The sequence below is a fragment of the Winogradskyella sp. genome (assembly GCF_965656915.1).
Classification (GTDB): Bacteria; Bacteroidota; Bacteroidia; order Flavobacteriales; family Flavobacteriaceae; genus Winogradskyella.
Map to the genome: position 1 here is coordinate 1 of NZ_CBFHMI010000012.1, position 57671 is coordinate 57671.

The following is a 57671-nucleotide window of genomic DNA, read 5'->3' on the forward strand; positions in this document are numbered from 1 at the left end:
TAACCGGTAAACGTAAAGAATTTAAAGCCCATTTTACCTTGAAACGATAAAAAACTATGAGATTGAAAAAGTATTGTTTAGTAGTATTTATAGCCTTAATGACAAATTTAAGTTTTGCTCAAGAAGGTATTCCAATATATTCAGATTACTTAACTGATAATTATTACTTAATTCATCCGTCAATGGCAGGTGTTGCTAATTGTGCGAAGGTGAGATTAACAGCCAGACAACAATGGTTTGGTATTGATGATGCACCAAGTTTGCAAACCTTAAGTATGAATGGTAGATTAGGTGATTCACCAGTGGCTCTTGGCGGAGTGTTGTTTAACGATTCTAATGGATATCATTCAACAGTTGGAGGATATGCAACATTTGCATATCATCTTATGTTCTCTAGAAATGAGATTGATTTAAATATGCTGTCATTTGGACTAAGTGCTGGTTTTTTACAATACAAATTAGACGAATCAGATTTCTTAGCACCAGGGGAATTTGATGATTTAATAGCGGGAATAGAACAAAGTGCAACAAATTTTAATATAGATTTTGGATTCTCATATAATTTTATTGATTTCTATGCCCATTTTACGGCTAAGAATATCTTAAAAAATGAAGGAATTAATTTCAACGATCAGGGATTTGAATTTGATAATTTAAGAACTTATTTATTTTCTACTGGATATACCTTTAGTAAATACGGAAGTGATTGGAGCTATGAGCCATCTATAATGTATATGTATAGAGATGCAACCGAAGAATCTTCAATTGATATTAATGCTAAAGTCTATAGAGAAATGGATTTTGGAAAGGTTTGGGGAGGATTGTCATATAGACGAAGCTTAGACGGAGCAGAGTTTGTTGATGGTGGTGGTGTAAGCAGTCAAAAATCACAATATTTCACACCTTTCATTGGTGTAGATTATAACAGTTTTGTGTTTGCATACACATATTCGTATCAAGCCAACACTGTAAACTTTAATACGGGTGGTTTTCATCAGATTACTCTAGGGTATAACTTTAATTGTAGACGAGAGAAATATGAATGTAACTGTCCTGCAGTAAACTAATAAAAAAGGCTCAATGAAAATTGAGCCTTTTTTGATTTAGAATTATTCCCATCTATAATTTTTTTGCTTTGCTTGTTCTTTGATTGCCTTAAGCAAAGCATTTTCTAATCCGTTGTTTGTTTCATTAGATCTATTAGCAACATAACCTCGGCGTTTTATATTTAACTCTGCAATTTCTTTTTGCAGTTGTTCACGCTCTTTTCTTTTTTTATCAATGTATGATTTAATTTCATCTTTTGATTTACCTTTTAATTCTTCAGGTAATTGATTGTCTTTTAAATTGTCGTATGAGAAGCTTTTTTCTTCTTCAGCATCTACTAAATCCCAGGAACTATTTTTATAAAGTCGAGAACTTTTACTAACAGTTCTATTTAATGCATTGGCTTTATTGTACCCTCTTGCATTAGAATCTTGTTCTGCTTGTAATTCTAACTTAGCTCTCCCTTTTTTTCCATAGGCTACATATGTCTTATTTAATTTTTTATTTAGCTCTAAAATTTTGTCATCATATGGTGACGCAATATGAACTGTTGCTTGGTTATGATTAATTGCCATATAATTTCCATGAGTTAAATCTGCACCATCTTTCCAGAAAGTAGAAATACCAGTATTGTAGTCACCACAGAAGATTGTATTTACGGTAACATCATTTTGATGCGCTAACTTTGATGCATCTTTATAACTAACTCTACCTTGTGAATAAGGTTCATTTCCTGCTATAAAAATAAATTTTAAGTCCTCTTTATTTTCTCCCCATTCAAGTTGATTTAAAGCAGTTTTAATCACTTTACCACAATACTCTTCCCCACCGTTAGTTGTTAGAGAGAATAAGGATTTTGATATTTCATCTAAGTCATCACTAAATCCTAAGACCTGTCTTAGATAGCCTTCTTCTGCATTGAGATTATCATTGCCATATTCGTAAAGTGCAATCTTTAAATCTGGATTTTCCCCTTCACATTTAGCATAAGACAATTCGTTTACAATTTGCCATAATTGTGCTTTTGCCTGGTCAATAAGACCATCCATGCTATTAGAGGTGTCTAATAATAGTGCTACTTTAATTTCTGGTTTTTCGTCTTTTAGTTTTGTTTTAATAATGGTTTTTGAAATTGCTAAATCTTTTTGATTTGTTTTCGTGTTTGCATTACATGCCATTAATAGTGTAAGGCAAAATGTAAGGCATGATGTTTTAATTATCTGTTTCATAATTTCTAGTTTTTTGATTAACACTGTAAAGCTCAGTGGAAAAACCTTTAATAAAAAACCATAATGAGTAACGGTTCTTTTTCAATGAGTGAAGACTTATAATAAATGAGTAAAGTTGTAAATTTTGATCATCATTTAACTCAAATTCTGATTAGCCTATTTTTTGAAACCAAATAAAGTATGTATGTTTAGTCCAGGTATTTTTAAACGAAACAATTGAAACTCAACAAATCATATATTTTATCTTTCCTTATAGGTTTTTTTGGACTATTTATGATGGCTCAGAATAATGCCAAAGAAGAGTCTAACGAAGAGGTTGTTTTTACCATAAGAGGTTCTGTGTATATACAAAATACAAGGGTTCCGGTTGAGAAAGTAGAGATTGAAGTCAATAATGGTACCTACACAACTACAAATAAAGATGGAAAGTTTACCATAAGAGCCAAAGTGGGTGATGAGCTAACAGTAAGTCATAGAGATTTTGAGACTGTATTTTATACCATAGAAAGTGGTGAAAGAATCATCATTGAAGTGACTACAGAAAACAAACCTTACTCAAGGAAGACAAGATTAGATGGTGCTATACAACGGTTTAACCAAATGATAGATTCTGCAGATATTTATTTAAAGAAAGATGCTGAAAAGAGTTTAATGTTTGTTGGCGATGCCTTAGATGTTGGTGTTTCGTCAGGTCAAAGTGCTGAAGCACACGAGTTGCTTGGTGATATTTATATGCACTGGAAACAATATGATTTGGCTATTTCTGCTTTTAAAATAAGTATACAGAATGCTGAAACTAATTCAGCAAAGCTAAAATTAGCCGAAGCGTTTAATAAGAATGGAGATTATCAAAAAAGTATTTCAACTTACAAGAGTATAGATGAAAAAACCTTATCAAATTATCAGAAAACAACCTATTATGAAGGTTTTGGAGATGTATATATAAATACGGAAAACTTAACACAAGCAATTGCATCGTACGAAGAAGGCTTAAAGGTTGCGAAAAGACATTTAATTTCACCTAAGGTTACAGATTTGAACTCTAAAATTGCTCAGGCATATAATATTAAAGGTGAAAAGAGCAAGGCGAAAGATTACTTTAGTAATTCATTAAACTTGGCCGAAAAAGAAAATAAAAAGCGCGCTGTAGAAGAGAAGATTAAGGTGGCTGAGTTTAATAGTGAAAATCAGGATTATGAAAGTGAGATAGAATTAAGAAAACAAGCTTTAGAAGATATTGTAGATATTGAAAAGGATTCTATAATTCCTAATGAAAGTCCTATAACATCTCAAAAACAAAATTATAAAATCGGTAATGCTCTTATTCTACAAAATAGGAATGATGATGCCATACCATATCTAGAAGAGAGTAGAAAGGAAGCAGTAGAAAGGGGAGATCTTGTCGTAGGAAAAGATGCAACACGTAAATTATCTGAAGCGCTTTTTAGAACTGGTGATACTAAAGAAGGATTGGCAATGGTAGATAATTACAAGAATATTGTCGACGAATTATATGCTAAAAAAGAACAGGAGTTATCTCAGGTAGCACGCTTTAGTCGCAACTTAGCTGAGCAACAAAATAGAATAACCTCTTTAGAAAGCGATAGAGCACTATCTCAAAGTAAATACGAATTAACACAAGAACGTAATAAAAGACAACAACTCATTATTTACTCTCTCGCAGGTGGTTTAGTGTTATTATTAATCACTGGATATTTAATGTTTAAATACATTAAACAACAGCGTTTGGCTAATAATCTGCTAGCATTAAAATCTTTAAGAAGTCAAATGAATCCTCATTTTATTTTTAATGCTTTAAATTCTGTCAATAGTTTTATTGCAATAAACGATGAGCGTACAGCTAACAAATATCTCTCAGACTTTTCGCATTTAATGCGATCTGTTTTAGAGAATAGCGAAGAAGATTTTATACCACTGAAAAAAGAAATTGAACTTTTAGATCTATATACTAAATTAGAACACTTTAGATTTAAAGATAAGTTTGACTATGCCATTGAGGTAGATAAAGACATTAATGTTGAGGACTATCAGATTCCACCAATGTTACTGCAGCCGTATATAGAAAATGCAGTGTGGCATGGATTACGTTATAAATCGGATAAAGGTCATTTAAAGATTGCTATACAACCAAAATCTAAAAATGAAATAACGATTACTATTACTGATGATGGAATTGGAAGAGAGCGTTCTAAAGCCTTGAAAACAGCCAATCAGAAGAAACAAAACTCTAAAGGCATGAATAATATTAAGAAGCGTGTAGCCATTTTAAATGAAATGTACAAGGACAAGGTAGATGTTACGATTCAAGATTTTCAGGAGTTGCAAGATGCAGGTACCAAAGTCGTTGTAACATTAAAAAAAGATTAAGCATGAAATTAAAAAGCATTATAGTAGAAGACGAAGAAACCAGTAGAGAGATTCTAAGAAACTACCTCACCAAGTATTGTCCAAACATTTCAATTGTAGGCGAAGCTGCAAATGTAGAAGATGCTTTGGTTTTAATAAGGAATAATGACTTAGATGTAGTCTTTTTAGACGTAGAGATGCCGTATGGCAATGCTTTTGATTTATTAGACAAAGTTGGTCATATAGATTTTGAAACCATTTTTGTGACAGCTTATAATCATTATGCCATTGAAGCCTTAAATGCACATGCCTCTTACTATTTAATGAAACCCATTTCAATAGACGAATTGATAAAAGCTGTAGATTACGTTACTGAAATTAAAACTAAAGAAGATGCTTTGCAAGATCAGGTTTTAGTGCCAAAAACAAATTCAGTAAATGGTAAAATTACCATACCTCAGCAAAATGGTTTTGAGATTATAGAAACCAATAATATCATGTACTGCAAAGCAGATGATAACTACACAGAGATTTACCTTAACAATAATAAAAAAAAGCTGGTTAGTAAAACTTTGAAGTATATAGAAGAAAGTCTAAAAGACTCCAATTTTGCCAGAGTACATAAAAGCTACTTGGTCAACGTAAACGAAGTTGTGAAATATGTTAAAGGTAAAGGAGGAAGTGTAATTTTGAGTAACGGTAAAGAGATTATTGTATCTGCCTCTAAAAAGTCTGATTTACTTTCTTATTTTAAATAGATAAATATGCCAGTAATAAAACCAGTTAAAGGAATACATCCCCAAATACCAGAAGATTGTTTTGTTGCAGAGAACGCAACTATAGTAGGAGAAGTGATTATGGGTAGTAATTGCAGTGTTTGGTTTAATGCAGTAATACGAGGAGATGTGCATTTTATAAAAATGGGTAATAAAGTGAATGTACAAGATGGAGCAGTTATCCATGCAACCTATCAAAAATCACCAACTGCAATAGGTAATAATGTGTCAATCGGTCATAATGCCATTGTACATGGTTGTACTATACAAGATAATGTACTTATAGGAATGGGTAGTATCATTATGGACGACTGTGTTATAGAAAGCAATAGTATTATTGCTGCTGGAGCTGTTGTGACTAAAAATACAGTGGTAGCATCTGGAAGTATTTATGCAGGTGTACCGGCCAAAAAAGTAAAAGATATTAGTCAGGAACTGATTTCAGGAGAAATAGATCGAATAGCTAATAACTATGTGAAATATTCTGGTTGGTTTAAAGACTGGTCTTAATAATTTCAATTAACTCATTTACTGTTTTAATAGTATTAAGTTTTTCGTTATTTAAAACTATTGATATAATTTTATCTTTCTGTTTTAAAACTGTTGGGTAATCAACTTTTACATTTGGATTTTTAGCTTCAAATTCATCCTTATGTAAAAACTCCATATCAGTATCTATAGATTTTCTAAAAGCCTTCCACGTAGTATTTTCAGTAAACGTATCGTAGGTTAAAGCACATAAACTGCATGGATAGGTAGACGCATTAAATAATTTGTACCCAGCATCAAATAGTGCATTTATTTTTCCAGAATTAGCATTGTAAACAAATATTAACTTCATGAGGCTTTAGTACTTGTATTTTAGAAAACCTTACTAAAAGTCTAAAAAAGATGTTTCAAATTGATTGTCTAAAACAGCGTTTAATACTTCTATATTGCCGTTGGTAAAGAGTTTGATATTACCTTTTGACGAATTTGTGTTAAACAATTGATGAGTAGATAAGATAGCTTTGGTTTGTTTTGCTACCGCTAAGCCTGAATCAATGATTTTTACATCATTTGGCAATAATCTTGATAGCATTGGTATAAGATAAGGGTAGTGTGTGCAACCTAGTACCAAATAATCAATATTCGCAGTTATCATTGGCTCAAGGTAGATTTTTAGGAGAGCTTCCAGTTCTTTAGAATCTAAATCACCAGATTCAATTAACGGCACAAGGCCTTCACCAACCTGTTCTACAACAAGTATGCCTTTAGTGTACAGATCTGTAGTTTTATGAAATAATTGACTGCTTAGTGTGCCTTTTGTTGCTAAAATACCAACCACCTTGTTTTTTGTATTTAATGCTGCAGGTTTTATAGCAGGTTCAATTCCAATAAACGGAACCTTGTAAGTAGTTCTTAAATATGATATAGCATTAGTGGTTGCTGTATTACAAGCTACCACTATAAGTTTACAGCCTTTACTTAGTAGTAACTCCGTGTTTTTAATGCTAAACTGAATGATGTCTTCTTTAGACTTACTACCATAAGGTGCATTCTTACTATCTGCTAAATAGATAATGTTTTCATTAGGCATAAGTGAATTAATCTCTTTAAAGATTGATGTGCCTCCAATACCAGAATCAAAAATACCAATTGGTTTATTACTCATTATTACAAAAGTAAAAAGTCGCTTATAACTAAGCGACTTTCTAATTATTATTTTTCTAGAATTATTATATGCCTAATTCGGCTTTTACATCTGCTAAGAGATCTTTCCCTAATGCTACAACTAGTGTTGACTCTTCCAGAACATATTCAAATCCTTGAGCTTTAGCTACCTTGTCTATAGCGGCCTTTGCTTTTTCTGTTATTGGTTTTAAAAACTCAAATTCCTTTTGTTGAATATCTTTTTGAGCTTCTTCTTGATATTGACCAAGGCTTTGCTTTATACCTTCAACCTCTTCCATACGTCTTTGGTTTTCTTCTTGAGTCTGTCCTTTTGCTTCAGCATTATATTGCTTTAGTTTTGCATCTAGCTCCTTAAGAGATTCCTGTATAGTTGCTTGATAAGTCTGTCCAAGTTTTTCAATCTCAGCTTGTGCCGCTTTATACTCTGGCATAGCTTTGATTAACTCCTGAGTATTAATATGTGCAACTTTGCTTTGGGCAGCCGTAAAACTTGTAGCTCCAATAAATAATGCTGCTGCAAATAATAAAGTTTTTAAATGTTTCATTTGTTTTTAATTGTATTACGTGTTATTAATTATCTTCTCCTTCTTCTGATTCGTTAGATTTTGCTTTTGCTATTGAATCGTTTTTCTTTACGTTTTTTTCACGTTCTTCACGTGCCTTTTTTCTCTCTTCTAATATTTTCTTTTTTCTGGCTTCTAAAGCTTTTCTTCTGGCTTCTCTATCTTTTAATTTTTGTTGACGTCTCTCTTCTAAAATCTCTGCGGCAGTCTTCGGTTTTTTCGACGCAGTTGAATCTTTTTTCACTGTTTTTTTAACCTTTGTACTGTCTGTTTTTATTGTCTTTTTTTCTTTAGCTGTACTATCCTTAGCTGTTGTTTTCTTTTCTTCAGTTTCTTTTGCAGCATCTTCAGTGGTTTCAGATCTTTTATTACGTGCATCAATTACTCTTTGACGACGTTCTTCAGCTTCGCGTCTCTTGGCATCTCTCAATTCTTGCTGTTTCTTCCTGCGTTCTTCTAAAGCTTTTTCGCGTTCTGCGCGTTTTGCTGTTAATTCTGCTTCTCGTTTTGCCTTTCTTTCTTCTAACGCTCTCTTACGCTCATCTAACTCATTACTCACCTCAGGTACAACATCTTCCTCTTCTAATTCTTTTCGCTCTTTTTTGCTTTTAGCTTGATTACGTCTGGACGTTCTTGTGATAGTTCTAAGTACTTGCTCACTAATGTCATAGCGTTCTGCTGAGTATAACATCACAACATCTGCGGATTTATCAAATACAAAATCAAATTTTTTGGTTTCTGCGATTTGCTGTACTGCAGCAAATATTTGATCTTGAATTGGTTCAATCAGTTGACGCTTTTGAATCATTAAATCACCATTTGGACCAAATCGTTTTTGTTGATAGTCTAAAACTTCTGCTTCTTCAAAAGAAATATCTTCCATACGCTCTTCGTATAATTCTTTAGTTAAAAGCACACTTTCATTTTCTAACTCCTTTTTCTTTTGCTCAATTTCATTTAATCGTTTTTCAATTTCAGACTTCCATTGCAGCACTTTTTTATCTAACTGTGTAGAAGCTTCTTGATACTCTGGTACATTTTGTAAAATGTATTCTGTATCAATATAGCCTATCCTAACACCACGTTGTGCATTCACGCTAAAGCTCATCAGACTTATAATTGCCAGTAAAAAAAGAACTTTAAATTTCATCGTTTTATGTTTTTATTTTTTTAGACATTTTAATGGTAAAACCAAATGTTACTTTGTTTTGACCTTACATTACTTCAAATTAACGAAATATATTCTTAAAAATTTTAACACCATGATGAAATCCTTACTTAGCTATTAGAAAATATCGTGCCAAACTTAAAATTGCTGACCTATTATGAAGTGAGTTTCCCATCCATTTGCACCAGTTGTTCCAGGTACAGGATCAAATCCGTGACCGAAGTCAATACCCAATAATCCAAAAGCTGGCATAAATATTCTAAGTCCTAAACCTGCAGATCTGTTTAAGTTAAAAGGATTGAAATCTTTAAAACTATTTACAGATGCACCTGCCTCTAAAAAGGACAAAGCATATATTTTTGCTTGAGCTCCTAATGTAATTGGATAACGTAATTCTAATGAGAATTTATTATATATAGAACCACCATCTACTTGTGATAATGATTGATTTGGATATCCACGTAACTGAATAATCTCTCTACCATCTAAGGCAAAGTTACCTAGACCGTCTCCTCCAAGGAAGAAACGTTCAAAAGGAATGACTCCTCTATTATTATTATAAGCACCAAGAAAACCAAATTCCATACTAGGACGTAAAACTAATTTTTTAGCTAGCTCAGTATACCAATCTACTTTAAATTTAATTTTATAGAATTCTAACCATCTAAAACGTTCCTGATCAATTTCTCCAATTCGTGCAAAATCATCTGGATCTGTCGGGTCTAAACCATCTCTTTCGTCCTTAAGACCTTCATAGTCTACACCATTTACTAATGAATATGGGAAAGAAAACTTAGCAGTTGCTGTAAAACTTGACCCACCTGTTGGGAAAATTGGATCTGTATACAAGTTATTTCTGCTTAGTCCTATGGTATAAGATAAGTTGTTAGACGTACCATTACCGAATGTGAATAATCCGGTATTATAATTGTTCAGACTATAATTTTGGTAACTAATGGCCTGAGATAGTACAAAGAAATCATCAGGTTCTGTTAATCTGGTTGAAGCACCAAACGTTAATCCAATAATATTAAAACTTCTACTTTTATCTGCTCTTCTAGTTCTTTGGTCAAATAAGAATTGTCTTGAGTAAGATAATGATGTTGATACCTGGAAAGGTTTTTTACCACCAAACCAAGGTTCACTAAACGAGAAGCTATAGGTTTGAAAAAACTGACTGGCTTGTAATCTCAATGCCAAACTTTGTCCATCTCCTCTAGGTACTGGTTTGTAAGCCTCTTTGTTAAAAATATCCTTAATAGCAAAGTTATTAAACGATAATCCTAGAGTACCAATGAATCCACCACCACCATAACCACCTTGTAGCTGTATCTGGCTAGATCCTTGTTCTACTACAGAGTACTCAACGTCTAATGTGCCGTCTACTGGATTGGGATTCTTAATATTTGGTGCAATTTGCTGTGCATCAAAAAAGCCTAATTGTCCAAGTTCTCTAATGGTTCTAATAATTTTAGCTTTGCTGTATAATTCTCCTGGACGTGTTCTTATTTCTCTGTAAATAACGTGGTCATTCGTAACATCATTACCAACAACAGTTACATTGTTAAAGTATGCAGGCTTACCTTCAGAGATACGGATTTCCATATCTATGACGTTACCGTCTGCACTAACTTCTACAGGGTTTATAGTTGAGAACATATAACCAAAGTTCTGATAAGCATTAGTTAAGTCGTTTGCATCAGGATTTTGTTGGTTGGCAATTCGTTCTCTCAATTCTACACCGTTATAGGTATCTCCTTCTTTAATTTTAAGTATGCTCGACAATTGCTTATCTGTATAGATCGTATTACCAACAAATGAAATTTTACCAAATGTATATTTCTCACCTTCTTCTACTTCTATATTAAGGCTAATGGTTTTATCGTTATTATAAATAATAGAATCAGAAATAATCCTAGCGTCTCTATAACCATTTTCTTTGTATTTGTCTACAACGCTGACTAAATCTGCTTTATAATCTTCTTCAATAAATTTAGAACGTTTAAGAAGTCTAAGAATATTTATTTGCTTGGTGTTCTTCATCGCTTTACGAAGCTTTTTGTCCTTTAGTTTTTCGTTACCTACAAAATTTATTTTCTTAATTTTTACTTTTTCGCCCTTATCGATCTTAATGAGCATATTTACACGCTCCTTTTCAACTGAGTCAATTACTTGAGAGGTTACAATATTAACTTTAGTATTTATAAAACCTTTCTTTTTGTACTTATTAGTTAGAAAATTTCTAGTGGTTGCTAAAAGGTTTTCAGTTACTTTTTGACCGGTTTGAAGATTGTTTTCATTTATAATCTCTTCTTTTTTACCTTTTCTAACCCCTTCTATGGTTAGATCTTTAAGCTCGGGTAGGTCAATAAGATTGATTTCTAAGTCTGCAGTGTCGCTATTAATATTAATAACATATATGTCAATACTACTAAATAAATTGGATTTCCATAAGGTCTTAACAGCGTTTGCTATTTTTTCTCCACCTATTTCGATTTCATCACCTTTTCTTAGTTTAGAATATGCAATAATAGTCTGAGGGCTAAAATTAGTATTGCCTGTAACGGTAATTTCATTTATTAGATACGTTTCACCACCATCTACTTGAGCATTAGCACTAAATGAAAATATAAATAGTAATGCTGTAAAAATAACCTTGATAAAAGTTTTATGTGCTGCCCTAGGAGGTAAGTTGTTCGCTTGTTTTTCCAAATCTTCGTTCTCTGTTTTGATAGTTTATGATTGCTTCGTACAGATTTTCTTTTTTAAAATCTGGCCATAAAATATCTGTAAAATATAATTCTGCGTAGGCAATTTGCCAAAGCAAAAAATTACTAATTCGTTGTTCACCGCTTGTGCGAATAAGCAAGTCAACATCTGGTAAATTTTGCGTGTAAAGATGCTTATTTATAATTGATTCATCAATACTTTCGGGAGAAATTATATTATTTTTAACTTTAACTGATAATTCTTTAATAACATTAACAATTTCTTCACGAGAGCCATAGCTTAGAGCTAAAGTTAATGTCATATTCGTATTATTTTTTGTTTTTTCTATCACATCTAATAGTTCTTGATGAGCCTTCTTAGGTAGATCTCTTAAACAACCAATAGCTGCAAGTTTAATATTGTTGTCATGAAGCGTTTTTATTTCTTTTTTTAAAGACTTTACTAATAGCTTCATTAAGGTTTGAACTTCAAGTTTAGGTCTATTCCAGTTTTCGGTAGAGAAGGCGTAAAGCGTGAGGTTTTTAACACCTAATTCTGCACTTGCTTCTACAGTTTCTCTAACAGATTTAGTCCCATTTTCGTGACCAATAACACGCATCAAACCTTTTTGCTTAGCCCAACGACCGTTACCATCCATAATTATAGCAATATGGTTAGGTAATTTGTCTTTATTTATTTGTTCTGTTAGACTCATTTAAAAATTGCAATAGCAAGGTCTTCTGCCAAAGGTGTAAGTTAATGTAAATCCTGAGAATACATACCAATCATTACTGTTTGTGTTTCCAAAACTCAGAGGTTCTAGGCTCTTAGCTTCAGGAACACTACCATCTAATTCATCAGAAAATGTATATCTGGCACCTATTTCTGCAGCTAGAACCAAATGATTTGTAATATTTGTTTTGTAACCTAGGACCATAGGAATACCATAGGCCCAACTGCTGGTATCCTCTGAAGTTAAGACTCCAGTATTAGAAAAATAGTAATTATCGTGTTTTGTAAATGTAATACCTGAGTATAAATAAGGTGTTCCCTTTATTCCAACGGTATGAAGATCAAATTCCATAAAAGTAAATTCCATACCCGCGGAGATTTCTAATAAACTATTAGAAAAACTGTAATCTCTTTGTTGACGTCTTGGGTCGTCTGACTTGCTATCTAGTCCTTCAATTTCTGAAAAAATCACTGAAGCCCTAAAGGAGTGTCTAGCACTTCTATTCCATTTAAAAATACCACCTATTGCAGGCTGATTTGGCGAGATATAATTTGTAGCTCCCACATCTCCAATAAAATTACTACCACCAGCAAAGATGCCAACTTCATAGATTTGAGCATCAATCATTTGAATGGTGAAAATGTTAATTAAAATTAGAAATAAATATCTCATAAATTTTACAAAGTTTGCAAATATAACAATTATGATTAGCCTATGACAATTTGAAATAAATAGTCTTACAGATAAACAGATTTTACAAGCATTTATTGTCTAATTACGTCGATCTTCTCCCCAAAGTAATTTTTTTCGGAGTGTATTTAAAAAAGTTTCGTCGAGTAATTCTACCATTTTAATTACAAAGTCGGCTTTTTTAATAATCACTCTAGTGGTATTTGCTAAAGTAACTATTCTTGAATCTAGAGACATTAAAAACCGATCTTCTCTTCCGTCAATCTTTAGCGTAACTTTAGTATTATCTGGGATAACTAATGGTCGAGCACTAAGATTATGAGGTGCTATTGGTGTTAAAACAAAATTCTTAGCTTCTGGAGTTATCACTGGTCCGCCACAACTTAACGAATACCCTGTAGATCCTGTTGGTGTCGAAAGTATTAATCCATCTGCCCAATAAGATGTTAAATACTCATCATTTAAGTGAGTTTCTACAGTGATCATAGACGTCGTATTTTTTCTACTTACTGCAATTTCATTTAGAGCGAAGTTGGTTTCAGTAACGTCTTCGTTTATCGGATGAGTTTCTACACTGAGTAATGAGCGTTCTGAAACCTTATAATTGCCATTAAAAAGTTGTGATAGAGCAGCCTCTATTTCTTCTGTCTGAATAGTTGCCAAGAAACCTAATCGACCGGTATTTATACCTACGATAGGAATACCTAAATCTCTAACATAAGTTATTGCCCTTAATATAGTACCATCGCCACCAATACTTACAAGAAGATCAAAACTTTTATCTAGTATATTGAATTTTTTTAATACGACACCATTCTGAGTTTCAACATTTAGATGTTTTAGAAATTTAGATTCTACATAGACGTCAAGCTTAGCTCGATTAAGCCCGTTAAGAATAATATCAAATGCCTTTTGAGTAGTTTCCTTTGTGAAGCTTTGTCCGTATACAGCTATCTTCATCCGTTACATTTTTAGGTATTTGTCTAAATATTTTGAACGCTCTTTTAAGCTTTCAATGTAGGAGTCTTCCTCATGACCTGAGACAATATTATAACTGTATCTTCTAAAGGTTTGAATAATTTCATTGAGACTGGCATTGCCTACTTTAATCGTAATCCGTACTAAATTACCATCCATTTTAGAAATAAATGCACCAAATAACTTAGCATCATTAGATTCTACAATCTGGCTGATTTCACTAAAGGAATAGTCATTAATACCTTTCTCAACTACTAAGATACCACCTGGTTCTGCAAAAAATGGTGTTTCATTAAATAAATGAATAACATCATTAAGCTCATAATATCCAATATATCTATTGTTCTTATCTAGTATAGGCATAATATTAGAGTCATTCTGTGCAAATGCTTCTAATACATCTAACCAATTTGTTGTTGGTCTTACATAGAAGCCTTCAATGGCATAGTTACAGTCACTAATAGAAATTGCACCATCAAAACAATGGGCATCAGTTTCAGAAATGCAACCTAAATACACTCCATTGTTTTGTATAGGAATATGAGAGTATGTGAGTTGATTAAAAAGCAATTGTAAATCGCTAATTTTATCATTATTATTTAGAGGTTTTATGTCATTTATTACAAAATCCTGTAGTTGCATAATGGTACTTTAATTATGCTGCAAATTAATCAAAAATAACCACAATTTGCGTGTTCTACTTTGTATTTTTGTGATTCAAAAATTAACAAAATGACCAAATTAAGTGTTAATATTAATAAGATTGCAACACTACGAAATAGTAGAGGTGGCGATGTGCCAAATGTTGTGAAATTTGCACAAGATGTGCAGCAATTCGGTGCCCAGGGTGTTACAATTCATCCCAGACCAGATGAGCGTCACATTCGTTATCAAGATGCCTATGATTTAAAATCAGAAGTCTACACAGAATATAATATTGAAGGTAATCCAATACCCAAATTTGTGGACATGGTCTTAGATATAAAACCTACTCAGGTGACTTTAGTACCAGATTCTATTGATGCAATTACATCTAATGCTGGTTGGGATACAATAAAACATAAAGACTTTTTGGTTGAGGTTATTAAAGAATTTAAAAACAATGGTATACGAACATCAATTTTTGTAGATCCTGACCTGCATCAGATCGAAGGCGCAAAAGAAACAGGTACAGACAGAATAGAGTTATACACAGAAGCTTACGCTCATCAATATGGTTTAGGCAATAAAGATGCTATTAAACCATATATGGAATGTGCTGGTTTGGCAACTACTTTACAGCTTGGTATTAATGCAGGACATGATTTATCATTGGACAATATCAAATTCTTTAAACAAAATATCACAGGTTTATTAGAGGTTTCAATTGGCCATGCTTTAATAGCTGAGAGTCTATATCTAGGAGTAGAGAACGTTATACAAATGTACCTAAGTCGTTTAAAATGATTTTACACGCTAATATTTTTGGTGAAGGTGAACCATTTGTAATTCTTCACGGATTTTTAGGCATGGGAGATAATTGGAAAACCCTCGCCAGAAAATTTTCTAAGTCTAATTTTGAAATGCACTTGGTAGATCAGCGGAATCATGGAAGAAGCTTTCATTCCGATGATTTTGATTATGATCTTATGGCAGAAGATTTAAAAGCGTATTGCGATTATCATAATTTATCTCAAATTACACTTCTTGGCCATTCTATGGGTGGAAAAACAGCGATGTTATTTGCTTCAAAATATCCTGAGTACCTTTCAAAACTTATTGTTGCCGATATTTCCCCGCGTTACTACCCTGTGCATCATGATGCTATTTTAGAAGGGTTAAGTCAATTAGACTTCACCTATGTTAAAACCAGATTAGAAGCTGATCAGGTCTTAGAATCTTATGTGCCAGATAATGGCACAAGACAATTTTTATTAAAAAATCTATACTGGATACATAAAGGTGAATTGGGTCTGAGAATTAATTTAGAAACCTTAAAAGAAAATGTTTCTGAAGTTGGTGAAGCTTTGCCGATACATTCAATTTTTAAAAAAGACACCTTATTTTTACGAGGCGATAAGTCAGAATACATAGGTAATTCTGATGAAGCCATTATAAAACGCCATTTCCCAAACTCTAAGATAATTACCATTTCTAAAGCAGGGCATTGGTTGCACGCCGAAAATCCTAAAGAATTTTATGATGCTGTAATAAAATTCGTTTAATTTACATTCCTAAAAAAATCAATCTTGTTTAAAATGAAATATGCCATAAGACTTTTTGTGTTAATTATAAGTGTTCAATTATCACATGCTCAATTCAAGCCAAATGATGGTCCATATAAGGACTATCACGATTCAGGTGAATTAATGGTGGAAGGCCAAAATAAAGATGGCAAAGCTGTTGGTGAATGGATTCGTTACCATAAAAATGGGCAGATTGCAAATATTTCAACATTTACAGAAGGCAAAAAAGACATACCTGAAATATCATATTATGAAGACGGTACATTAAAAAGTAAAATTGAGAAAGAGGCAGACATTCATATTCAAAGAAATTATTTTAAATGTGGTAAACTTTTCTTTGAGCGCGCTTATAAAAGCGGCTATTATAAAGAGTTTACAGAAGATAGTGTATTAAAAGTCGAAGCAAACTATAAAGATTTTAATCTTTACGGAAAATGGAAACAATATTATGATAATGGTAATGTAAAATGGAGTGTCAGTTATGAAAATGGCTACAGGAATGGCGTGTACGAAGAGTTTTATAAAAATGCGCAGCTAAAAGTAAAAGGAATAATTCTTAATGAAAAAAAGAAGGGTGAAGAAAAACGTTATGATGAGAATGGTAATTTAGTCTGGAAAGGACACTACGATGATGACGAATTTGTAAAAACCTGGATAAAGTATAACTAATAAAGGAAAAAAGATAAAGAAGATAAAAACTAAAAAAGAAGATATAGATTTAACACCTACGAAAGTCACTGATGGTGTCCTAGAAAAAATACCTGTTTTTCCTGGTTGTAGCGAAGTTTTTGGAAATATAGCCAGAAAGAAATGTATGAACCAGAATATTGCCCAATTCATTGTTAATAATTTTGATACAGATATAGCTGCAGATACTGGTTTAACTGGACGTCAAAGAATATACGTGTCTTTTAAAGTTGATAAAGATGGTTATGTTGGTTTAGTTCAAATAAGAGCGCCACATCCTAGGTTAAGAATTGAAACCAAACGTATTATGGAGATGATGCCTAGACTGGAAGCGCCAGGATATTTCAGAGGAAATCCAGTGGTTTTTCCATTCTCTATACCTATTGTTTTTCAGGTTCAGTAAAGTTTTTTGTTATTAGCACTATACAGAACTTTATTTTCTATAATTTTAAAGAAGTTAATTATTAAAAATTCATTCAAATGAATACGCTCATTAAACTTCTTTTAAATGCTATTGCAGTAGTGTTTTTAGCCAAAGTGCTAAATGGTGTTTTTGTCGACACTTATTTAACGGCTATTATTGTAGCTGTTGTTATATCTATTTTGAATGTTTTGGTTAAGCCAATTTTGGTCATCTTAACACTACCTGTAACCATAATTACCTTAGGCTTGTTTTTATTCATCATTAATGCTATAATAATACTTTTGGCAGATAAACTCGTAGATGGTTTTAGAGTAGATGGTCTATGGACAGCGGTACTATTTAGCATCTTACTTAGTATCTTACAATCATTGCTACATTCTTTTGTTAAAACAGATAAAAAGTAACTCTAAATCAAACGCTTAAAACTATTGTTGGGTTGTAAAAAATATTGTATTTTTGCAGCCCAATTTTAGTTTCAATAATAATGAACATTACAAGAGAAGACATCGACGCATTAAATGCAGTTGTAAAAGTGGATATCGCAAAAGAAGACTACAGCGATAAAGTTGAAAAAATCTTAACAGATTACCGAAAATCTGCAAACATTCCTGGTTTTAGAAAAGGACATGTACCAATGGGAATGGTAAAAAAGCAATACGGAAAAGCAGTGTTGGTAGATGAAGTAAATAAATTACTTCAAGATGCATTAGGAAAGTACTTAGTTGAAGAACAACTAGATGTTTTAGGAAATCCTCTGCCAAAACCTCAAGATGATTTAGATTGGGATTCAGATGCATTCACATTTGAGTTTGAGTTAGGTTTATCACCAGAATTCGATGTGAAACTAAAAAGTAAAAAAGCAATAACGCATTATAACATCGTTGCAGATGATAAAATGATTAATAATCAGATAGAGCATATCCAAAAGCAATATGGAAAATTAGTTTCTCAAACTGAAGTTACAAAAGATTCTGAGATTACAGGAAAGTTCACCAATGAAGAAAAAGGTATTGAGAATGTTGCTACAATTACTTTGGACAAATTAAAAGGAAAAACAAATTCTAAGAAATTTATCGGAGCTAAAGTAGGTGATGTAATTACTTTAAAAACAAAAAGTCTTTTTAATGACGATCATGATTTGATGAGCTTTTTAAAAGTACCTCATGATGATGCTCACGGATTAGATATTAATGTTGATTTTGAGGTATCAGAAATAAATGAGAGAGAGTTGGCTGACTTAGACCAAGATTTATTCGATAAGTTATTTGGACCTAAACAAGTGACTTCTGTAACTGAATTAAAAGAGAAAATTAAGGAAGATTCTGAAAAACAATTCACACAGCAAAGTGATCAGAAATTGTTGAATGATGTAACAGAATATTTAGTAGAAAGCACCAAGTTCGATTTGCCAGCAGAGTTTCTTCAGAAATGGATGCAAACGGCAGGTGAGGAACCAATGACAGAAGATCAGGCAAAAGAAGAATACGAAAAGTCTGAAAATAGTATGCGTTACCAACTTATAGAGGGTAAATTAATTCAAGAAAATAACTTACAAGTTCAGTTTGAGGATTTAAAAGCATATGCTATGGAAATGATAAAAGGACAAATGGCACAATTTGGTCAGATGAATCCTTCAGAAAAAGAAATGGAAGATATAGCTGCTCGTATTTTATCAAATCAAGATGAAGTTAAGCGCTTATCAGAACAATTAATGAGTCAAAAATTATTGAACTTGTATAAAACTGAAGCAAATCTTAAGACAAAAGAAATCACATATGATGATTTTGTTAAAGAATTCTACAGTTAACGGGTATTGAATAAATTAGTATCTTTAAGGCGTAGAACTGATAGGTTTTACGCTTTTTTTTTAATCAAAAAACAAATAAGAAATATATGAACTACGGAAAAGAATTTGAAAAGTTCGCAACTAAAGATCAAGGTGTTAGTAGCATGCATTACGATAAGATTATTACAAGTATGTATCCTACAAATCTTACACCAAATATTATTGAGGAACGCCAAATGAATGCGGTAGCAATGGATGTGTTTTCGCGTTTAATGATGGATCGCATCATTTTTTTAGGAACTGGTGTTAACGATCAGGTAGCGAATATTATACAAGCACAATTATTATTCTTACAAAGCGTTGATGCTTCAAAAGATGTACAGATTTATATCAATTCACCAGGTGGTAGTGTATATGCTGGTTTAGGTATCTATGATACCATGCAATTCATAAAACCAGATGTAGCTACCATTTGTACGGGTATAGCAGCATCCATGGCAGCTGTATTATTATGTGCGGGTGAAAAAGGAAAACGATCTGCGTTAAAACATTCACGTGTAATGATTCACCAACCAATGAGTGGTACACAAGGGCAAGTGTCTGATATGGAAATTGCAGTACGTGAAACGATTAAGGTTAAAGAAGAACTTTACAATATAATATCTAGTCATTCAGGTAAGTCTTATGAGCAAGTTGAAAAAGATTCAGATAGAGATTACTGGATGAGATCCAGTGAAGCATTAGATTACGGAATGATTGATGAGGTTTTAGAACGCAAGTAATTAAAAAAACGTTCGACTAACCATTACTAACTAGAATTAAAATTATGGCAAAAGAAGAATTAGAATGTTCCTTTTGTGGAAGGAAAAAGCCAGAAACTAATTTGCTTATTGCAGGATTAGATGCGCATATTTGTGATCGTTGTATTGAGCAAGCACATGGTATTGTAATAGAAGAATCTAAGCAAAGTGGTAATACAGAGCTTAGTGCCGAATTAATGCTGAGAATGCCTAAGGAGATTAAAGCCTTCTTAGACGAATATATAATAGGACAAGAGTACACAAAGCGTGTGATGTCTGTAGCGGTTTACAATCACTATAAGCGTTTACTACAGCCACCATCTGATGATGATATTGAGATACAAAAAAGTAATATCATTATGGTTGGGCAAACTGGTACTGGTAAAACTTTAATGGCTAAGACTATAGCAAGAATGCTAAATGTGCCCTTGGCTATTGTTGATGCAACAGTGCTTACAGAAGCAGGATATGTAGGTGAAGATGTAGAAAGTATACTAACTCGACTATTGCAGGCTGCAGATTATAATTTAGAAAAAGCGCAACGTGGTATTGTATTTATTGATGAGATAGATAAAATAGCGCGTAAAAGTGATAACCCATCAATTACCAGAGATGTTTCGGGTGAAGGTGTGCAACAAGCATTGTTAAAGCTTTTGGAAGGCACTGTTGTTAATGTACCACCTAAGGGAGGTAGAAAGCATCCAGATCAAAAATTTATAGAAGTTAATACAGAGCATATTTTGTTTATTGCTGGTGGAGCTTTTGATGGTATAGAGCGCGTTATTACTAAGCGATTAAATATGCAAGCTATTGGATATAGTTCTGTAAAAGATGATAATGTAGATGATGATAACATTTTACAATACATTATCCCAAAGGATTTAAAAGACTTTGGACTTATCCCAGAAATTATTGGTCGTTTGCCTGTGCTAACCCATATGGATCCGTTAGATGCAAATACGTTACGAGCTATCTTAACTGAGCCGAAAAATGCTATTATAAAACAGTACAAGAAACTGTTTGCTATGGATGAAGTAAATTTCAGTATCACCGATGGTGCGCTAAATTATATTGTAGAAAAAGCTATTGAATATAAACTTGGTGCGCGTGGTTTACGCTCGCTTTGTGAAGAGATCTTAACAGAAGCGATGTTTGATATGCCTGGCTCTGGTGAAACAAAACTTAATGTTACTAAAGCTTACGCTGAGAATAGGTTAAGTAAATCTACTTTGAAAAAACTCAAAGCAGTGTCTTAAATATAAAATAAGATTATAAAACAAAACCACAATTTCAATATTTGAGATTGTGGTTTTTTATTAGTTAGGGATTGATTAATATAATATTGCTTGCAATATTTTTATATATAATAAGGGATATTTTGTTTTGTTTAGCATATTTATTTACTACTAATTTATAAGCTTATTTTAAAGTAAATCTAATTCTATCTGTTTTTTGGTTAAAGCCGCTTTTATTCTCGTTAAACAAATAAGGTATGTCATTTTTTTCGTTAAAAGGTTTTTTATCGTCTCTTACTATAGCTGATTTTAGAAGATAATTTTAAAATGGCTTTAAATGCCATATCAGTATTTGCTTCTTCAGATTTAAATTGCAAAACATAATCATTAAATCCATCTTTTAATACTTTTAATTGATAGTTTTTAAATGCCTTTATTCTAAAACTATATGAAGCATCATCACCTATAGTTTGGCGCTCAATTTCATTGCCTAAATTGTCTAACAATAATACCGTTGAATTTGGTAAAATTTTGCCATCTTCATCTGTAACAACACCTTCTAAATCCTGATAGATAATTTCAGATTTAAAATGAAATAAATTGTAGCTATTAGTTTCACTACTCTTATTTGAAGAAAATACTCCAGTTTTATCGTCAATTAATAAAAACGCAATTTCATCATGTTTAGAATTTATAGATAAGCCTAAGTTTCTTGGCTTAGAGTACTCATCATTATAAGTATTTGATATAAAAATATCGTAGCCACCTATACTATTGTGACCAGTAGAAGAGAAATAAAATTCTTTCTTATCTTTCGATATGTGCGGATATTTTTCGTTTTTTGGAGTATTGATTGATGCTCCAAGGTTAATAGGTTGTCCAAGACTGCCATCTGTATATATTTTAGCCTTGTAAATATCAAAACCACCAAAACCGTCTTTCATGTCAGATGAAAAGTATAAATATTGACCATCAGCAGAAACGTGAGGATTTTCAACAGAATAATCATCATTGCTAATCGCTAATTCAATTTTATTTATCCATTTACCATAGGAGTCTTTTTCTAAATGTGCCATATACAATTTATAGTTGGCTTGGTCTCTTTGGCGACGAGTATAATAAATGGTATGCTCATCTGGTGAAAATGCCACTTTACCTTCATTGGCTTTAGTATTTAGTATTCTACTAAATAAAATGGGTTGAGAAAGTTTTCCATAAGCTTTGAAGCCTGCTCAGAATAAATCTGTATAAGGCTCATTGGTATGTTTGTCTATGCCGTTGCCTAGGCCACCGATTTTTTTAGAAGAGACAATGACAAGCCTATTTCTAAAGACAGCACTTGCGATTTCAGAATACTTCGAGTTAATTTTTGCGACATTAACAGTAAAAGCATATCCACTTTTATTTAAGTCATCGATTTTTGGATTGTTTTTGTGTTTTGTTGAGCCAGTAAAAAGTAGGGAGCAAAACATTAGTGCCGAGAATAGCACATGCGTAGTAGATTTCATAACGTAGGGATAATGGATTAATAGCAATAGCAATAGCAATAGCAATAGCAATAGCAAATTGCTACCTAAAGATATCTATGCTCAGAATTGGATATTTTTTTAGATATGAACGGGTATTTCTCCGTTTAGTAAGAAGAAATTGTTGATTTATTCGATGAAATTATACCTTATTTAAGCGAAGTAATTCATCTATGTATTCTCTGGAATTGGATAAACGAGGCACTTTGTGTTGACCTCCAAGCTTATCATTTTCTTTGAACCAATCATAAAATAAATGAGGTCTTGCACTATGAATTTTAGGTTTATTCAATGTCATATTATTATAACGTTTAGCTTCATAATCTGAGTTCAAAGCTTTTAAGGCATTGTCAAATAATTCTTCAAAATAAGACATATTTTCTGGTGGAGTTTTAAACTCTATGATCCATTCATGAGCACCTTTTCCCTTGCCTTGCATAAAAATAGGCGCAGCTGTGTAATCTACGATTTCAGATGCGGTACGTTTACAAACTTTCTTTAACGCATCTTCAGCATTTTCAATGATTAATTCTTCACCAAAGGCATTTATGTGGTGTTTGGTTCTTCCTGTTACTTTGATACGGTGAGGACTTAAACTAACAAATCGTATTGTGTCTCCTATTTTATATCTCCAAAGTCCGGCATTTGTTGTAATTATAAGGGCATAATTTTTGTTTAGTTCTACATCGCTTAATGGTATTACTTTCTGCTCACTCGTTCCGTAAGTATCCATAGGGATAAATTCGTAGAAAATACCATAGTCTAACATTAGTAATAAATCTCCAGAGTAATTTTGATCTTGTATAGCAAAGAAACCTTCTGACGCATTATATATCTCGTAATACTTAAATTGTTTTTTTGATAGAATTGCTCGATACTGATCTATATAAGGGTTAAAACTAACACCACCATGAAAGTAAACTTCGAGATTCGGCCATATTTCAAAAATATTATCCTTACCGGTTTTTTCTAGGATATTATTTAACAGCACTAACATCCAAGAAGGTACTCCAGCCAGACTAGTGACATTTTCTTTTGTTGTCTCATCTACAATAGCAGCCATTTTAGTCTCCCACTCACTCATTAAAGACACTCTGCTACTTGGTGTACTACTAAATTCTGCCCAAAAAGGCATGTTGTCAATAAGTATGGCACTTAGATCACCAAAAACAGTTCCGTTTTCTTTATAAAGTTCTTTACTACCACCTAACCGTAAGCTTTTACCTGTAAATAACTGTGCGTTTTCATTATTGTTAAGGTACATACACAACAAATCCTTGCTAGCGGCATAGTGACAATCTTCTAGAGAGTCGGTACTCACAGGAATGAATTTGCTTTTTGCATTGGTTGTTCCGCTAGATTTAGCGAACCATTTAATGGGTCTTGGCCAAAATATATTCTGTTCTCCACTGCGCGAACGCTCTATTTGAGATTGGATATCTTCATAAGTAACAATAGGAATTCTTTGGCTAAAATCTTTATATGTTCTAATTGATGCAAAATCATATTTTTTACCAACCTCAGTATCCCTGGCTAATTTTAATATACTAAAAAGCAATTCGTTTTGTACTTCATTTGGGTATTTTAAAAATAATTCGATTTGATGGAATCGTTTTTTTAAAAACCAAGAAGCAATAGAATTTACAATACGAATTGGCATGGATTGGCTATCTTTACGCTACTAATTAATGCTAAAAATACTAAAATTCTTTTATGGTTTACACAGGTGTCCTAACTAAAATGCAAACTGAATTTTTAGAACCAATTCAGTACTATTTGGTATTTAATAATGACTTCATTAATGTAAATCAGTTAATTAATAAAACTGTAAGTATCAAACTTATTGAGCATCAATGTTTAGGCTGTGGTCTAGATAGACCAATTTACAGACAAGGCTTTTGCAGAACGTGCTTTTTTGACAAGCCCATGGCCGGTGATTGGATAATGCGCCCAGAATTAAGTACTGCACACTTGGGAAAAGAGGATAGAGACTTAGAATACGAAAAGAATGTGCAACTGCAGCCGCATATTGTCTATTTAGCTAACTCTAGCAACGTAAAGGTTGGTGTTACCAGAAAAAGTCAGGTGCCAACACGCTGGATAGATCAAGGCGCACATGAAGCCATTGAAATTGTAGAAGTACCTAACCGCTATTTGGCTGGTATTACCGAAGTAGCATTAAAAGATTATGTCGCTGATAAAACCAATTGGCGTAATATGCTAAAGAATGATGTAAAGGATGAAGATTTAACAGAGTGGCGCAGTAAACTAAAAAACTATATTCCAGAAGAAGCAAAGGATTATTTTATTGACAATAATTCTGAAACACACCTCCATTTTCCTGTAGAACAGTATCCTGAAAAACCGAAGAGTCTAAATCTTAATAAATCCATTAAGTATCAAGGTAAGCTGGTTGGTATTAAAGGACAGTATTTAATTTTTGAAGATAATACTGTATTCAATATTAGAGCTAATGAAGGGTTGGTGGTTGAAATAGCTATGTAGATTGTTAGGATAGCGTTAAAGTTTATTTTGTTTAATAAAAATTAATTATTTTTAAACAAAAAAAGAAAGTGAAAATATCACCATTTGTTTATATCGCAATTACCACAGTCTTACTGGTAACTATTACCATAATGTGCTCTTTAAACTTTCCGTTTAATTGGGTGTTTTATTTAACTGTTATTGGCCAAGTGTTCGTTGTAATCATGGTATACGAAGTATTAAGAGATAATTATACAACAGATAAGACCTTCGAGCATTTTTACGAAGACAGACCAATAGAACCCCTTGAAATTCCAATTGAAAAAGAAAAATTCAGGTAGAGCAAATTTATTTGCACAAAAAAAGAGCAACCCATTGGTTGCTCTTTTTTTGTTAGATAATTTTAATTAATTACCTATATATTTTCTTGATCTCTTAAGCCCTGAATATATTGAGCCTTTTGGATTTCTCTTCTTCTCTTAACAGATGGCTTAGTGAAATAACGAGATTCCCTTAGGTTTTGCATAATCTGTACATTTCTGTGTTTACGCTTATAACGTTTAAGAGCACGTTCTATATTTTCTCCTTCTTTTATTTCGATTTTAATCATCTATCGATATTTTTTTGTTATCTAATTCTTGCAAATGGTCGGCAAATATATGCCAACTATTTGAAAATAAAAAATAAATGTAATATTTAAATCAGTTTTTTTAACCCAAATAAGTCTTTAGAATTTTACTCTTACTTGCGTGACGTAATCTTCTGATTCCTTTTTCTCTTATTTGTCTTACACGTTCACGTGTTAAGTCATAAATACTACCTATTTCTTCTAAGGTCATAGGTGGTTGATCTCCAATCCCAAAATTCAAACGTATTACATCACTTTCCTTTTGTGTTAAGGTTTCTAATGCACGATTAATTTCAGTATTTAATGACGCTTTCATTAAACTTTTATCTGGTCTTGGCGATTCACTTTCACTTACAACATCATATAAGCTAAAGTTTTCTCCGTCTTTTAATGGTGCATCCATTGATAAATGACGACCAGAATTCTTCATTGATTGCTTTACTTCTCTAACACTTATATCTAACTCTCTTGCAATTTCTTCAGCATTAGGAGGTCTTTGGTGAATTTGCTCTAAATGAGAAAACGTTTTGTTTATCTTATTTATAGTACCAATTTTATTAAGTGGTAAGCGTACAATACGAGATTGCTCCGCCAATGCTTGTAGAATAGCTTGTCTTATCCACCATACAGCATAAGAAATAAATTTAAATCCTCTGGTTTCATCAAATCGTTTTGCTGCTTTAACCAATCCTGCATTTCCTTCATTTATTAAATCCGGAAGTTTTAAACCTTGATTTTGGTATTGTTTTGCCACGGAAACAACAAACCTTAAGTTAGCAGTTGTTAATTTGTCTAAAGCTTCTTGATCACCTTTCTTAATTCGTTGCGCTAATTCTACTTCTTCATCTGCAGTAATCAAAGGAATTTTACTTATGTCTTGTAAATACTTGTCTAAAGATTTGTCTTCTCTGTTGGTTACCTGCTTGGTGATTTTTAATTGCCTCATGTATATAATTTAAAATTCGTCAACCCACAACATAACTTAATATTCCATATATCCAAAAAAAAAGACCAATAATTAACAAAAATTGGGAGAAATATGTGGCTTTTACGTAAAAATCAGTCACTTTTGGTTGAATCTTGAACTTTGTTGTTATTTTTATTTTTCTTATTTCCAAAAATATTACCTAGAACGTCCTTCACACCTTCTTTAACTTTATCTTCAGTAGTGCTTGTTTTTGTGCTATCAGTTTTTGTAGTCGTAGAATCGGTTTTAGTAGTATTAGAATTTCCACCCAAAGCACCGCCTAAAAGCTCATTTAATTTGTCTTTCCCTTTGCCAATTAGTTTTTGTTTCTGAATCTCAACCAGCTGATTAGTTAAATTTGAAATACCACTTGTTAAATCGGTGGTAATATTAGGGCTAGAAAAAGTACCGCTAATATTTGCCGTTACAGGTATAGTCATTTTGTTAACTCTAGGGTCATTGATTTGTCCAATTAACCTATTCACTTCACTACCTAAATATTTTGCAGGTACTATAAGCGTAGCATTGTAACTCATACTTTTATTAAAACCATGCGATCCTGAAACTTCTATTGGGACATCTTTATAACTTATAGTGAACGGTTTCACTGAAACCTGTCCGTTTTCAAAACTCAACTTAGTGGTAATGTCTTTTTCAAGTTGATCGAAATCAATAAAATTTAACTTACTATCTAAACTAGAAAGTAATGGACTTTTTGAAACATCAATATTAGACGTCAAGATTTCTGCAATGGCATTACCTGATATAGTGCTTAAGTCTGGTGAGAAATTTTCATCTAGTAAACCACTTACATCTATAGTTGAATTTAATTTACCTTGAATAACCTTAGCTATAGGTGCCAGCCCTTTAAGCATTTCTAAATCTTTAAAAGACTGGGAAATATTAAACTGTTTCATGGCCAATTGCATATCGAATTTAGGTTTAGCTTCCTTTGTAGAAACATTACCATTAATTCCTAATTTACCACCAAACAAGTCTGTGGTCATTTCACTTAAATTTGCATTTTGATTTTTAATACGAAGCTTTCCGCTAACGTTTTTTAAGTTTAAATTATCATACACTACATTTTGCGCATTGGCATAAATTACGCAATCCATAAAATTAGGAATTTTTAAAGATTCAGTGTCTGATGTGGTCTTGTTTGAAGATTCTCTAAACGACTCATCTTGAACCATAAAATCGGAAAATACAAAATTGTCTGACGTTACTTTAAAATCTCCCTGTAATTTTTTATCACTTAATAAAAAGCCTAGTAAATTGTTTATTCTACCAGTTGCGTAGAGATCGCTTTTCCCCGTAATTGCTCTAAAACTATTTAAGTTGACAACACCTGGCTGAAATGTCAGATCTGCATTACTAATTTGAATTGGATTAACAATATCTTCCGATGAAAAGATAAAGTCCAAAATTGAAACACTACCATTATTTTTAATGCGTTGATACGCATTAGTTTCAATGGCATTCATGTCAAAATTAGTATTCAATTTTCCTTTTAGAATACCACTGAGTTGATTTTCTAATTCAATAGGATAGGCTTTAGTTATGTTAGCTAGGTTCAGTACGCCATCTAAGTTGGCATTAACCAACATATTACCAGTTAAGTTCCTTATATGGGCTTCAGACTTAAAGATATCTTCATCTATTTTAAAATCTAGTGTATTTATGTCCAAATAAGTATCATCTGCTTTTCCTGTTGTGTTTTTTATTGAAGCATCAATTTTAATATTATCAACACGCTTTGGTAAATCAGGATATTTAAATGACGCATTGTCTGATCGCATAGTAATGTCAAGCATAGGAATCGTTTCTTCAGAAACTAGACCTTTAATTTTGCCTTCTACCGTGAAATTACCAGTGGTTTCTACGTCTTCAATATTTTTAGCATAGGTTTGAGGAATAACGGCTAAAAAGTCTTTAAATGTAGATTCAGGATTTTTAAAAGTGATATCTAATTGTTGACCATTTTCTACCATCTGCACATAACCGTTAAACTCTAACGGCAACGCATTTATAAAGCCTTTATTTTCTTTAAACGTGTATTTGTTCTGTTCTAAATCGAGATCAATGAGCGCATTTAGTTTTATACTATTATTTATTAAATAGGATGTACTATCGATACTTAAGCTGATTTTAGCTTCGGTTTCTGTAACTAACTCAGAACGTTCACCAGAGAAAATCCCATTTCCAAAATGATTAATTTCAGTGGCATAAAATGTTGTATTAGATGCTTCATCAATGTAGGTAAAAGCACTATTATTTAGCTCGTAATGTTCTATGTCAAAACTAAATTCACTTACAGTAGTATCTGTTGGTGTTGAGTTTGAGTTTTTTTCTTTTACAATATCATAATTTACGGAACCGTTTTTATTTGTTTTTAAAGTTAAAAGCAATTCATCAGCAATAATTTCATTCACCGCTAAAGGCTCTTGAGCACTATTTAATAATTGACCTATAGCCATTTCAAAAGATATAGCCTTAGCTGTTGCTAAAGTTTCATCTTTAAAAGGTGCCCTATTTGATATTTTTAGGTTTACTACACTAACTTCAGCTTTAGGGAAACTACTAATAAGGCTTAAGCTAATATCATCAAAGCTTAAGTCAGCATCTAAATTTTCATCGGCATAATTCTGTACTATGGTGTCTATTTTAGATTCTAAAACAAAAGGTATTGCAATAAGTATGACAATAAAAAGGAGTACGATGACACCAACTATTTTGAAAATTTTCTTCATATAGTTGTAGATTATATTATAATTACGCAAAATTCTTTAGAATAGTTGCTTTATGTATAAAGTTTAAGAAGATTTTAGTGTTTTTAGTACCCTTACAATAAATTTAATTCCTCATTTACTTTTAGCTTAAAACGTCTTCTAAATAGATACACACCAAGATAAAGAAAAGGTGTGTCAAAAAAGGCAACTAAAACTTTAAAAAGCAATCCACTTATTAAAAGGCCTTTAAAGCTAGACCAAGGTAAAACTTCAAAATAACATAAAAGGCTAATTATTGATAAGGTATCTATAAACTGAGAAACCCAAGTAGAGAAATTATTTCGTAGCCACAGATGTTTTCCTTGAGTTAAGTTTTTCCAAAAATGATAAATTTTAATATCAATAAATTGTGCAAATAAATAGGCAAACATGCTAGAGCCTACTGCAATGATAGTTTTACTAAAGACAAATTTAAAAGTTTCATCAGATAAGGGTGAATTGTCTAAAGCCGGCACAGCATCGGCAACTAATATAATAGCTACAGAAAACAAGGAGGCAAAAATACCAGCTAGAACAACATCGTTTGCACGTTTTCTGCCATAAATCTCACTAATTAAATCTGTAATTAAAAAGGTGATAGGATAGGGTAAAATACCAACAGAAATTTCGAAAAGGTTACTCCCAAAAATTTCGATATCTACAGGGTACCAATAAAAAAACTTCTGAAAAATTAAGTTTGAAACTACAAGTGAGGTTATAAAAAGCGCACCTAAAAACAGATAGATACGCTGTGCTAAAAGCTTGTCTTTTAGTTGCATTTAAATTTGTCGATAAATTGTTTAGGTAAAGATAATCTATTAAAAATTGTTTTAGTTATTTTGAGCTTTCAATGACAAAGGCAAAAAAAGTATACATCGCTCTAGGAAGTAATAAAGGCAACAAATTGCAAAATTTGCAGTCTGCTATTGATCTAATTTTTGCTAAAATAGGCACTATACAAAAGATTTCAAAAGTATACGAGACGCCAGCTTTAGGATTTGATGGTGATGATTTTCTTAACGCATGTATTAAAGTTGAAACAGATTTTAAACCAAAGAAGTTGATGAGCCAACTTCAGATTATTGAGAAGACTTTAGGTCGAAAGAAATCAACATCTAAGAGATATGAGTCGCGTGAAATCGATTTAGATATTTTGTTTTACGAGGGTGAGATTATTGACGAAAAGGATATTGTTATTCCTCACCCTGAAATGCACAAACGCAAATTTGTATTAAGGCCGTTATATGATATAGCCAAAGATATTGAACATCCAAAACTAAATAAAACAGTATCGGATTTGTTTGAGGAATGTAATGACGATTCTGAAATTGAACCGATTAAAATATGGCTAAAAAATCCTAAAAGGATTTATGGCTTCAGTGACTATAATTTTATAGCCATAGAAGGGAATATTGGTGCAGGGAAAACGAGTTTAGTGACTAAGATTTCGAATGATTTTAACGCAAAATTAATTTTAGAACGTTTTGCAGATAATCCATTTTTACCAAAGTTTTATAAGGAGCCAGAACGCTATGCCTTTACCTTGGAAATGTCTTTTTTAGCTGATCGTTATCAGCAAATAAGTGACGATTTATCACAACTAGACTTATTTAAGGATTTTATGGTCAGTGATTACGATGTGCATAAATCGCTCATATTCTCTAAGGTTACTTTACCAGAGGATGAGTTTAGATTGTACCGAAAATTGTTTTATCAAGTATATAAAGATATTGCCAGACCAGATCTATATGTCTATCTATATCAGAATACAGAACGATTGCAAGCGAATATTAAAAAACGCGGGCGTAAGTACGAGAAGGAAATTCAAGATGACTATCTCGAAAAAATAAACTCAGGTTATCTAAGTTTCTTAAGAAATCAAACCGAATTAAATCTCAAAATCATTGATATTTCAGATCGTGATTTTGTAAAGAACCGTGAAGATTATTTGTGGTTATTGAATGAGATAAATGATAAGTAATTTGTCATTCTTGAACTTGTTTCAGGATCTCATAGTATTCGCATAAAGTAAAGTAGTAATTCTCCCTTTTTCATTATCCAAAACAAATTCGTTTAGTACATTAACTTTATCAATGGCTAAATTAAATGGCTCAGCTAATAAATCAACTCCACTATTTTGTTTTAGACGAATTCCCTGACTTGCAATTTTATCTTTATTTGGTGTAAAGTCACCCTCAGGAAGATGCTCAGTAAGAATAATGTATTTATAATTTGAAAGCTTATCGACAATACGTTTTATTTCAGTATTCGACAAATGCTGTAGTACCTGTCTTAAAATAATGCAATCTGCTTTAGGAAGCTCATCTTTTGAAATATCGGAACACTGAAATTCTAAATTATCAGCTTTGAATTTTGATCTGTTTCTTTCAACAAGATCTTCTACAATATCTACGGCAATATACTTTTTAGTAAAAGAAGTTAAATGTTTACCAATATTAAAGTCACCACAACCTAAATCACAAACCGTTAAAGAACTATTGTGTGATTTTAAGAAGTCAGCTACCACTTTTGTATAAGAATTCACAATTCTAGAATTGTGAGAGCCTTCGCCAGAATAAAAATCAAACTCGTTTCCTCCCCAAAGATGATTCTTGTAAATCTGTTGCATTACAGCTTTAGTTGGCCAAGGTGTATTGGTTTTTTTCACTTTAGTATTTTATTGAAGTTTAGAGAACACATCCCAAACAACAACACCACAACTCACCGAAATATTCAACGAATGCTTAGTGCCATATTGTGGAATTTCAATAATAACATCACTCGCATCAACAACATCTTGGGCAACACCTTTTACTTCATTGCCAAACACAAAAGCATATTTAGTATCAGGTTGAGGTTTAAAATTATTGAGCATCGTTGCATTTTCGGCTTGCTCAATCGAGCAGATTTGCACGTCTTTAGATTTCAAATTGTCAATGACGTCCAATGTGTTTTCATAGTATTCCCAATCCACAGTTTTTGTACTGCCAAGAGCAGTTTTACGGATATCGTTATGTGGTGGTTGTGCCGTAATACCACAGAGGTAAATCTTTTCAATCAAGAAGGCGTCACTCGTTCTAAAGACTGAGCCAATGTTGTTTAAACTTCTAATATTATCAAGAATTATTATAATGGGTGACTTTTCAGCTTCTTTAAATTCTGAAATGTCTAATCGTTCTAATTCTTCGTTTTTTAGCTTTCGCATGTTGAAATCTCGGTCTTTTTGTAGATAACTTAATTTATTTTTCTTTTATAAAACAGTGGTATTTGGCTAAATTAGCATCCTTATAGTTTTAACAAAAATACATAAATCTCTTGGCTAAAAAGGCAAAAAAAGAAACACCACTGATGAAGCAATATAATGCCATCAAGATTAAATATCCTGATGCATTGTTGTTGTTTAGAGTTGGTGATTTCTATGAAACCTTTGGTAGTGATGCTGTAAAAGCTTCAAAGATTTTAGATATAATACTCACCAAACGCGGTGCTGGTAGTGAAAGCGAAACTGAACTGGCGGGTTTTCCACACCATTCATTAAATACGTATTTGCCAAAATTGGTGAGAGCTGGTGAGCGTGTGGCTATTTGCGATCAGTTAGAAGACCCAAAGCAAACTAAGAAGATTGTAAAACGGGGAGTTACTGAATTAGTTACGCCTGGTGTAGCATTCAATGATGATATATTACATTCAAAATCTAATAATTTTTTATGTGCTGTTTATTTTGATAAAAAGTACATTGGCGTTTCCTTTTTAGACATTTCTACAGGTGAGTTTTTAACGTCACTTGGAGATACTGAATACGTAGATAAATTACTTCAGAACTTTAATCCAAGTGAAGTCTTAATCTCTAAGCAATGCCGAAAAGAATTTACCGAAACTTTTGGAAATGATTTTCACACCTTTTATTTGGAAGACTGGGTGTTTCAGGCGGATTATGCGCATGAAACATTAACCAAGCATTTCAACACCAAGACATTAAAGGGCTTTGGGATTGAAGATTTATATGAAGGTATTATAGCTTCTGGTGTGGTGTTGCATTACTTAGGTGAAACATGCCACAATAAGCTAGAGCATATAACAACAATTTCTCGCATAGCCACTGATGATTATGTCTGGATGGATAAATTTACCATCCGAAATTTAGAACTGTATCACTCTACCAATGCCAATGCTGTTACACTTATCAATGTTATTGATAAGACCATTTCTGCAATGGGTGGTCGTACGTTGAAGCGTTGGCTTGCCTTGCCTTTAAAACATGCCGATAAAATAAAACAGCGACACAAAGTTGTTCAGTATTTATTGGATAAAGAAACCGTACTTCAAAAGATACAAGGACAAATTAAACACATTGGTGATATCGAACGTTTAATTTCTAAAATAGCTACAACCAAGGTGAGTCCGAGAGAAGTGATTCAGCTTAAAAATTCTTTAGAAGCTATTGTTTCTATAAAATCAATGGCAGAAGCTTGTGACAATGATGCGTTAAAAGTTATTGGCGAAAATCTTAATAATTGCGATTTGCTTCGAGAAAAGATTAAGGAGACCTTAAATGAAGAAGCACCTGTTAATGTCCTTAAAGGAAATACAATTGCTAATGGTTTTTCTCAGGAATTAGATGAACTGAGAGGTTTATCAAAATCAGGAAAGGATTATTTGGATGGAATGTTGCAACGCGAAAGTGAACGTACAGGAATCACCTCTTTAAAGATAGCGTCAAACAATGTATTTGGGTATTACATAGAGGTGCGTAATTCCCATAAAGATAAGGTTCCGGAAGAGTGGATTAGAAAGCAAACTTTAGTCAATGCAGAGCGATATATCACAGAGGAACTCAAAGAATACGAAGCAAAAATACTTGGTGCTGAAGAGCGTATTTTAGCTATTGAGCAACAACTGTTTTCAGAATTAGTGCTGTGGATGCATCAATTTATTGTTAAGGTGCAACAGAATGCGCAACTGATAGGACAATTGGATTGTCTTTGTGGATTTGCAACTTTGGCAAAGTCTAATAAATACTATTATCCTAAAATTGATGATAGCTGTGACCTAGAGATTAAAGAAGGTCGTCATCCGGTTATTGAAAAACAATTACCAATTGGTGAAACATATATTGCAAATGACGTTTATCTCGATAGAGAATCACAACAAATCATAATGATAACAGGGCCTAATATGTCGGGTAAGTCAGCTATATTAAGACAAACTGCGTTAATCGTTTTACTAGCGCAAATTGGTAGTTTTGTACCTGCCAGAGAAGCTAAAATTGGACTTGTAGATAAAATATTTACACGTGTTGGTGCCAGTGATAATATCTCAATGGGAGAATCTACATTCATGGTAGAGATGAATGAAACAGCTTCAATTCTTAATAATATATCAGAACGTAGTTTAGTCTTGTTAGATGAAATTGGTCGTGGAACAAGTACTTATGATGGTATTTCTATTGCTTGGGCCATCAGTGAATATTTACACGAACATCCTGCACGTCCAAAGACACTTTTTGCCACGCATTATCATGAATTAAATGAAATGTCTGAGACTTTTGGCAGAATTAAGAATTTCAATGTTTCGGTAAAAGAGTTGAAAGACAACGTTCTATTTGTTCGTAAATTAGTTGAAGGCGGAAGTGAGCATAGTTTTGGAATACACGTTGCAAAAATGGCTGGAATGCCTCAGCAAGTTATACGACGTGCAAATAAAATTTTATCAAAGTTAGAGAAGTCTCATTCTAGTGAGGAATTAACTGATAAGGTTAAATCCCTTAGGGATGATATGCAATTAAGTTTCTTTAACCTAGACGATCCATTGTTAGAAGAAATAAAAGACGAAATTTTACATACAGATATTGATACGTTAACACCAGTTGAAGCTTTAATGAAGCTTAATGAAATAAAGCGTATGCTGGTAAAGAAAAAACAGGCTTAAAATAAAATTGATTTATTTTTAAAAAAGCCTTTGCATTTCTAAGAAATATTTTAAATTTGCATCCGCTTTTATAGCGAAATCGTTCTTTAAAAAGACTACGCGAAAGTAGCTCAGGGGTAGAGCATCACCTTGCCAAGGTGAGGGTCGCGGGTTCAAATCCCGTCTTTCGCTCTATACAAAATATACCAATATAGATTACAGTATGTAATCTTGATGCTGAAGTGGTGGAATTGGTAGACACGTTGGACTTAAAATCCAATGGCCATTATGGCCGTGCGGGTTCAAGTCCCGCCTTCAGTACTTTTTATTCCCAAGAATAATTTTTTATCCTTGGGAATATTTTTTTGTTTTCGATTTAGATTTTAATCCGAATTTTGCTCAGCTAATTTTTTGAATATATGGATGGTTTGGTTCGAGAACAGGTCAATTGAGTGTACATACGAAAAGCCGAAACGAAAGTTTCGGCTTTTTTAGTTTTATAATTTTTATACAGAAACTAGAATTTATTCTAAAGTTATAATTCGGCAACACTACATTACCGTAATTAATCCTTTTATTTACCTATATTAGTACCTTAACATCGATGTTAAGGTAATATCTTTTTATTTTAACATGTTAATTTAAGATAATCACCAATGGCTTTAATTAGAAAAAAATTATTTCTCCTTTTTTTCATTTTTGTGACATTAGCCTGGGCACAAGAAATTCCTCCAATACAAATATTTACACCTCAGGATTACAATGCAGAAAATCAAAATTGGTCTATAGATCAGGCTGAAAATGGATTTATGTATATAGCTAATAATAAAGGCTTATTAGAATATGATGGTGCTTCTTGGAGTTTATTTAAATCTCCTAATGAAGGTATTTTGAGATCTATTAACGTTGTAGCAGATAAGATTTACACCGGAGGTTATATGGATTTTGGGTATTGGATAGAAGATAACTTTGGAAATCTGACCTACACTTCACTTTCTAAAAATAAAAAATTTACAGTTAAAGAAGATGAGGAGTTTTGGGGTATAATCAATATTGAAGGGTATGTACTTTTCCAATCTTTGGAGCGAATCTATATTTATAATACTAGAGATGAAAGTTTTCAGATAATCAATTCGGAAACCAGATTGACTAAGATTTTTAAGGTCAATGAAACGATTTTTTTTCAAAAGGATAATGACGGAATTTATAAAATAAAAGCTGGTCAGGAAAAACTAATAATCAATTCTTCGGAAATTCAAAATAAAGAGCTAGTTGGGATTTATAGTAAAGATGATAATTTGTTATTACAAACCAAGAATCATGGATTTTATTTGTATCAGAATAATTTGATTACTAAATGGGCTATAACTGCAGACCAGTTGCTGACTAAAGTTAGCGCTTATAGCAGTATCAAATTGGCTGATGGAAGTTTTTTAATAGGAACTATTTCCAACGGTATCATTCAATTGGATAAAAATGGAAATATTGTATTGAGAATAGATCAGAAAATGGGTTTAACCAATAACACAGTACTTTCCTTAAAGGAAGATAGTTTTGGTAATATTTGGCTCGGTTTAGATGACGGATTAAATACCGTAAATTTAAATTCACCATATCGGGTTTACAAGGATAAACAAGGTGTTTTAGGAACAGTATATGCTTCAGCAAAGAAAAATGGATTTCTCTACATAGGAACGAATCAAGGGTTGTTTTATAAATCATTAGACCCTAATTCTAATTTTAGGTTTATAGAAGGAACTGAGGGACAGGTATGGACTTTAGAGAATTTTGATGATACGCTTTTCTGTGGACACGATAATGGTACTTTTATAATAGAAGATAATAAAAATGTCGAATTGATTGCTGCTGCAAAAGGAACGTGGTCAATAAAAACTATAGAAGGATATCCAAATTTGCTGTTACAGGGTAATTATAAAGGATTAACTGTGTTAGAACAAAAGAATAATAAGTGGAGTTATAGAAATAAAATACAAGGTTTTGATATTTCTTCACGTTTTGTTGAATTGTCAGACGCACATGAAATTTTGGTTAGTCATGAGCATAAAGGCGTTTATAAATTATTTTTAGATGATGAGTTCAATAGGGTTGAGAAATATGAAAAATTATCTGTAGATAAGGGCATTAAATCAAGTCTTTGTAAGTATAATGATGAAATTATATATGGATTTAAAGATGGTATATTCCGATATAAAGAAAATAGAAACTCATTTGTAAAAGATAGTATTTTAAGTGATTTAATCAGTGATGATAAGTATTTATCAGGTAAATTAATTAGTGATAAAATAGGTAATAGATTATGGGGTTTTTCAATTAATGAGATTTTCAACATAGAACCAGGTAAATTGTCTGATAAACCCTTAATTAATTCTATACCTGTTTCCGGTGAACTCAGCAAGACAAAATCGGGCTACGAAAACATTCTTTATTCAGACGATGATAATTATTTGATAGGTACAACAGATGGTTATATAATTATAGATTTAAATAAATTAGAATTAGATTCTGGAAACATAGCTTTAAATACTATTGCATATGGTTCGTTACAAAGTAAATTAATACCGGTGGATTTATCTAAATCTGTGGAATTAGCCCATAAAGAAAACAACATACAGTTTAAATATAGTGTTGCTAATTATAATAAACTTACCTCTACACTTTATCAATACAGGTTAACAGGGATTTATAATGATTGGAGTGATTGGTCAACAAATCCTGAGGTGTTATTTGAGAATTTACCACATGGAGATTATGTGTTTAAAGCGAGAGCAAAATCTAATGGAGTTTTGTCTAACAATACCATCTCTTATGATTTTACAATAGAAAAACCTTGGTATTTAAAGCCTTTAGCCATTGCGATTTACATCCTGTCAGGAATTTGTATAATGTACTTTATTCACTTTTTTAATAAGAGATATTATAAAAGACAAAAACAAAAATTAATTGTTGACAAGGAAAGAGAACTAGAATTGGAGCAGCTAGAGAGTGAAAGACAAATAGTCGAATTTAAAAATAACAACCTGAAGTTGGATATTGAAAATAAGAATCGAGAACTCGGAATGGCTACCATGAATATTGTGAAAAGGAATGAGTTGTTGAATGTTATTAAGGTAGAATTGACAAAAAGTAGGTCTATGACTGAAGTTAAAGATGTTATAAGATTAATTAATACCAGCCTTAATAACACAAGTGATTGGAAGCTCTTTGAAGAGGCTTTTAATAATGTGGATAAGGACTTTATGAAACGGGTTAAAAATTTACACCCATCTATAACACCAAACGACTTAAGATTGTGTGCGTATTTAAGATTAAATTTATCGTCAAAAGAAATAGCTCCTTTACTTAATATTTCTCATAAAAGTGTGGAAGTAAAGCGATATCGTTTGCGTAAAAAAATGGGATTAGAGCATAATCAGAGCTTATCAAACTACATAATTGAGTTGTAATACCTATACAAGCATAAAAACTACCTATACATTTCCTATACGCGCTGTGATTTTAACATAAAAGTTAAGGGAAGGTTAATATTTTGTTATCATTCATGAATTGCAGTAAAGAAGCTATTTATAATGCGAATTCAATAAAATATGTCTTTATTTTTTAAAATGTATGTTTTTTGTATAGTCAAATTTTAGGGATTCTTTAATCTTTATTTTTAAGTTGCATTAACAAAGCAACTTATTATGAAAATTAAACTTCTCTTGCTCGCAACCTTCATTTTTAGTTTGGTTTCTTATGGGCAAAATGTAAATGTTACTGGAACGGTTACAGAAGCATCTTCTGGTCAACCATTGCCAGGTGTTAATGTAATTTTAAAGAATACTTCTCGAGGTGCATCGACAGATTTCGATGGTAATTTCACCTTAAACGACGTGCCTTTAAATTCAGTATTAGTTATTTCTTATATTGGTTTTCAAACTCAAGAAGTAACAGTGATTAATAATCAACCTTTAAATATAATGCTGCAAGAAGATGCGGAATCATTGAGTGAGGTTGTTGTTATTGGGTATGGAACCCAAACTAAAAAGGAACTTACTGGCGCTGTCTCGGTAGTATCAAGTGAGACTATTGAAACGTTAAAGCCAACACGAATTGAGCAAGCTTTACAAGGGCAAGTTGCTGGTGTTAATATAGTGTCAAACTCAGGTTCACCAGGTGCGGCATCGACTATCAGTATTCGTGGTATTTCTACTAATGGTGATAATAGACCGTTAATATTAGTAGATGGTACAGTTGTGGAAGATCTTAGTGTAATTAACCCTAATGATATTGAAACTGTTAATGTTTTAAAGGATGCAACTGCTGGTATATATGGTGTTAGAGCTGCGAACGGAGTCATATTAATCACAACAAAATCTGGTAGAAAAAGTATGCCATTAACAGTAGAATATAATGTATATGGTGGTGTGCAGGAAACTACAAGAGAGTTACCGTTATTAAATGCCACAGAGTATGCGCTTTTGCTGAATGAAGCGTCTGCAGCTAATGGAGATCCACTTCCATACCCAGATGTGTCTGGCTTAGGTAAAGGAACTGATTGGCAAGGGCAAGTATTTGAAAATGCACCGATTTTTAGCAATGCTATTACCTTAAAAGGAGGTGGTGAAAAGTCTACATATGCCTACGGAAGTTCTTTCTTAACTCAAGATGGAATTGTAGGAGGAAACAAGGCTAAATTTTCCAGATTAACCAAAAGAGGTAGTTACAGTTTAGATTTCTTGGATAATTTTAAGTTAAGTGCAGGTATAACCTGGACACATACAGTAAGAAGGACACTTCCGGAAACAGGTATTGGTTCTGTTCTTTTTAATGCAATAAATATGGCTCCAAACCTTGGACCAAATGATGCTGCTAATAATCTCGGTTTTGAAGTCGTGAATCCAAATGCTCAGATTCGCAATACCTTCAATAGAGGATTGGTAGATAAATTAAACGGTAACATTAATTTATCATATAACTTTTTAGAGCATTTTACAGCTCAGGCAAGCTATCAGTTTAACTACGCACAAGTGAAGGGAAGAACATTTTCTCCACTAGCAGATTACGGTATACGAGGTACGGTCGATAAGGTTTTTGACTTATTAGAAAGAAATAGTGTGGTAGAGACAAAAAATTTCTTCAGAGATTATACGTTCGATGCCTTTATAAAATATGAAAATAGCTTTAATGATTTACATAATGTTAATGTACTATTAGGTACATCTGTATTTAAAAGTACAGGTAGCTTTTCAGGATTTGTGGGTCAAGGATTACCAAGCAATTATGTAGGTGATGCAAGGGTAGAAAATGCTGATGTCATTCAAAATTTATTTCCAAATGTAGATACACGTTTTGATGCCAGACTATTGTCTTATTTTGCAAGACTTCAATACGATTTTGATGGTAAATATTTACTGTCTGCCGTTATAAGACGTGATGGTTCAAGTAAGTTTGGTCCGGAAAATAAATTCGGATATTTCCCTTCAGGATCACTAGGCTGGATTGCTTCAGACGAAGCGTTTTTAGAAAATAGTACATTTCTTAACTTTTTGAAGTTTAGAGCATCGTATGGTATTTTAGGAAATGATAGAATTGGAGATTTTAGATTTGTATCTGTACTAGATGGTGAAGGGGCTTATGTGTTTAATGATATTTTAACCTTTGGTACTACACCTGGTGCAATTGCCAACCCAGAAATAAAATGGGAAAAACAAAAAACTTTAGATTTTGGTGTAGACATGCGCTTCTGGGATAACAGATTTGATATTACAGTAGATTATTTTAAAAGACGCACAGAAGACTTGCTTGTTGCTCCACCAGTTTCAGGTATCTTAGGAGCAAGTGCCCCAGCTTCTGGTTCACCATTTATTAATGCTGGTATCGTAGAAAATAAAGGATGGGAATTCTCAATTGGTTATACAGAACAATTTGGTAATGATGCCAGACTAAGCATTAAGTATAACATAACAACCATAGACAATAATGTAATCTCGGTAAGTGACTCTGGTGATTTTATACCAGGAGGAGCGTTTGGTATTGGACAAGATGCACCGGCAAGAATGGAAGCAGGGCAACCAATAGGATACTTTAGAGGTTTTAAAACTAATGGAATTTTTCAAAACCAAGCGCAAGTAGATAGTTCCCCAATATTAAACAATAATACACAACCAGGTGATCTTATTTTTGTAGATATTAATGGAGATGGAGTAATTGATGATGATGATAGAACAAATATCGGTGATCCTATACCAGATGCGACAATGGGTCTTAATCTTACTTTTGATTATAAGAATTTTGATTTTGGTGCTTATGCATTCGCATCATTAGGAAATGATATCGTTAGAAATTACGAAAGAAACTTACCTCTAACTAATAGAACAGTTCAGTACTTAAATAGATGGAGAGGAGAAGGAACAAGTAATAGCTTCCCTAGAGTTACTACTGGAGCTACAAATAATACGTTGTTCTCAGATTTTTATGTCGAAGATGGTTCTTTTGTAAGATTACAAAATGTACAACTAGGGTACTCATTGTCTCAAGAAACTGCAGAAAAATGGGGATTAAGTAAACTGAGATTTTATATTTCTGCAAGTAACTTGTTTACATTGACAGAATATAGCGGATACGATCCAACAGCCTCTACTGGTGAACCTATTGGAGGAGGAATTGATTATGGATTTTATCCTAATCCAAGAACATATTTATTAGGAATGAATTTAAAATTTTAATAAGACCATGAAAAATTTAAAAATCAAATACATATTTATTACATTGTTTATCATGGCTTCTTGTAGTGATGATTTTGTAGATGTAAAATCAAATAACGAAAACTCTGAAGATTATTTTAATTCTGAAGAAGATTACCAGCAAGCACTAATTGCGGCTTATGATTTATTACAATCAACTTATTTAAATGTTATGCTCGGCGAAATTGCTTCAGATAATACTTTGGCAGGTGGCGAGAATGCAAATGATGTTCCTGGTATTCAAGAAATAGATGATATGATTCATACACCAATAAACCAGCAACTAAGAGATATATGGAGTTGGATGTATGCAGGTGTTAACAGAGCAAATTATATTATGGAATTTCAGGATAAAACTGATTTTCCAGGTAAAGAAGGTGTTTTAGCTCAAGCTCGATTTTTGAGAGCTTATTATTATTTTGAGCTTGTAAAGTGGTTTGGTGATGTACCATTTGTGGTTGATAGAAGATTACAGTTTGGTGATCAATTCTCTATAGATAGAACACCAAAAGCCGAAATATATGAACAAATTGAAGCTGACTTAATATTTGCTACAGATAACTTACCTTATGTACAGGCACAAACGGGTAGAGTAACAAAAGGCGCAGCTCAGGCACTTCTGGGAAAAGTTTATTTATATCAGGAAAAGTTTGGCGAGTCAGCTACGGTTTTAGAAGATTTAATAGACAATGGACCATACGATTTACTTACAGACTATAGTACAATGTTCGAAAACGATAATGAAAACAATATAGAATCGGTTTTCGAAGTACAATATACAGATATAGAAGGAGCAGGTTTTGGTTGCTTGCAGTGTAGTGAAGGAAATGTAGCAGTTGGTTTTAATGGAATAAGAACCTATAACGGACCCGTATTTGAGTCAGGTTTTAGTTTTAATGTGCCAACGCAAGAGGTTGTTGATGAGTTTGAAGATGGAGATAACAGATTAGAAACAGCGATTTTAGATATAGAAGCTTGGGCTGCAGATACAGGGGCGACTTACACAGAAGGGTTTGAGCATACAGGTTATTATAACAGAAAATACATCTCTAGACAAGGAGATTTAAATACAGGAGATGCAAATTTAACTAATCCAAACAATTACAGAGCCATACGTTTTGCAGACGTCCTATTGATGGCAGCGGAGGCTTTAAATAGAGGAGGGATTAGTGATACTAGAGCGCAAAATTACCTTAACAGGGTTAGAGAACGTGCATTTGGTAATTCAGATAATAATGTAAGTGCAACAGGTGCTGCACTAACTGATGCTATTTACCAAGAAAGACGTGTAGAATTAGTTGGTGAAGGACATCATTTTTTCGATTTAGTAAGAACAGGTAGAGCTGCTGCAGAAATTGATGGGTTTCAAAGTGGTAAACATGAATTATTCCCAATTCCTTTGGTAGAAATACAGCTAGCAGGAAACCAATGGGACCAAAATCCAGGATATTAAAAAAATTAGACATGAAAAATATAAAATTAATTTTAGTTAGTTTACTTTTTATAGCCTTTATAGGTTGTGAAGAGGATGAAAGAGACACCTTTTACCTAGATAGCGTTGAAGCTCCTTCAGAATTTGACATACAGTTTGGGGCAACTCAAGATAATACAGGTTTAATTACCATAACGCCTACGGCAATTGGAGCAACGCTTTATACTATTGATTTTGGTGATGGCTCAGAGCCTGAAAACGTTAACCCTACAGAAAGCGCAGATCATATTTATGCCGAAGGTAATTTTACTATTATTGCAACGGCTATAGCAATTAATGGACTAACAACCGAAATAGAGAGGTCTATTGATGTCATTTATATATCACCTCAAAATTTAGCGGTAACTATACAAAATGACGGTATTCTGTCAAATACCGTTAATGTAAATGCTACGGCAGATTTTGGAATTAGTTATCAAGTTGATTTTGGCGAATTGGAAGGAGATGATGATGTTGTTTCTGCACCAATAGGTGAAGAAATTACATATGAGTATCAGCAGTCTGGTACTTATACTATAACTGTGACGGCATTTAGTGCTGCAAGTGAACCAGCTCAATATATTGAAGAGAATTTCGTGGTTACTGAGGTTTTTGGTGACTCACCAATCGCAGGAACTTGGAAAATGTCAGAGGATGAAGGATTTTTAGTAGGAGAAGGAGGAGCGGTTTATTTTGATTGTAATTCAGGTAATAGTTGTGCTTCAGATCGAGCTTGTTATTTCGATGATCTTTATGTTTTTAGTTCAGATGGTGCATTTACAAATGATTTAGGTGCAGAAACTTGGATTGAAGGCTGGCAAGGCGGAGGTGACTCTTGTGGCACACCTGTAGCACCACATGATGGGTCTAACCCAGCGACATATTCCTTTAATACTGATGCAAGTACTATCACTCTTAATGGAGTAGGAGCATATATCGGTTTACCGAAAGCTATAAATGGAGCTGAGATAAGTAATCCAGCTGATGCTCCAGAAAGTATTACATACAATGTTGTTGAGCTTACAGACGACAATACAAGAATGGTGTTAGAAGTATTTATCAATGCCACAATCTTTTGGAGATATACTTTAGAGAAAGTATCAGATCCTTCTCCTATAGAAGGGACTTGGGTAATGTCTGAAAATGAAGGTTTTCTAGTTGGAGAAGGAGGTGCCGTTTATTTTGATTGTAATTCTGGTAACGGATGTGCAACTGATAGAGCTTGTTATTTCGATGATCAGTATGTTTTTAATTCAGATGGATCATTTAATAATATTCTAGGTGCTGAAACCTGGATCGAAGGATGGCAAGGCGGAAGTGATTCTTGTGGTGCACCAGTAGCACCACATGACGGTTCTAATCCGGCAACATACACTTACGATAGTAACGCTAACACGCTAACACTTAATGGCGTTGGGGCATACTTAGGTCTTCCTAAAGCTATCAATGGAGCAGAAATAAGTGACCCTGCAAATGCTCCAGCCAGTATAACATATAATGTGGTAGAAATTACAGATAGTAATACCAGAATGGTGGTAGAGGTTTTTATTAACGCTACAATTTTTTGGAGATATACATTAGTTAAAATATAAGTCTTATAAAATGAAAAATTATTTAAAATATATAACTGTAGCTGTCATAAGTGTATTTATGATAAGTTGTCAAGAAGATGATGCTTCTTTTGGTGAATTGACTATGCCTTCAAATCTTAATATTGAAGTGACATATCTCGATGACACAAATAATGATGGTATAATTGATGAAAACGATAGTCCATCTGAAGCACCAGGACTAGGTAGTGGAAGAGTTCAACTCAATGCTACTGCAGATGACGCAATATATTATCAATTCATCTATAATGGTGCTGTGTCTGTTGCTTCAAGTGGAGAACAGACTTACAATTTTGCAGTACTGGGAGAAAACACCTATTCGATTACTGCTATAGCTTTTGGTCCAGGTGGAGTGTCAACTGTAGAAACTATCGATATTCAAGTTTTATCATTATATGAGCCACCTGCAGAATTGATTACTATGTTAACAAACGATAGTTCTCGAACTTGGCGAATTGCAAATGATACTCCGGGTCATTTTGGTCTTGGTCCTGTAGGAGGGATACTCAATGAGTTTTATGGAGCAAATCCCAACGATAAGGTTGGTGTTGGTATGTATGACGATCGCTATACCTTCAATGTAGATGGAACATTTACACATGACGTAGGTGAGGATGGTGAAGTGTTTGGTAGGGCTGGTTTAATCGAAGAACTTAATGGTCAAGGCACAGGTAACGTAAATGGTGCTGATATTGAAAATTACCCCTATGAAACCTATCAAGAACAATGGTTCATTACTGCACCTGCCGGAAATGAGACCTTAAATTTGACAGGAATTGGATTTCTTGGATATTATATTGGAGGTGATCATACATATATTATAGAGTCGAGGTCTGCAAACGAAATGATTTTGAGATCTACAGATGGTAATGGAGAGTTCGATTGGGGTTTTATCTTAATCGCAGAAGAATAGAATAGCAAAAGGTTAGTTAACGAACTAACCTTTATTTTAATTAATAGATCAGAAGAATAGAATAGCAAAAGGTTAGTTAACGAACTAACCTTTATTTTAATTAATAGATGTAAATCAGCATTTATACAACTTTAAATAAACTCAAATTAATAAATTATGAGAAAAAATTTTCTAAAACTCGTTGTTTTCTTATTGATCTCTACGGTTTCATATGCTCAAGCTGATAAAGTATCGGTTGTTAAAAATGCCGATGGAATGAAGTTAGTGGTTAATGGAGAAGACTTTATTATTAATGGTATGAATTGGGATTATATTCCAATTGGTACAAATACTATCGATGCAAATTTCTGGAAAAAATCTGATGATATAATCAAAGCAGGATTAGATACTGAAATGTCACTTCTAAAAAATATGGGAGTAAATGTAATTCGTCAATATACTGGTGTCCCTGCACGATGGATTCAGTATATATACGAGAATTATGGTATTTACACGATGCTTAATCATTCATTTGGTAGATATGGACTTACATTAAATGGAGTTTGGACTCCAGTCACAATTTATGATGATCAGTTTACTCAAGACTTTCTTATGAGTGAGGTTAATAATCTGGTTAGTGAATATAAAGACACTCCTGGTTTATTAATGTACCTCTTAGGCAACGAGAATAACTATGGTCTGTTTTGGCAAGGTGCCGAAACTGAAGATTTTCCAGATGATGATGAAGAAAAGAAATTCATTGGTGAAAAGCGTGGAAGACCAATGTATAAGTTAATGAATGAGGCAGCAAAAGCAATGAAAGCTATTGATTCTTCTCATCCAGTTGCAATTTGTAATGGCGATGTACTTTTCATAGATATTATTGCAGAGGAGTGTAAAGATGTCGATATTTATGGTACAAACACGTATAGAGGTGCATCCTTTACAGATATGTTCGATGTCGTAAAAGAGAAATTAGACATGCCTTTGATGTTTACTGAATTTGGTGCTGACGCTTTTAATGCTAAAGAAAACAGAGAAGATCAAAAAGCTCAAGCATACTATATGGTGCAAAACTGGAAAGAGATTTATCAGCATGCAGCTGGTCTTGGTAAAACAGGAATTTCAATTGGTGGATTCACGTTTCAATTTAGTGATGGATGGTGGAAATTTGGTTTTGATGACAGAGAGAATGCTGATGTTCACGATAATAATGCATCATGGGCAAATGGTGGTTATTCAATTGATTTAGCGCCAGGACAAAATAATATGAATGAAGAGTGGTTTGGGATTTGTGCAAAAGGACCTACAAATGAGCGTGGTTTATATCAACTGTATCCAAGAGCAGCCTATTATGCATTAAAGGAGGCTCATACTCTTAATCCGTATGGCGAAGGAGTGACAGCAGATTTCGTAACGAATCATTTTACTAATATCCAATTAATGGATCATGTACTTAGAGCAAGAGGCGATAAAGCCGCTTTAGGAGGAAATGATGTACAAAAAATTAGACTTAGTCGATTAACTGCAAATTTTACAACATTCAACACAGGTGGTAGTTTAATAACGACACCAGATAATCCTGATCCAGATTCTAATAGTTACCCTAATCAATTAGGTTTTGATCATATGCAATCTTATTTTATTGGTGTAGAAGGAAATCCTGCTCCTAATGTAAGAGCTACTGCAACCTTTAATGTAATTGGAAAAGTTGCAGAAAACCCTATTAATGAAATTTTCTATGAAAATAGAGCACGACCAGTAATATCTTTAGATAATAATAATCAACAAGTTGTTGAAAATGATGTTAATAGAGTAAATGTTTATCAGGCAGAATTTGAATGGAACGCTAAGGATTTTGATTTAAGAGGTTTTTACAGAACTGGTCATTATCACTGGCAATACGAGGGAGACTTCTTTGGTCTTTATCCTGAAGCTAATTATGGACCTAATTTAGATATTTATGGTGGTGAAATTTTAGGATTAGAAATAGACGGAAAAGGATCTCTAGAAGGATTAAAAGCAGCATTTGGACCACAATTATGGTGGGGAGCAAATCCAACAGCACTATTAAAATATCATCGAAAGGTTGGTAAATTTGATGTTACTGGTATCTATCATAGAGATTTGGAAACTGACGTAACATTTGACTCTAATGGACGAAGAGAATTAGATCAAAACCAACTACGAAGTGGTGTAATTCCACCATGGCCAACAGAAAGAGCTACCTTAGTTGTAGAACGAGAACTTGGAAAATTTGGTGTTACACTTGGTGGTATTTGGGGAGGAAGCCCTTTAAATGGTAGTACATTTCAATATTTTGAGAATGGAGTAGTTTATGACGATGAAATTAGAAGCGACGATAATTGGGGAGGTAAAGCAAAATTAACTTATGAAGGTGGTAAATTTAATTGGTATGCACAAGGAGCGGTTATGGGTCTTGTCGCTAATGGTGGTGCAGATGCAACACAAACATTCACTGGTTGGAGATTAAGAGATAGCGGAAGCGGTAATGTAAGTAACTTTTTAACTGGTCTTACATATTCATTTGATAATTTTCAGATTGCACCGAATTTTATGTGGCAAAAACCTCTAGTAGATCCAATGCCAAACGGTGTTGGTGCTCCTGGACGATTGAGAAATTTTATTGATGATCCTTTTGCGGTAAGAGGCGGTAATAGAGAAATGACCGCTGGTGAAATTTTATTTACATATGATCCTACACCTGGCACATGGATGTATCAATGGGATAATGATAGATCTGAGGATGCTAAATTTGCAATGAATTTAGGTTTTGTATATCGTAGATATCCTACTGCACAAGACGCTCATATCGGTTTTCAGGCTGATCGTACATTCTTTGCATTTCCAAATTCTGCACCAGCAGAAGATTTATGGGAAGTACATTCAAGAATGGTTTCTAAAGTATCATCTGATTTAGGTATAATTGGTAACTTTTATTATGGAAATGGACAAGCTAATGGTGATAGCCAGAGGTTAGTAAAACGCTTTGGTGGAGATATAAGAGCTATTTACAGAAAAATGAAATTAGAAACACATTTAAAAGTTAATGATTGGGGACCTTTTGATTATCATAGAGATTTCAACTTAACGTTTCCATTACAACTTATGTTAGATATATCAACATCTTTAGGAAAACCAGACTGGTATGTGCTGCCAAGTACAACAATAGGAATAAGAGGAACATGGCGTTCGCTAGATAGATTTTCACCACGATATGCACCTCTACAAGCACCTGAATTTGAAGATCCACCATTGAGTCCTGTTGGATTCCCTGATGGCTCAGAATGGGAAATTAGAACATACGTACATATCAATATTGGCAAATAAAAATAGCAAATGATGAAAAATATAAGAATTATAAAATTAAATAAAGTATTCTTGGCAGGTGCAGTTTTAGCTCTGGCTTTAGGATGCGAGAGAGATTTAAATCCAGATCCTTCTGATGAGTCAACCTTCTCAAGTGTTGGTGAAATATTTACAGACAATTTTGTTGGTATGGGTACAGACTTTTATAAGCCTTTTGGCGATTCAAAGTTTGATGCCTTTTCAGTTGATAACGAAGAAGGCTATGAGAGTTCTGCATCCTATCGCATAGATGTGCCTAATGCAAATGATCCTTCAGGTAATTATGCAGGAGCTATACTTAGAGTTGATGGTTCTGGTAGAGATTTAACAGGATATGATGCGCTCACCTTTTGGGCCAAAGCATCACAAGGAGTAAGTGTAGATGCATTTGGTTTTGGTCAAGACTTTATTCAAAACAAGCACCAAGTGACCCTTAATAATGTGAGCATTGGTACAAACTGGGCAAAATACACCATTCCAATTCCAGATGCTTCAAAATTAACAGAAGAGAGAGGAATGTTCTGGTATGCAGCAGGAACTCAAGGTACTGGTGGTTCAGGATATATACTTTGGTTAGACGAAATCAAATTTGAAAATACAGGTACTGTAGCACAACCAAGACCAGCAATGTTAGAAGGGCAAGATCTTGTTGAGCAAACCTTTATTGGTTCGAGCAGAACAATTAGCGGTCTCCAGGAAACGTTCAATTTAGAAAATGGACAGGACGTTACAGTAGTGCCTGCACCTGCTTATTTTGATTTTAGTTCATCAAATGTATTGACTGCTCAAGTAGATGATTCAGGTCAAGTGTCTATTGTTGGTAGTGGCGATGCTATTATTACAGCAGAACTGGCAGGATTAGATGTAGAAGGTTCTTTAACCTTAGAGTCTTTAGGAGAATTTACTCAGGCGCCAACTCCAGATAGAGCTCCTGAAAATGTCATTTCACTATTTAGTGATGCCTATGACAATGTTCCTGTTGATTATTACAATGGATTCTTTGCTCCTTTTCAAACAACTCAAGGAGGTGCACCACCATTAAATATTGGAGGAAATCAAGTTATTAATTATACTGATTTAAATTTTGTTGGTGTTGGGACATTCTTAAATGTAGCGCCTGTTAATGCCACCCAAATGACGCATCTTCATGTAGATATTAATGTTCAAGAAGCCATTGATTCTAACGATTTTATCAGATTAGAAATACTTAATGGTGTACAAACAGCTAATGAAATTTCAGGTACTAGAACTATTGCTGCCTCTGATTTAATATCAAATGAATGGGTAAGTTTTGATATTCCTCTTGGTGAATTTAACGGCTTAAGTATAAGAGATCAATTAGGACTTCTGTTCTTTGTGTCTGACGCAACAATATCTAATATATACGTAGATAATATTTATTACTATAAAGAAGTGGTTGATCCAACCCCTAATGTAGATGACTCTGGTGCAACACAAGTTGAATTACCTATAGGTTTTGAATCTAGTTTAACCTATGACTTTGCAGGCTTTGAAGGTGCAGATTCTGCTGTTGAAGCAAATCCAGATCAATCAGGAATTAACCCTACTGCCACAGTTATGAGGTCTACAAAAACACCTGGTGCGCAGTTTTTTGCTGGTACAGCATTAAATTTAGATGCTGCAATAGATTTTTCTACATCACAAAAACTTCGAATGAAGGTGTGGTCTCCAAAATCTGGTATTCCAATACGTGTTAGATTAGAAAATCAAGATAATTCAGCAGGTATAGAACTCGATGCAACAACGACTACTAATAACGAATGGGAAGAATTAGAATGGGATTTTAGTAGTTTAGATACATCTCCAGATTTTGTTAGAATAGTAGTATTTTTTGAGTTCGTTGTGGATTTACCAGGTGACGGGTCAACCTACTATTTTGATGATATACAGGTTCTTAACTAGAATTATAAAAAATAAAATAACGATATTATGATAAAGAGAATAATAAAAAAAAGAAATCATTTTAACTCGAGTTTATTTGTAATGTTATCTGTAGCCATGTTTTTTGGATGTGATTCAGATGAAACACAGCAAGTAACCACTTTTAATAATATTACTTTAGCTCAAGAATTTGATACCGCAGGATCACTTGATCCTAATATTTGGAATTATGACTTAGGAAATGGCTCAGATATTGGGCTACCTGGCTGGGGGAATAATGAGTTACAAAATTACACTGATAGACCTGAAAATGTAGTCATTGAAGATGGTATGTTAAAAATAACTGCTCGCCAAGAGTCGTTTGAAGGTTCAGCATATACTTCAGCGAGGATCCAAACCAAAGGAAAATTTCAACAAAAATATGGACGATTTGAAGCAAGAATTCAATTGCCATGGGGACAAGGGCTTTGGCCAGCGTTTTGGATGTTAGGCGACGATAATGAAGGAACAGAAATCTGGCCGCAAATTGGGGAAATTGACATTATGGAGAACAGAGGTCAGGAGCCTACCATAATAAACGGTAGTGTTCATGGTCCTGGCTACTCCGCAGGTAATGCTGTTACCAAAGCATTTGAATTAGATGGCGATCGTTTTGATACTGGTTTCCACGTATTTGGAATTGAATGGTCTGAAGATTACATCAATTACTATGTAGATGATGTGCTATATAATCAAATACGCCGAAGTGATGTTCCTGGTGAATGGGTTTTTGATGATGAGTTCTTTATCATCTTAAATGTAGCTGTTGGTGGAAATTACGTTGGCTCACCAAATGCTCAAACGGTATTTCCTCAAGAAATGCTTGTTGATTACATTCGAGTGTATTCTGCTGATTAATGATTAATAATCACTAAGACTTTTAGGTCAAGAATTTGAAATCATGACCTTTTTGTCCACTATCTAAACAAATAGTATTTAGAAAATTTCTAATGACAAATTACCCTAATTCTTTGAAAAATAATAGTACACAAAATAAAAAAGTAAAATTAGAGCAAGTCTCAATAGGTAACGAAGCTTACTTTAAGATTTCTAATAGTGATAAAATGCGACCGTTTTTTATGAGCATTGTCAGTGATTCTAATCACTGGATGTTTATTTCAAGTAATGGTGGACTTACTGCTGGAAGAAAAAACGCTGAATATGCATTATTTCCGTATTACTCAGATGATAAGATTACCGAATCTTCCGAGATAACAGGTTCAAAATCTATTTTTCAAATTAAAAAGAATGGTCAGAAGTATATCTGGGAACCTTTTTCAATTAGATTTCAGGATAGATATAAAGTCAAAAGAAACTTATATAAAAGCGTTTACGGAAATTCTGTCATTTTTGAAGAAGAGAATATCGATTTAAATGTTGTTTTCAGATACCAATGGTGTTCAAGTAACTTATTTGGATTTGTGAAAAAATCTAAATTCATTAATAATTCAGAACAAGAAATAGAAGTAAATATCTTAGACGGTATTCAAAACTGTTTACCCTATGGAGTCAGTAGTGCATTACAAAATGCAAGTAGTAATTTAGTAGATGCCTATAAACGCACTGAACTGATCGAAGATTCTGGTCTTGGTATTTTTGCTTTAAGTGCTATCATTGTAGATAAAGCAGAGCCAAGTGAGGCTTTAAAGGCAAATATTGCCTGGTCATTAGGGTTTGAGAATCCAACATATTTATTGTCCTCACTGCAATTAGATAGTTTCAGAAGTTTTGAAAACGTACAACAAGAAACTGATGTCAAAGCGGAAAAAGGAGCTTATTTTGTTAACTCGAAAGCTGATGTATTGCCAAGAAATTCTACTGATTGGGTTATAGTGGCGAACGTTAATCAAGACCACTCAGGTATAGTTGAAATTTCGAATAAGATAAAAGAAAATACTAATCTATTGATGAAAGATCTTAACAAAAACATTTCCTTAGGTACAGAGAAATTAATTAGACTAAATGCATCTTCGGACGGTTTGCAGTTAACATCAGATAATTTTAAGGATACAAGACATTTTTCAAATACACTTTTTAACATCATGCGTGGAGGTGTTTTTGATGATGGGTATACCATAGAACAGTGGGATTTAAAAAAGTATTTATTCAATGCCAATACTGAAGTGGCTCAGGCTAATATTGAGATTATTGAATCATTACCAGAGAAATTCACTTTAGAGAAACTTAAGGAAGTTGCAAATAGTAGTTCAGATAAAGATTTTAAACGTTTGTGTTTAGAGTACATGCCATTAAAATTTAGTAGAAGGCATGGTGACCCAAGTAGACCTTGGAATAAGTTTTCTATTAACACAAGAGATGAAGTAGATGGCTCTAAAATATTAGATTATGAAGGGAATTGGCGTGATATATTTCAGAATTGGGAGGCATTAGCATGCTCTTATCCAGAGTTCATTGAAAGTATGATTTATAAGTTTTTAAATGCTACAACTTTTGATGGTTATAATCCATACCGAGTTACAAAAGGTGGATTTGATTGGGAAACCATTGAGCCAGACGACCCATGGTCTTATATTGGATATTGGGGAGATCATCAAATCATATATCTTCTTAAGTTTTTAGAGTTTATCGAAGATTACAAACCTGGAAGTTTGGAAGGTTACTTTAATAAAGAACTTTTCGTTTATGCTGACGTACCATACAGAATAAAAAAGTATCAAGATTTATTAAAAAACCCAAAAGACACTATAGAGTTTGATGAGAAATCTGATCATAGCATTAGAGAACGAAGAGATCAAATTGGTGCAGATGGTGCATTACTTAGATATAAAAATGGAAATATAGTTAGGGCTAATTTTATAGAAAAAATACTCGCTTCAACTTTGGCAAAGCTTTCCAATTTCATTCCAGAAGGTGGTATTTGGATGAATACGCAACGACCTGAATGGAATGATGCCAACAATGCATTAGTTGGTAATGGTGTTTCTATGGTAACCCTAAATTATTTAAGACGATTTTTAAAATTCTTTGAAAATGTCTTTGAAAATGCAGAAACCAAAAGTGTTGAAGTATCCGAAGAGCTCGCCAGGTTTTTTAAATCTGTAAAAGAAACTTTGGAACAAAATGAAAATAAATTAGACCGACCAATTGATAATGCTACAAGGAAAAAAATTCTTGATGAACTTGGTAAAGCAGGTAGTTTATATAGAGAATCTGTTTATAATAAGTCGTTTTCAGGTCAAAAATCTAACTTAGATCTAGATCATGTTAAATCGTTTACTAAATCAGCACTTAAGCATTTAGAGCATTCAATTGATGCCAACAAAAGAAATGACAATTTGTTTCATGCCTACAACCTAATGACAGTTAAGGATAATGAAGTGAGCATCTCATATTTAGAGGAAATGTTAGAGGGTCAGGTTGCTGTGTTGAGTTCTGGTCATTTAAGTTCTAAAGAAAATCTAGAAGTTTTAGATGGATTAAAACATAGTAAATTATTTAGAGAAGATCAATACAGCTATATTCTTTACCCTTTTAAAAACCTTAAAGGTTTTATGGATAGAAATACTATTCCATCAAATGCAGTTAATGAGTCAGAATTATTGCAAAAATTAATTTCAGATGGTAATGCTCAAATCATAGAAAAAGATGTTAACGGTGAGTATCATTTCAACGGTAACTTTAAGAACGCTAATGATTTAAAAGAAGGATTAGAGGGTTTAAATGGGATTACTTACGAGACTTTAGCAAAAGAGGAACTAAACAAAATCTTTCAAATTTTTGAAGATATTTTTAATCATAAGGCCTTCACAGGTAGATCAGGTACTTTTTATGGTTATGAAGGACTAGGTTCTATATATTGGCACATGGTATCTAAGTTGCTCTTGGCAGTTATGGAGTGTTGTCAAAAAGCTATTGAAGAAGATGAAAGTGACGAGGTCATTGGTAGATTATTAGAACACTATTACGAGATAAACGAAGGTATAGGTGTACATAAATCTCCTGAATTATATGGCGCATTTCCAACTGACCCTTACTCGCATACTCCAGCAGGAAAAGGTGCTCAACAACCGGGAATGACAGGACAGGTAAAGGAAGATATTCTTAGCCGTTTTGGAGAACTTGGTGTTTTTATTAAGGATGGACAATTAGTATTTAATCCTGCTATGTTGCGTAAAGATGAATTCCTTAGTGATTCAAAAGTTTTTAACTATATAACGGTAGATGGAAATCAGTCTGAATTAGAAATAGAAACTAATGAATTAGTATTTACGTTCTGCCAAGTTCCTGTGATCTACTGTGTAGCTAAGGATAATAAAGCAGAAGCTATTTATAGAGATGGGTCAACTAAGACATACAGTACGCTTGGTCTCGATAAATCTACAAGTGAAGCTATTTTCAGTCGATCTGGAGATATTGAATTTGTGAAAGTTCATATTAAGGATTCGTATTTAAAATAATAAAGCATCATGAGTAAGTGAGTAAACCCAATGTTCATGATGCATAGCAATAAAAACAATAATAAGTCAATAAGACTTTAACCCAAATTAAAGAGAGCAGTGACAGCTAAAGATATATTAGGAAATCCAGATTATCAAGCCATATCTTATGGAGGTTATCGCGAAAAAACTAGAGAAATTCAACCTACTGTGCCGCAGTTGAAAGAGGATTTAAAAATCTTATTTGCAATGGGTATTAGGGTGATTAGAACTTACAATGTACAGCCTAAGTTACCTCATGCTTCTAATATTTTAAAAGCCATAAAGGAACTTAAAAAAGAAGATTCTAATTTCGAAATGTATGTTATGCTAGGTGCATGGATAGATTGCTTGAACGCATGGACAGATAAGGAACCAAATCATGATGTTGAAAGCCCAAACAATGCAGGTGAGATTAAAAGAGCAGTTGCATTAGCTAATGAATATCCAGACATAGTCAAAATTATAGCTGTTGGTAATGAAGCTATGGTAAAATGGGCAACTTCATATTATGTAAAACCTCAAGTTATTTTAAAATGGGTGAATCATTTACAGAATTTGAAGAAAGAGAATAAACTTTGTAAAGATTTATGGATAACAAGTTCAGATGATTTTTCATCCTGGGGAGGTGGTGATAGTCAATATCATGTGGAGGATTTAGAAAAGTTAATTGAGTCTGTTGATTATATATCTATGCATACCTATCCATATCATAATTCTCATTATCATCCAGAATTCTGGGCGGTACCTGATGCGCACAAGCATATGCCAAATACAACGAAAATTGAAATGACTATGGAGCGCTCTGTTCGGTTTTCTCAACGGCAATATGAAGCCGTATTTAACTATGTTAAAAGCTTAGGTGTTGATAAACCAATTCATATTGGAGAAGCTGGTTGGGCAACTATTTCTAATGGTCATTATGGACCAAATGGATCAAGAGCTACAGATGAATATAAACAAGGACTATACTATAAACTGATGAGGCGCTGGACAAACAGAGCTGGTATTACTTGTTTTTATTTTGAAGCTTTCAATGAACAATGGAAGGATGCACAAAATGCTAGCGGATCTGAAAATCATTTTGGTTTATTTACAATAGATGGAAAAGCAAAATATCCGATATGGGATTTGGTAGACCAAGGTGTTTTTGAAGGCTTAACTAGAGATGGAAACCTTATAAAAAAAACGTATAACGGTGATAAAAAAGAACTCTTAAAAGATGCATTAGTTCCGCCTTTAGAGTATGAGATATTAGCAAGTAGATAAGAAGCCTTATTGCAATTAGAAAGGCATACAAAGACAGTTTGGACTGCTGAACAAAAAGAGATAAAAGAAAATATAAAGACTAAAACATGAAATTAAGTAAACATATTTTTATAACAGTAATTGTGTCGATTTTTATTTTGTCCTGTAACCAAAATTCCAAATCAAAAAAGCAGATGCAAACAAAAAGTCAATTAACAGCAGAGGATATTTTGGGTAATCCAGAGTACTTAGCTATGTCTTATGGTGGCTACAGATATGCAGATCATAGCATCGAGCCAACAGAAGAAGAACTTAAAGAGGATATGAAATTACTTTCGGCAATGGGAGTAAAGCTAATTCGTACCTATAAATTACTTAAGCCACAAGCCGCAAATCTGGTAAAAGTTATAAGTGAAATGAAAAAAGAAGACTCTAAATTTGAAATGTACGTTATGTTAGGTGCGTGGGTTGACTGTAAAAATTCATTTTATTCCGGAGACGGAGACCCGATTCACAGCCAAGAAAATGAAGAAAATCCAGCAGAAATTGAACGAGCTGTAGCTCTTGCTAATAAATATCCAGATATT

46 protein-coding genes and 2 tRNA genes (1 of these 48 running past the window's edge) are annotated in these 57671 nt (G+C 33.2%); 29 read left to right on the forward strand and 19 right to left on the reverse strand.

Features of this window, described 5'->3' with window-relative positions:
• Nucleotides 1-56: 56 nt before the first annotated feature.
• A complete protein-coding gene (locus ACTG3Y_RS05325) occupies nt 57-1067 on the forward strand; it encodes a PorP/SprF family type IX secretion system membrane protein (protein WP_439151888.1) in 1011 nt (336 codons plus the stop codon).
• Between the two features lie 42 nt (nt 1068-1109).
• Here ACTG3Y_RS05325 and ACTG3Y_RS05330 read toward each other — a convergent pair whose 3' ends face one another.
• Nucleotides 1110-2276, reverse strand: coding sequence for a vWA domain-containing protein (locus ACTG3Y_RS05330; protein WP_439151889.1), 1167 nt, complete (start codon nt 2274-2276; stop codon nt 1110-1112).
• 216 nt (nt 2277-2492) lie between these two features.
• Here ACTG3Y_RS05330 and ACTG3Y_RS05335 point away from each other — a divergent pair, with 216 nt between their 5' ends.
• From ACTG3Y_RS05335 to ACTG3Y_RS05345, 3 genes are read left to right on the forward strand one after another with little or no spacing between them, the layout of a single operon-like run.
• A complete protein-coding gene (locus ACTG3Y_RS05335) occupies nt 2493-4664 on the forward strand; it encodes a histidine kinase (protein WP_439151890.1) in 2172 nt (723 codons plus the stop codon).
• 2 nt (nt 4665-4666) lie between these two features.
• Nucleotides 4667-5401 carry a LytR/AlgR family response regulator transcription factor gene (locus ACTG3Y_RS05340; protein WP_439151891.1) on the forward strand — a complete coding sequence of 245 codons (735 nt, stop codon included), beginning with the start codon at nt 4667-4669 and terminating at the stop codon, nt 5399-5401.
• A gap of 6 nt (nt 5402-5407) precedes the next feature.
• Nucleotides 5408-5929: a gamma carbonic anhydrase family protein gene (locus ACTG3Y_RS05345; RefSeq protein WP_439151892.1), complete on the forward strand. Its 522-nt coding sequence runs from the start codon at nt 5408-5410 to the stop codon at nt 5927-5929.
• Here the strand turns inward: ACTG3Y_RS05345 and ACTG3Y_RS05350 are convergent.
• The 9 genes from ACTG3Y_RS05350 to ACTG3Y_RS05390 all read right to left on the reverse strand — a co-directional run bounded on the left by ACTG3Y_RS05350 (nt 5913) and on the right by ACTG3Y_RS05390 (nt 14576).
• On the reverse strand, nt 5913-6260 hold the full coding sequence (locus ACTG3Y_RS05350; RefSeq protein WP_439151893.1) for a GTPase: 348 nt from the start codon (nt 6258-6260) through the stop codon (nt 5913-5915). The genes ACTG3Y_RS05345 and ACTG3Y_RS05350 overlap by 17 nt on opposite strands.
• A gap of 33 nt (nt 6261-6293) precedes the next feature.
• A complete protein-coding gene (gene murI, locus ACTG3Y_RS05355; protein WP_439151894.1) occupies nt 6294-7073 on the reverse strand; it encodes a glutamate racemase in 780 nt (259 codons plus the stop codon).
• A 64-nt stretch (nt 7074-7137) separates the two neighbouring features.
• The gene (locus ACTG3Y_RS05360; RefSeq protein WP_439151895.1) at nt 7138-7638 is read right to left on the reverse strand and encodes an OmpH family outer membrane protein; all 501 of its coding nucleotides are present in this window, start codon (nt 7636-7638) and stop codon (nt 7138-7140) included.
• Between the two features lie 25 nt (nt 7639-7663).
• On the reverse strand, nt 7664-8806 hold the full coding sequence (locus ACTG3Y_RS05365; RefSeq protein WP_439151896.1) for an OmpH family outer membrane protein: 1143 nt from the start codon (nt 8804-8806) through the stop codon (nt 7664-7666).
• A 156-nt stretch (nt 8807-8962) separates the two neighbouring features.
• Nucleotides 8963-11536 carry an outer membrane protein assembly factor BamA gene (gene bamA / locus ACTG3Y_RS05370; RefSeq protein ID WP_439151897.1) on the reverse strand — a complete coding sequence of 858 codons (2574 nt, stop codon included), beginning with the start codon at nt 11534-11536 and terminating at the stop codon, nt 8963-8965.
• A complete protein-coding gene (locus ACTG3Y_RS05375) occupies nt 11505-12248 on the reverse strand; it encodes an isoprenyl transferase (protein WP_439151898.1) in 744 nt (247 codons plus the stop codon). Before ACTG3Y_RS05375 ends, bamA begins: the two co-directional genes overlap by 32 nt.
• Nucleotides 12249-12938 (reverse strand): DUF6089 family protein, encoded by a 690-nt coding sequence (locus tag ACTG3Y_RS05380; RefSeq protein ID WP_439151899.1) that lies wholly within the window; start codon nt 12936-12938, stop codon nt 12249-12251. It lies immediately after the preceding gene.
• A gap of 99 nt (nt 12939-13037) precedes the next feature.
• Nucleotides 13038-13916, reverse strand: a complete 879-nt coding sequence (locus ACTG3Y_RS05385; protein WP_439151900.1) for an NAD kinase — start codon at nt 13914-13916, stop codon at nt 13038-13040.
• A gap of 3 nt (nt 13917-13919) precedes the next feature.
• The gene (locus tag ACTG3Y_RS05390; RefSeq protein ID WP_439151901.1) at nt 13920-14576 is read right to left on the reverse strand and encodes a CBS domain-containing protein; all 657 of its coding nucleotides are present in this window, start codon (nt 14574-14576) and stop codon (nt 13920-13922) included.
• A 90-nt stretch (nt 14577-14666) separates the two neighbouring features.
• On the opposite strand from ACTG3Y_RS05390, the gene ACTG3Y_RS05395 reads away from it, so the two are divergent.
• The 8 genes from ACTG3Y_RS05395 to clpX all read left to right on the forward strand — a co-directional run bounded on the left by ACTG3Y_RS05395 (nt 14667) and on the right by clpX (nt 21112).
• On the forward strand, nt 14667-15380 hold the full coding sequence (locus ACTG3Y_RS05395) for a pyridoxine 5'-phosphate synthase (protein WP_439151902.1): 714 nt from the start codon (nt 14667-14669) through the stop codon (nt 15378-15380).
• The gene (locus ACTG3Y_RS05400) at nt 15377-16138 is read left to right on the forward strand and encodes an alpha/beta fold hydrolase (RefSeq protein WP_439151903.1); all 762 of its coding nucleotides are present in this window, start codon (nt 15377-15379) and stop codon (nt 16136-16138) included. Before ACTG3Y_RS05395 ends, ACTG3Y_RS05400 begins: the two co-directional genes overlap by 4 nt.
• A gap of 33 nt (nt 16139-16171) precedes the next feature.
• Complete coding sequence (locus ACTG3Y_RS05405; protein ID WP_439151904.1) at nt 16172-16828, forward strand: hypothetical protein; 657 nt, start codon at nt 16172-16174, stop codon at nt 16826-16828.
• A 145-nt stretch (nt 16829-16973) separates the two neighbouring features.
• The gene (locus ACTG3Y_RS05410) at nt 16974-17249 is read left to right on the forward strand and encodes a hypothetical protein (RefSeq protein ID WP_439151905.1); all 276 of its coding nucleotides are present in this window, start codon (nt 16974-16976) and stop codon (nt 17247-17249) included.
• A gap of 77 nt (nt 17250-17326) precedes the next feature.
• The gene (locus tag ACTG3Y_RS05415; RefSeq protein ID WP_439151906.1) at nt 17327-17674 is read left to right on the forward strand and encodes a phage holin family protein; all 348 of its coding nucleotides are present in this window, start codon (nt 17327-17329) and stop codon (nt 17672-17674) included.
• Nucleotides 17675-17754: 80 nt separating this feature from the next.
• A complete protein-coding gene (gene tig, locus ACTG3Y_RS05420) occupies nt 17755-19077 on the forward strand; it encodes a trigger factor (RefSeq protein WP_439151907.1) in 1323 nt (440 codons plus the stop codon).
• A gap of 86 nt (nt 19078-19163) precedes the next feature.
• Entirely contained in the window at nt 19164-19838 is a 675-nt protein-coding gene (gene clpP / locus ACTG3Y_RS05425) for an ATP-dependent Clp endopeptidase proteolytic subunit ClpP (protein ID WP_439151908.1), read from the forward strand.
• A 44-nt stretch (nt 19839-19882) separates the two neighbouring features.
• Nucleotides 19883-21112: an ATP-dependent Clp protease ATP-binding subunit ClpX gene (gene clpX, locus ACTG3Y_RS05430; protein ID WP_439151909.1), complete on the forward strand. Its 1230-nt coding sequence runs from the start codon at nt 19883-19885 to the stop codon at nt 21110-21112.
• Between the two features lie 263 nt (nt 21113-21375).
• Here the strand turns inward: clpX and ACTG3Y_RS05435 are convergent, their stop codons facing one another.
• The 3 genes from ACTG3Y_RS05435 to ACTG3Y_RS05445 all read right to left on the reverse strand — a co-directional run bounded on the left by ACTG3Y_RS05435 (nt 21376) and on the right by ACTG3Y_RS05445 (nt 24277).
• Nucleotides 21376-22242 (reverse strand): hypothetical protein, encoded by an 867-nt coding sequence (locus ACTG3Y_RS05435; RefSeq protein WP_439151910.1) that lies wholly within the window; start codon nt 22240-22242, stop codon nt 21376-21378.
• An 81-nt stretch (nt 22243-22323) separates the two neighbouring features.
• Nucleotides 22324-22599 (reverse strand): hypothetical protein, encoded by a 276-nt coding sequence (locus ACTG3Y_RS05440; RefSeq protein WP_439151911.1) that lies wholly within the window; start codon nt 22597-22599, stop codon nt 22324-22326.
• Between the two features lie 160 nt (nt 22600-22759).
• Nucleotides 22760-24277: a GH3 auxin-responsive promoter family protein gene (locus tag ACTG3Y_RS05445; RefSeq protein WP_439151912.1), complete on the reverse strand. Its 1518-nt coding sequence runs from the start codon at nt 24275-24277 to the stop codon at nt 22760-22762.
• 53 nt (nt 24278-24330) lie between these two features.
• On the opposite strand from ACTG3Y_RS05445, the gene ACTG3Y_RS05450 reads away from it, so the two are divergent.
• Together ACTG3Y_RS05450 and ACTG3Y_RS05455 are read left to right on the forward strand one after the other, a co-directional pair.
• Nucleotides 24331-25122 carry a DUF2797 domain-containing protein gene (locus ACTG3Y_RS05450; protein ID WP_439151913.1) on the forward strand — a complete coding sequence of 264 codons (792 nt, stop codon included), beginning with the start codon at nt 24331-24333 and terminating at the stop codon, nt 25120-25122.
• 68 nt (nt 25123-25190) lie between these two features.
• A complete protein-coding gene (locus ACTG3Y_RS05455; RefSeq protein WP_439151914.1) occupies nt 25191-25442 on the forward strand; it encodes a hypothetical protein in 252 nt (83 codons plus the stop codon).
• A gap of 74 nt (nt 25443-25516) precedes the next feature.
• Here the strand turns inward: ACTG3Y_RS05455 and rpsU are convergent, their stop codons facing one another.
• The 4 genes from rpsU to ACTG3Y_RS05475 all read right to left on the reverse strand — a co-directional run bounded on the left by rpsU (nt 25517) and on the right by ACTG3Y_RS05475 (nt 30246).
• Nucleotides 25517-25711: a 30S ribosomal protein S21 gene (gene rpsU / locus ACTG3Y_RS05460; RefSeq protein ID WP_185790016.1), complete on the reverse strand. Its 195-nt coding sequence runs from the start codon at nt 25709-25711 to the stop codon at nt 25517-25519.
• A 100-nt stretch (nt 25712-25811) separates the two neighbouring features.
• Entirely contained in the window at nt 25812-26675 is an 864-nt protein-coding gene (locus ACTG3Y_RS05465; protein WP_439151915.1) for a sigma-70 family RNA polymerase sigma factor, read from the reverse strand.
• A 113-nt stretch (nt 26676-26788) separates the two neighbouring features.
• Nucleotides 26789-29449 carry an AsmA family protein gene (locus ACTG3Y_RS05470; protein ID WP_439151916.1) on the reverse strand — a complete coding sequence of 887 codons (2661 nt, stop codon included), beginning with the start codon at nt 29447-29449 and terminating at the stop codon, nt 26789-26791.
• Between the two features lie 92 nt (nt 29450-29541).
• Entirely contained in the window at nt 29542-30246 is a 705-nt protein-coding gene (locus ACTG3Y_RS05475) for a queuosine precursor transporter (protein WP_439151917.1), read from the reverse strand.
• A gap of 71 nt (nt 30247-30317) precedes the next feature.
• Between ACTG3Y_RS05475 and folK the strand changes: the two genes are divergently transcribed.
• On the forward strand, nt 30318-31448 hold the full coding sequence (folK, locus tag ACTG3Y_RS05480) for a 2-amino-4-hydroxy-6-hydroxymethyldihydropteridine diphosphokinase (protein WP_439151918.1): 1131 nt from the start codon (nt 30318-30320) through the stop codon (nt 31446-31448).
• A 21-nt stretch (nt 31449-31469) separates the two neighbouring features.
• Here folK and ACTG3Y_RS05485 read toward each other — a convergent pair whose 3' ends face one another.
• Nucleotides 31470-32096, reverse strand: a complete 627-nt coding sequence (locus ACTG3Y_RS05485; protein WP_439151936.1) for a class I SAM-dependent methyltransferase — start codon at nt 32094-32096, stop codon at nt 31470-31472.
• A gap of 48 nt (nt 32097-32144) precedes the next feature.
• Nucleotides 32145-32672, reverse strand: a complete 528-nt coding sequence (locus ACTG3Y_RS05490) for an RNA methyltransferase (protein WP_439151919.1) — start codon at nt 32670-32672, stop codon at nt 32145-32147.
• 110 nt (nt 32673-32782) lie between these two features.
• Here ACTG3Y_RS05490 and mutS point away from each other — a divergent pair, with 110 nt between their 5' ends.
• From mutS to ACTG3Y_RS05560, 14 genes are all read left to right on the forward strand, one after another.
• Nucleotides 32783-35395: a DNA mismatch repair protein MutS gene (mutS, locus tag ACTG3Y_RS05495; protein ID WP_439151920.1), complete on the forward strand. Its 2613-nt coding sequence runs from the start codon at nt 32783-32785 to the stop codon at nt 35393-35395.
• Between the two features lie 99 nt (nt 35396-35494).
• Nucleotides 35495-35566: transfer RNA gene (locus ACTG3Y_RS05500), tRNA-Gly, on the forward strand.
• A gap of 44 nt (nt 35567-35610) precedes the next feature.
• Nucleotides 35611-35695, forward strand: a tRNA-Leu gene (locus ACTG3Y_RS05505).
• A gap of 335 nt (nt 35696-36030) precedes the next feature.
• Nucleotides 36031-38838, forward strand: coding sequence for a triple tyrosine motif-containing protein (locus tag ACTG3Y_RS05510; RefSeq protein ID WP_439151921.1), 2808 nt, complete (start codon nt 36031-36033; stop codon nt 38836-38838).
• A gap of 237 nt (nt 38839-39075) precedes the next feature.
• Nucleotides 39076-42099: a SusC/RagA family TonB-linked outer membrane protein gene (locus tag ACTG3Y_RS05515; RefSeq protein WP_439151922.1), complete on the forward strand. Its 3024-nt coding sequence runs from the start codon at nt 39076-39078 to the stop codon at nt 42097-42099.
• A gap of 7 nt (nt 42100-42106) precedes the next feature.
• Complete coding sequence (locus ACTG3Y_RS05520; protein ID WP_439151923.1) at nt 42107-43570, forward strand: RagB/SusD family nutrient uptake outer membrane protein; 1464 nt, start codon at nt 42107-42109, stop codon at nt 43568-43570.
• Nucleotides 43571-43581: 11 nt separating this feature from the next.
• On the forward strand, nt 43582-45180 hold the full coding sequence (locus ACTG3Y_RS05525; protein WP_439151924.1) for a hypothetical protein: 1599 nt from the start codon (nt 43582-43584) through the stop codon (nt 45178-45180).
• A 10-nt stretch (nt 45181-45190) separates the two neighbouring features.
• Entirely contained in the window at nt 45191-46111 is a 921-nt protein-coding gene (locus ACTG3Y_RS05530; RefSeq protein WP_439151925.1) for a glucan endo-1,3-beta-D-glucosidase, read from the forward strand.
• Between the two features lie 156 nt (nt 46112-46267).
• Nucleotides 46268-49441: a glycosidase gene (locus ACTG3Y_RS05535; protein ID WP_439151926.1), complete on the forward strand. Its 3174-nt coding sequence runs from the start codon at nt 46268-46270 to the stop codon at nt 49439-49441.
• Nucleotides 49442-49453: 12 nt separating this feature from the next.
• The gene (locus ACTG3Y_RS05540; protein WP_439151927.1) at nt 49454-51382 is read left to right on the forward strand and encodes a carbohydrate-binding protein; all 1929 of its coding nucleotides are present in this window, start codon (nt 49454-49456) and stop codon (nt 51380-51382) included.
• 27 nt (nt 51383-51409) lie between these two features.
• Nucleotides 51410-52258 carry a glycoside hydrolase family 16 protein gene (locus ACTG3Y_RS05545; protein ID WP_439151928.1) on the forward strand — a complete coding sequence of 283 codons (849 nt, stop codon included), beginning with the start codon at nt 51410-51412 and terminating at the stop codon, nt 52256-52258.
• Between the two features lie 92 nt (nt 52259-52350).
• Nucleotides 52351-55818 carry a hypothetical protein gene (locus tag ACTG3Y_RS05550; protein ID WP_439151929.1) on the forward strand — a complete coding sequence of 1156 codons (3468 nt, stop codon included), beginning with the start codon at nt 52351-52353 and terminating at the stop codon, nt 55816-55818.
• Between the two features lie 99 nt (nt 55819-55917).
• Nucleotides 55918-57105: a glycosyl hydrolase family 17 protein gene (locus ACTG3Y_RS05555; RefSeq protein ID WP_439151930.1), complete on the forward strand. Its 1188-nt coding sequence runs from the start codon at nt 55918-55920 to the stop codon at nt 57103-57105.
• 86 nt (nt 57106-57191) lie between these two features.
• Nucleotides 57192-57671 carry the 5' end (the start) of a glycosyl hydrolase family 17 protein gene (locus tag ACTG3Y_RS05560; protein WP_439151931.1) on the forward strand. Its footprint extends 795 nt past the window's final position, so 480 of the gene's 1275 nt are visible here — the first part of the coding sequence; the start codon lies at nt 57192-57194; the stop codon falls past the right edge of the window.

Excerpts from the sequence above, each read along its gene's own strand:
- ACTG3Y_RS05325 (WP_439151888.1), top strand. The coding sequence starts at position 57 with ATGAGATTGAAAAAGTATTGTTTAGTAGTATTTATAGCCTTAATGACA.
- ACTG3Y_RS05330 (WP_439151889.1), bottom strand. The coding sequence starts at position 2,276 with ATGAAACAGATAATTAAAACATCATGCCTTACATTTTGCCTTACACTA.
- ACTG3Y_RS05340 (WP_439151891.1), top strand. The coding sequence starts at position 4,667 with ATGAAATTAAAAAGCATTATAGTAGAAGACGAAGAAACCAGTAGAGAG.
- ACTG3Y_RS05345 (WP_439151892.1), top strand. The coding sequence starts at position 5,408 with ATGCCAGTAATAAAACCAGTTAAAGGAATACATCCCCAAATACCAGAA.
- ACTG3Y_RS05350 (WP_439151893.1), bottom strand. The coding sequence starts at position 6,260 with ATGAAGTTAATATTTGTTTACAATGCTAATTCTGGAAAAATAAATGCA.
- murI (WP_439151894.1), bottom strand. The coding sequence starts at position 7,073 with ATGAGTAATAAACCAATTGGTATTTTTGATTCTGGTATTGGAGGCACA.
- ACTG3Y_RS05360 (WP_439151895.1), bottom strand. The coding sequence starts at position 7,638 with ATGAAACATTTAAAAACTTTATTATTTGCAGCAGCATTATTTATTGGA.
- ACTG3Y_RS05365 (WP_439151896.1), bottom strand. The coding sequence starts at position 8,806 with ATGAAATTTAAAGTTCTTTTTTTACTGGCAATTATAAGTCTGATGAGC.
- ACTG3Y_RS05375 (WP_439151898.1), bottom strand. The coding sequence starts at position 12,248 with ATGAGTCTAACAGAACAAATAAATAAAGACAAATTACCTAACCATATT.
- ACTG3Y_RS05380 (WP_439151899.1), bottom strand. The coding sequence starts at position 12,938 with ATGAGATATTTATTTCTAATTTTAATTAACATTTTCACCATTCAAATG.
- ACTG3Y_RS05385 (WP_439151900.1), bottom strand. The coding sequence starts at position 13,916 with ATGAAGATAGCTGTATACGGACAAAGCTTCACAAAGGAAACTACTCAA.
- ACTG3Y_RS05390 (WP_439151901.1), bottom strand. The coding sequence starts at position 14,576 with ATGCAACTACAGGATTTTGTAATAAATGACATAAAACCTCTAAATAAT.
- ACTG3Y_RS05395 (WP_439151902.1), top strand. The coding sequence starts at position 14,667 with ATGACCAAATTAAGTGTTAATATTAATAAGATTGCAACACTACGAAAT.
- ACTG3Y_RS05400 (WP_439151903.1), top strand. The coding sequence starts at position 15,377 with ATGATTTTACACGCTAATATTTTTGGTGAAGGTGAACCATTTGTAATT.
- ACTG3Y_RS05405 (WP_439151904.1), top strand. The coding sequence starts at position 16,172 with ATGAAATATGCCATAAGACTTTTTGTGTTAATTATAAGTGTTCAATTA.
- ACTG3Y_RS05410 (WP_439151905.1), top strand. The coding sequence starts at position 16,974 with ATGAACCAGAATATTGCCCAATTCATTGTTAATAATTTTGATACAGAT.
- ACTG3Y_RS05415 (WP_439151906.1), top strand. The coding sequence starts at position 17,327 with ATGAATACGCTCATTAAACTTCTTTTAAATGCTATTGCAGTAGTGTTT.
- tig (WP_439151907.1), top strand. The coding sequence starts at position 17,755 with ATGAACATTACAAGAGAAGACATCGACGCATTAAATGCAGTTGTAAAA.
- clpP (WP_439151908.1), top strand. The coding sequence starts at position 19,164 with ATGAACTACGGAAAAGAATTTGAAAAGTTCGCAACTAAAGATCAAGGT.
- clpX (WP_439151909.1), top strand. The coding sequence starts at position 19,883 with ATGGCAAAAGAAGAATTAGAATGTTCCTTTTGTGGAAGGAAAAAGCCA.
- ACTG3Y_RS05440 (WP_439151911.1), bottom strand. The coding sequence starts at position 22,599 with ATGAAATCTACTACGCATGTGCTATTCTCGGCACTAATGTTTTGCTCC.
- ACTG3Y_RS05445 (WP_439151912.1), bottom strand. The coding sequence starts at position 24,277 with ATGCCAATTCGTATTGTAAATTCTATTGCTTCTTGGTTTTTAAAAAAA.
- ACTG3Y_RS05450 (WP_439151913.1), top strand. The coding sequence starts at position 24,331 with ATGGTTTACACAGGTGTCCTAACTAAAATGCAAACTGAATTTTTAGAA.
- rpsU (WP_185790016.1), bottom strand. The coding sequence starts at position 25,711 with ATGATTAAAATCGAAATAAAAGAAGGAGAAAATATAGAACGTGCTCTT.
- ACTG3Y_RS05465 (WP_439151915.1), bottom strand. The coding sequence starts at position 26,675 with ATGAGGCAATTAAAAATCACCAAGCAGGTAACCAACAGAGAAGACAAA.
- ACTG3Y_RS05470 (WP_439151916.1), bottom strand. The coding sequence starts at position 29,449 with ATGAAGAAAATTTTCAAAATAGTTGGTGTCATCGTACTCCTTTTTATT.
- ACTG3Y_RS05475 (WP_439151917.1), bottom strand. The coding sequence starts at position 30,246 with ATGCAACTAAAAGACAAGCTTTTAGCACAGCGTATCTATCTGTTTTTA.
- folK (WP_439151918.1), top strand. The coding sequence starts at position 30,318 with ATGACAAAGGCAAAAAAAGTATACATCGCTCTAGGAAGTAATAAAGGC.
- ACTG3Y_RS05485 (WP_439151936.1), bottom strand. The coding sequence starts at position 32,096 with ATGCAACAGATTTACAAGAATCATCTTTGGGGAGGAAACGAGTTTGAT.
- ACTG3Y_RS05490 (WP_439151919.1), bottom strand. The coding sequence starts at position 32,672 with ATGCGAAAGCTAAAAAACGAAGAATTAGAACGATTAGACATTTCAGAA.
- ACTG3Y_RS05510 (WP_439151921.1), top strand. The coding sequence starts at position 36,031 with ATGGCTTTAATTAGAAAAAAATTATTTCTCCTTTTTTTCATTTTTGTG.
- ACTG3Y_RS05515 (WP_439151922.1), top strand. The coding sequence starts at position 39,076 with ATGAAAATTAAACTTCTCTTGCTCGCAACCTTCATTTTTAGTTTGGTT.
- ACTG3Y_RS05520 (WP_439151923.1), top strand. The coding sequence starts at position 42,107 with ATGAAAAATTTAAAAATCAAATACATATTTATTACATTGTTTATCATG.
- ACTG3Y_RS05525 (WP_439151924.1), top strand. The coding sequence starts at position 43,582 with ATGAAAAATATAAAATTAATTTTAGTTAGTTTACTTTTTATAGCCTTT.
- ACTG3Y_RS05530 (WP_439151925.1), top strand. The coding sequence starts at position 45,191 with ATGAAAAATTATTTAAAATATATAACTGTAGCTGTCATAAGTGTATTT.
- ACTG3Y_RS05535 (WP_439151926.1), top strand. The coding sequence starts at position 46,268 with ATGAGAAAAAATTTTCTAAAACTCGTTGTTTTCTTATTGATCTCTACG.
- ACTG3Y_RS05540 (WP_439151927.1), top strand. The coding sequence starts at position 49,454 with ATGAAAAATATAAGAATTATAAAATTAAATAAAGTATTCTTGGCAGGT.
- ACTG3Y_RS05545 (WP_439151928.1), top strand. The coding sequence starts at position 51,410 with ATGATAAAGAGAATAATAAAAAAAAGAAATCATTTTAACTCGAGTTTA.
- ACTG3Y_RS05550 (WP_439151929.1), top strand. The coding sequence starts at position 52,351 with ATGACAAATTACCCTAATTCTTTGAAAAATAATAGTACACAAAATAAA.